Source organism: Actinoplanes sp. NPDC049598 (genome assembly GCF_040675435.1).
Taxonomy (GTDB): Bacteria; Actinomycetota; Actinomycetes; order Mycobacteriales; family Micromonosporaceae; genus Actinoplanes.
This window is the reverse complement of sequence record NZ_JBFAOX010000046.1, coordinates 1-51,266: the sequence shown is the minus strand read 5'-3', so window position 1 is coordinate 51,266 and position 51,266 is coordinate 1. Positions and strand designations below refer to the sequence as shown.

The following is a 51,266-nucleotide window of genomic DNA, read 5'->3' as shown; positions in this document are numbered from 1 at the left end:
GCCCGGAGCTGGGCGCGGGGCCCGGAGCTGGGCGCGGGGCCCGGAGCTGGGCGCGGGGCCCGGAGCTGGGCGCGGGGCCCGGAGCTGGGCGCGGGGCCCGGAGCTGGGCGCGGGCTTGGGGCTGACCGCGGGCGCGGAGCTGGGCGCGGCGCGGAGGCGGGCGCGGAGCCGGAGCCGAGCGCTGGCGCTCTGACGCGAGGGCTTGGGCGCAGGGCTGGGGCGTGGGCGCTCCAGCGCGGGCGTGAGGGCTTGGGCGCGGGGCTGGGGCGTGGGCGCTCCAGCGCGGGCGTGAGGGCGTGGGCGCGGGGACGCGGCGGTGGGGTGCTTCGCTTGAGGGTTGACTCGCGCATCGGTAAGTCGTAGCTTACGGTTCGTGGCTGCTTACCAAGGTGCGGATGGGTGGGAGGTTCTGGGGGATCCGACTCGGCGTGCGATTGTGGCCTGCCTGGCGGAACGGCCACGGGCTGTGGGTGAGCTGGCTCGGGAGTTGCCGGTCAGCCGGCCTGCGGTGTCGCAGCATCTCAAGGTGCTGAAGGAGGCGGGGCTGGTGGACGACCAGGCCAGCGGGACGCGGCGGGTCTATCGGCTCAATCCGGCGGGGGTGGCGGCGATGCGCGACCAGCTGGATGCCTTTTGGGGGCGGGCGCTTCGGGGTTATCAGGAGACCGCCGAGCAGGCGGCCGATGAGGAGGAGGAACCATGACGGAGACTTCGGCGCCTACGGTTCTGCGGCAAGTCGTGGTCAAGGCGGGGGTTGAGCGGGCGTTCGAGGTGTTCACGGCGCGGTTCGGGGACTTCAAGCCGCGGGAGCACAATCTGATGAGCTCGCCCATTGTCGAGACGGTGTTCGAGCCGCGGGTGGGGGGCAACATCTACGACCGGGCCGAGGATGGCTCGGAGTGCCGGTGGGCGCGGATTCTTGCCTTCGAGCCGCCGAACCGGGTCGTCTTCAGCTGGGACATCGGTCCGCAGTGGACGCTCGAGAATGATGTCGCCAATGCCAGCGAGGTCGAGGTCCGCTTCATCGCCGAGGGGCCCGGTCAGACGCGCGTCGAGCTCGAGCACCGCAACATCGACCGGCACGGACCCGGATGGGAGTCCATCAGCAGCGCCCTCCGCAACGACCAGGGGTGGCCGCTCTATCTCGAGCGCTACGCCACGCTGTTCAACTGACGCCGAAGGCTCGGGCCGACGCGGGAAGGCGCAGAGACCGCTGAGGCCGAGGCGGGAAGGCGCGGGCCGGCGGAAAACAGGGCGAGGGTGGCAGGGAAGCGGGTGAGGGTGAGGGTGACAGGTAAGGCAGTTGTTCTGGTCAATGGGCTGCCGGGGGCTGGGAAGACGACTCTCTCTGGGGGGCTGGCGGGGGTCATGGGACTTCCGCTGATTTCCAAGGACGCGGTCAAGGATGAGCTGGCCGGCGGTGGGGGTGGGGTCGCGGATCTGGGCGTGCGGGCTTCCCGGCTGATGTGGGAGCGGGCGGCGGCGCACGACGGCGGCGTCGTGCTGGAGTCCTGGTGGTTCAAGCCGCGGGATCTGGCCTATGTGGAGGCTGGGCTTCGGCAGTGTGGGGCCGGGGCGGTCGTCGAGGTCTGGTGTGAGGTGCCGAGTGAGGTGGCTCGGCGGCGGTGTGCGGCTCGGCGGCGGCCGGCGTATTACGAGGATGCTCGGCGGCTGGCTGAGCACTGGGCGGAGTGGAGCGCCGGGGCGGAGCCGCTGGGGGTGGGGACGGTTCTGCGGGTCCGCACCGACGCTGCCGTTGATGTTGCGGGGGTGGCGGCGGGGATTACTGCGGGCTGGTCTTCTGCAGGTACTGGCTGATCTGGCTCAGGTTGTAGCGGGCGCTGTCCTCCGCCCGTTCCTCCCAGGCGAAGACGCAGACGGTGGCGATGCCGTCGAAGTCGAGTTCGTGGAGGGTGCGGAAGAAGGTGTCCCAGTCGACCTCACCTTGACCGATGTCCAGGTGCTGGTGGATGCGGGCCGTCGAGCCGGGTGGGTTGACGATGTAGCGCAGGCCGGACGAGCCGCGGAAGTCGAACGAGTCGGCGATGTGCAACTGGGTGAGCAGCGGGCCGGCGTGGCGCATGATGGCGGCCAGGTCGCCGCCCTGGTGGAAGGTGTGCGGGGCGCAGTAGAGGAACGACACCAGCTCCGAGTTGATGCCGCGGATCAGGTTCACCGCGGCCAGCCCGTCCTCGATGAAGTCGTCCGGGTGGGGTTCGAGCACCAGCCGTACACCTTCCCGCTCGAAGATCGGCAGCAGTTCCTCCATGGACCGCCAGAACTGGGCCTCGCACTCGTCGGGCAGTGACGGGCGGCCGTTGAGCTCGGAGTTCATCACGTCGACGCCGAGGTCCACGGTGATCTCGATGGCCCGCTTCCAGTAGCGTACGGCCGCCTGGCGTTCGTCCTCGGACGGCCCGGACCACCGGTAGAGCGGCAAGACGGACGCCACCGAAACGTCAGCGGCGGCCAGCGCGCGCTTGAAAGCCAGCACGCCGGATTTGTCCACGCGCGGGTGCACGAAGAAGGGCAGGAAGTCGTCCCGCGGCGACATCTCGATGTGGTGGTAGCCGAGGTCGGCCACCACCCGGGGCAGCTCCAGCAGCGGGACCTTCCGCAGCATGTACGGGTCGAGCGCGATCTTCATGCCGCCACCTCCGTCGCGTACAGCTTGGGCTTCTCGGCCAGGACCACCGGCACCCGTGACCCGTTCCGCAAGGCCTCCACCCCGGCGTCGGACACGACGGCGGCCGCGTAGCCGTCCCAGGCGCTCGGGCCGACGGGCTGCCCGCCCGCCGACAGCGAGTCGATCCACTCCTGGAATTCGACGTCGTACGCGCGCAGGAAGCGTTCCCGCCAATCCGACGGCACGGGGTCCGACCGTGTCCCGCCGTGCCGGACCGTCACCAGGCTGGCGTTGCCCAGCGCGGCTGTGCCGTTCTCGCCGACCACCTCGCCGCGGATGTCGTAGCCGTAGCGGATGTTCACCGAGATCTCCACGTCGACCAGGACGCCGCTGCCCATCTCCATCAGCAGGAACAGCGGATCCTGCAACGTCCCGCCGTTGGAGCTGCGGCGCGGCACGAGGACGCGTACCGCCGCCACCTCCTCCCCGAACAGCCAGCGCACCATGTCGATCTCGTGCACCGCGGTGTCGGTGATCGCCATTTCTTTCTCGTAGAAGGCCGGCACGCTCGCGTTGCGGTGCGCGCAGTGCATCATCAGCGGCGCGCCGATGACGGGCAGGGTCGCCTTCAGCGCCCGGTACTCCGCGTCATACCGGCGCATGTATCCGACCTGCACGAGTCGCCGGCCGAGGGCGGCCTCGGCCTCGACGATGCGCAGGCACGACTCCTGGGTGGTGGCCAGCGGTTTCTCGCAGAACACGGGTTTGCCGGCCGCGATCGCCGCCATGACGTACTGCTCGTGGGTGGGGCCCCACGAGCACACCACGACCGCCTCGACCGAGGGGTCGGCGATCACGTCCTCGCCCGTGGGGAAGACGGCAGCGCCGATGCGGGCGCCGACCGAGGCGGCCACCGCGGTGTCGACGTCCGACACCGCGGTCACCTCCACGCCGGCCAGCACCGAGGTCATCCGGCGGATGTGGTCCTGCCCGATCATTCCGGTGCCGATGACTCCGACCTTCAGCATGCCGATTCCCCTCAGCGTTTCAGCTCGTGCGACAGCTCGGCGAGCTCGTCGCCGCCGGCCATCTGCTGGGTCAGCTCGTCGAGGCCGACCTCTTTGCGGGTCTTGTCCAGGGTGGTCGCGCCCAGCTTGAGGATCACGAAGTGGTCGCCGACCATGTACGCGTGGTGCGGGTTGTGGGTGATGAAGACGACCCCCAGGCCCGCGTCGCGCGCGGCCGCGACGTATTTGAGAACCACACCGGACTGTTTGACGCCCAGCGCCGCCGTCGGCTCGTCGAGGATCAGCACCCGCGCCCCGAAGTACACGGCTCGCGCGATCGCCACGCACTGACGCTGACCGCCGGAGAGCGTACCGATGGGTTGGTTGATGTCCTTGACGACGATGCCCATCTTGCGCAGCTCGGCGTCGGCGACCTCGCGCATCTGCTTCACCTTGAGCCCGGCCAGCGGGTACTTGCCGGCCGTGAGCTCGGAGCCGAGGAAGAAGTTGCGCCACACCTCCATCAGCCCGACCACCGCGAGGTCCTGGTAGACCGTGGCGATGCCGTGGGCCAGCGCCTCGCGCGGCGAGCCGAACTTGACCTCCTTGCCGTCCACGCGCAGGCTGCCCTCGTTGTGCGGGTGCAGGCCGGAGATGATTTTGATCAGGGTGGACTTGCCGGCCCCGTTGTCGCCGAGCACGCAGGTCACCTCGCCCGCGTTGACCCGCAGGTTGATGCCGCGCAGGGCCCGGATGGCGCCGTAGGACTTGCCGACCTCCTCCATCTCGACGAGCGGCTCGCCGCGGTGGAGTCCCCGATCGGCGTGCTCGGCCAATGTGTCGGTCATCGCTCAGCCCACCTTTCTCCGTGTGGACATCCGTTTCACGTACAGGTTGACCAGCACGGCGAGCAGGAGCATGACGCCGAGGAAGGCCTTGAACCAGTTCGGATCCCAGCCCGCGTAGATGATGCCGAGGCTGGTCATGCCGAAGATGAAGGCGCCGATGGCGACGCCGATCGCGTTGCCGAAGCCGCCGGTGAGCAGCGTGCCGCCCACCACCGCGGCGATGATGTAGAGGAACTCGTTGCCGACGCCGCCGCCGGCCTGCAGCGTGTTGAACCGGAAGAGTTGGTGCATCCCGACGAACCAGCCGAGGAACGACACCACCATGAACAGGCCGATCTTCGTACGGACGACCGGCACACCGACGGCGCGCGCGCTGTCCGGGTTGCCACCGACCGCGAAGATCCAGTTGCCGACCCGGGTCCGCTGCAGCGTCCACGCGGCCAGCGCCACGAACAGGATCCACCAGAGCACCGACGTCCAGACCGTCACCGACCCGATCTTGAAGCTGGAGGCGAAGATCTTGCCGAGCGAGTCGAAGCCGTCGATGTTGCTGATGTCCGGGGTCGACACGGTGCCGGTGACCAGTTTGGTGACGCCGAGGTTGGCCCCCTGCAGCACGAAGAACGTGCCCAGCGTGATCAGGAAGCTGGGGATGCCGGTCTTCATCACCAGATAGCCGTTGAGGAAACCGATGGCCAGGCAGAAGGCCAGCGACAGGATCGCGCCGATCCACAGGTTGACGCCGTAGTACCAGCAGAACATCGAGGTGGCCAGGCCGGCGGTGTAGACGATGACACCGGCCGACAGGTCGAACTCGCCGCCGATCATCAGCAGGCCGACGCCGACGGCGACGATGCCGATCACCGACGACTGGTAGAGCACGGTGAAGAACGACTCGGCCGAACGGAACGAGGGCGCCAGGGCCAGGAAGAAGATGAAGATGATGATCGCCGCGACGAGGGCGCCGATCTCGGGCCGCGCCATGAGCCGGCTGGCCAGGGCGGGCCGGACCCGCTCGGCCGAGTGGGACGAGGGCGCCGGAGCGACTGTCTGGGTCATGACGAGCCTCCGCCTACCGTGTGTTGTTCTTGGTGAAGGGCAGGATCTTGTCGATGTTGGCCGAGTCCACGAAGGACGGGCCGGTCAGCACGGCCTTGCCGCCGCCGATGTCGTTGCCGTTCTTGATGTTCAGGTAGAGCGAGGTGACGGCCATGTAACCCTGCACGTACGGCTGCTGGTCGATCGAGAAGACGATGTTGCCGTTCTTGATCTCGGTGGCGGCCTGCTCGTTGAGGTCGAAGGTGACCAGCTTGGCCTGGCTGCTCGACTGCTCCTTGGCCTTGATCGCGTCGAGGGCCTGCGGGGCGCCGAGGGTGACGATGGCGTCGATCGACTTGTCCTGGGCCAGCTTGGCCTGCAGGGTCGAGGTCACGGCGGCGTCGTCCGCGCCGTTGACCTGGATGTTCTCGGTGCCGGGGACGGAGCTCTTCACGCCCGCGCAGCGCGCCTCGAGGGCGACCGAGCCGGTCTGCTGGATGACGCAGAGCGGGTGCTTGACGCCCTGGGCGGCCAGCTTCTTGCCGGCCTCGGTGCCCGCCAGGGTCTCGTCCGAGCCGAAGTACATCAGCGCGCCGAGCCGCTGGTAGTCGCCGATGCCGGAGTTGAAGCCGACCACCGGGATCTTGGCGTCGGTGGCCGCCTTGACCGCGCCGGCCAGCGCGTCCGGGGTGACCAGGGTGGTCGCGATGCCGTCGACCTTGGAGTCGACCGCGTTCTGGATCAGCACGGCCTGCTTGGGCGCCTCGGGGTCGTTGGAGTACTTCAGCGTGACCCCGGTGTCCTTGGCGGCCTGGTTGGCGCCGTTCTTCACCTTGTCCCAGAACGTGTCGCCGGGGGTCTCATGGGTGATGAAGGCGATCGTGTAACCCGAGCTGCCGGCGGCATTGCCCCCGCCGGTGTCGCTCTCTTCGGTCTTCTCACGGCCACCGCCGCTGCATGCCGTGGCGGCGAGGACTACCGCCACGCCGACCGCGGCGATTCGGAAGGTACGTGTCCGAGCGGTCATATCTGTTCTCCTAAGGGACGGGACGTGAGGCCGCGGGAGTTGAGATAGGCGCGGGTCCGCTGCGCGATCGGCAGCGGGACGTCGAAGTCGACCGGGTACATGTCCTGCTCGACGACGACGAAGATCTCGGCGTCGAGCTCGGTGAGCGCGTCGAGCACGGAGGGGACGTCCGGCTCGCCGGCCGGTGGCTCGACGCTCGCGCCCATCGCCACCGCCTGGCCGAAGGCCAGATCCTCGGCGACGGCCCGGGCCGCGATGGCCGGGTCCATCTGCTTGATGTGTACGTATCCAATTCGTTCCGGATATTTCCGGATGATCCCCGGCACGTCGGCTCGGCGGTACGCGAGGTGACCGGTGTCGAGGCAGAGCGAGACGAAGCGCGGATCAGTCTCATCGAGGAAACGCTCGACCTGCTGCTGAGTCTCCACTTGGTAATCCGCATGCGGGTGGAAGCGCATGTGAAGGCCGTACTCCTCGAGCAGGACCTGACCAAGGGTGTTGCTGTTCCGGATCAAGTCCGGCCAGGCGTCATCACCCAGCGAGGAAGCCTCCAGATAAGCGCCGGTGGCATCATCCCGATAGCCGGGCACGGGCACGAACACGACATTCCGCGCGCCCACCGCGGCGGTCAGCTCAGCGACCTTGCGCGTCTCGGCCAGCACAGCGTCGAAGTCCTTGTGCGGCCCGCCCACTCCGGCCACCGTCCCGCCGGCGATCGAAAGTCCCCGGGCGGCAACCGCGTCGCGCAACTGCGAAGGGTCGGTGGGCAGATACCCGTACGGCCCGAGCTCGAGCCACTGATAGCCGGCAGCAGCCATCTCGTCGAGGAAGCGATTCCACGGCGTCTGCTGAGGATCGTCGGCGAACCAGACGCCCCACGAGTCCGGGCAGCTACCGAGTTGCAGGTGACGAATCTCCATGAGCGAACTCCAGTCAGCTAGCCGTGGGGAAATGCAAGGACGCCTCGGAAGAAGCGGACACGTGCGGCCATCGAGAAGTGACGACCTTGCCGCGGGTATAGAAAGAGACGCCCTCGGGCCCGTGGATGTGCTTGTCGCCGAAGAGCGACGCCTTCCACCCCCCGAACGAGTAGTAGGCCATCGGCACCGGAATCGGCACGTTGATCCCGATCATCCCGACCCGCACACCGCGCTGGAACCGCCGCGCCGCCTCCCCGCTGTTGGTGAAGATCGCCGTGCCGTTGCCGTACGGATTGCTGTTGATCAGATCGATCGCCGCGTCCACCGTGTCCGCCCGGACCACCGACAGCACCGGCCCGAAGATCTCCTCGGTGTAGACGTCCATCGCCGGCGTCACTTGATCGAGCACTGTCGGCCCCACGAAGAACCCGTCCTCGAACCCCGGCACTTGCAGCCCCCGGCCGTCCACCGTCACCTTGGCCCCTTGCTGCTCGCCGCTGTCGATCAGCCCCTCGATCCGCTGCTTGGCCGCCGCCGTCACCACCGGACCCATCTCGGACCTGGGGTCGCGCCCCGAGCCGACCACCACGTCGCCGGCCTTGCGGGTCACCAGGTCGACCAGCGCGTCCCCGGCCGCCCCCACGGCCACCGCGGCCGAGATCGCCATGCACCGCTCCCCCGCCGACCCGAACGCCGCCGCGGTCAGGTGACCGGCCGCGAAGTCGAGGTCGGCGTCGGGCAGGATGATCGCGTGGTTCTTGGCCCCGCCGAGCGCCTGCACCCGCTTGCCGTGCGAGGTGGCCTGCTCGTGGATGTAACGGGCGATCGGGGTGGAGCCGACGAACGACACCGCCGCCACGTCCGCGTGGTGCAGCAGCGCGTCGACCGCCACCTTGTCGCCGTGCACCACGTTGAAGACGCCGTCCGGCAGGCCGGCCTGCTTGAGCAGCCCGGCGATGTAGTTGGCGGCCGACGGGTCGCGTTCGCTGGGCTTGAGCACGAAGGTGTTGCCGCACGCGATGGCCACCGGGTACATCCACATCGGGACCATGGCCGGGAAGTTGAACGGCGTGATCCCGGCGCAGACACCGAGCGGCTCGCGGAAGCTGAACACGTCGACGTCGGTCGACGCCTGGTCGGAGTACGAGCCCTTGAGCAGCTCGGGGATGCCGCAGGCGAACTCGATCACCTCGAGGCCGCGCTGCACCTCGCCCGCCGCGTCCGAGAGCACCTTGCCGTGCTCGTCCGAGATGATCTCGGCGATCTGCTTGACGTTCGCGTTGACCAGCTCGCGGAAGTTGAACATGATCTTCGTGCGCTTGCTCAGCGAGGCCTGGCTCCAGGTCTGGAACGCGAGGCGGGCGGCCGTGACCGCGGCGTCCACGTCGCTCTCGGAGGCCAGCACCACCTCGTGCTGCTGCTGTCCGGTGGCCGGGTTGTAGACGCGGCCGCGCCGGTCGCCGGACCCGGCGGTGAACTCGCCGTCGATCCAGTGCTCGATGGTTGCCATGACTTTCTCCTAGAGGTATTGCCGCTGGTCACGCTTGGCGGAGTCATACGAGAGACGTGCCTGCCGCGTGCTTTCCAATAAAGACACTTCCGGTACGGGCACGTCCCACCACGACTCGGAGGACGGCACCGGGGAGAGCGGGTCGGTCTCGATGTGCACGACGGTCAGCCGGTCGGCCTCGCGGGCCCGTTTGAGCCCGTCGCGCAGGTCGGCGATGGTGCGGCAGCGGATCACCGCGGCGCCCAGGCTCTCCGCGTTGGCCGCGAGGTCGACCGGCAGGAGGCCGCCGTCGTAGTCCTGATCGGCGCCGCGGAACCGGTAGCTGGTGCCGAACCGCTGCGAGCCGAGCGACTCCGACAGCGCGCCGATCGAGGCGAAGCCGTGGTTCTGCACCAGGACCAGGATCAGCTTGATGCCCTCGGCCACGGCGGTGACGATCTCCTGCGCCATCATGAGGTACGACCCGTCGCCGACCAGCGCGTACACCTCGCGCGAGGGGTCGGCCAGCTTGATGCCGAGCGCCCCGGCGATCTCGAAGCCCATACAGGAGTAGCCGTACTCCACGTGGTACTGCTTGGGGTCGCGTGCCCGCCACAGCAGTTGCAGGTCACCCGGCATGCTCCCGGCCGCCTGCACCACCACGTCGCGCGCTCCGCACGCTTCGTTCACCACCCCGATGACCTCGCTCTGGGCGGGCAGGGGTCCATGTCCCAGGTGGTACGCGTGGTCGACCGTCTCCTGCCATCGCGCGGCCCCGGCGCGGTAGTCGACCGGGAAGCGCCGCCCGTCCATCGCCGCGAGCAGCTCCGACAGCCCGGCCTGAGCGTCGGCCACGATCGGGTGGGCCGACTCCTTGTGGGCGTCGAACGCGGCCACGTTGATGTTGATGAACTTCACGCCCGGGTGCTGGAACGCCGTACGGGACGCGGTCGTGAAGTCGCTGTAGCGCGTGCCCACCCCGATGATCACGTCGGCCTCGCGGGCGAGCCGGTTGGCCACCGGGGTGCCGGTCGAGCCGACCCCGCCCACCGAGTTCGGGTGGTCCCAGCTCAGCGCGCCCTTGCCGGCCTGGGTGTCGGCCACCGGGATGCCGGTCTCGCGGGCGAACTGGTCGAGCTCGGCCGACGCCTCCGAGTAGATGACGCCGCCCCCGGCGATGATCAGGGGACGTTCGGCCGCGCGGAGCACCTCGGCCGCCCGCTCCACGAAGGCCGGCTCGGCGAGGGGGCGGGCCACGTGCCACACCCGCTTGGCGAACAACGCGTCGGGGAATTCGTACGCCTCGGCCTGAAGGTCCTGCGGCAGGCAGAGGGTGACCGCCCCGGTCTCGGCCGGATCGGTCAGCACGCGCATCGCGGCCAGCAGGGCGGAGGGCAACTGCTCGGGCCGCCAGACACGGTCGAAGAAGCGGGAGAGCGGGCGGAACGCGTCGTTGACCGACACGTCGTAGCCGCGCGGGTCCTCCAGCTCCTGCAGCACCGGCGAGGCGGCCCGGGTCGCGAAGACGTCGGAGGGCAGCAGCAGCACCGGCAGCCGGTTGACCGTGGCCAGCGCGGCCCCGGTCAGCATGTTCGTCGAACCCGGCCCGATCGACGCCGTGCAGGCCAGGGTGGACAGCCGGTTCTTCATCCGCGCGTACCCGGCGGCCGTGTGCACCATGGCTTGTTCGTTACGGGCCAGGCGGTACGGAAGATCGGCCTCCCCGGTCCGCTGCGCCTGCAGCAGCGCCTGCCCGATGCCGGCGACGTTGCCGTGACCGAAGATGCCCAAGCAGCCGGCGATCGTGCGCTGCTCGACGCCGTCGCGCTCGGTCCACTGGTTGGCCAGGAACCGCACGACGGCCTGGCCGACGGTGAGTCTCACGGGCGCATCCTTTCGATGTGGGAGGTCAGCGGCAGGCGCGGGTCGACCGGGACGCCGGCCCACGAGGAGCGCACCCAGCCGTGCGCCGGGTCGTCGCGCACCAGCCACTCGCGGGCGCCGGGCCCGGCCATCACGTTGAGGTAGTAGAGGTCGTAGCCGGGCGCGGCCATCGACGGGCCGTGCCAGCCGTACGGGATCAGCACGACGTCGCCCGAGCGCACCTCGGCGCAGACGTCGATCGGGCGGTCCGGATGCCCGTACACCCGCTGGAAGCCGCACCCCGACGTGCCCGCCGGTGAGGCCGCCACCTCGAAGTAGTAGATCTCCTCCAGGCTCGACTCGCCCTCGCCGACCTCGTCGTGCTTGTGCGGCGGGTACGACGACCAGTTGCCCCCGGGGGTGATCACCTCGCACGCGATGAGCCGGTCGGCCTCGAAGTTCTCCGGCGTGCAGAAGTTGTTGACCTGCCGGCTGGCCTGCCCGGCCCCGCGCAGCTCGACCTTGACGTCCTGCGCGGCCCCGTAACGGAACGGCAGCCGCCTGGCCGCGCGCGCCGCCGGCAGCGCGAACCGCCCGCCGTTGGGCGCGCGCACGGTCACGGTCGAGTCCCGCGGGACGTACGCGAAGTCGGTGACCCGGGAGAAGACCGAGCGCCGCCCGGTCAGCGTCATCCGCTCGTCGTCGCAGGTCACGTCGCAACCACCGGCCAGCGGCAGGACCAGCATCTCGTCCGGCCCGGTGACGAACTTGGCCCGCGAGCCGACGGCCAGGTCGAGCACGCGTAGGCCGCTGTACCGCCAGCCCGCGTTCTCCGGGGTCACGACCAGGTCGAACGGCTTCTCGGCGGTGCTGCCGCGCGGCATCACGGGGTTGACGCGCGCCATCCCTGTCATGATGATTCGCTCCCTCGTGCGGCGCCAAGAGGACGACGTCCGGCCTCCGCTTCGCTCCGGCCGAACGCCGCCGCGCCAACTCTGTCGCTCATAACAAACCCACCGCTCGGTCGACCGCGTCGGCCACGCTGCCGCTCGCCGGGTAGAGCAGCGACCGCCCGATCACCAGCCCCTGCACGGTCGGCAGGTCAAGGGCCTTGCGCCAGGCGGTGTACGCGGCCTCGCCCTCCCCGCCCAGGATGAGCGCGGGCAGCGTCGTCGCCGCCATCACCCGCTCCATGTCCTCGACCACGGGCACCTTGAGCCACGTGTAGGCCGAGGTCGTGCCGAGCCCGGCCGCGACCGACACCGCGCGGATCATCGCCTCGGCCGTGAGCTCGTTGCGGACCCGGCCGTCCACGCGGTGCGAGATGAACGGCTCGACCATGGCCATCTTGCGCCGGGCGCCGAGCGCGCTCACCGCGTTCCCGCAGGCCTGCAGGGTGGCCACCGTGCCCGGGTCGTCGGGGTCGATGCGCAGCAGCATCTTGCCGCCCTCGAATCCGGCGGCGGCGATGCTGCCCGCGTCGTACGCGGTGAACCGGTCGTCGATCTCGAAGCTGGTGCCGGCCAGCCCGCCCCGGTTCATCGAGCCGATCACGACCTTGTCGTCGAGCGCGCCCAGCAGCAGCAGGTCCTCCAGGATGTCGGGGGTGCCGAGGACGCCGGTGACCCCGGGCCGGGCCAGCGCCGTCCGGATCCGGTCGAGCAGGTCGACCCGGTTGGCCATGGCGAGCGGGTCGTCGCCGGCCCGCAGCGCCCCGCGGGCCGGGTGGTCGGCCGCGATGATCATCAGCTTGCCGTGCGGGCCGTACAGCCCGGCCGGCCGGCGGCGCGAGGACGCCGCGGCGGCGATGGCCGCGGGGCGGCGGGTCCGGATGTCGAGCAGGCTTTCCAGGTCAGGCATGCCGGTCTCCGATCAGGGCTCGGACCTCGTCCTCTTCGGGCATGGCGTCGGCGCAGGACAGTCGCGAGGCGACGATGGCTCCGGCGGCGTTGGCGAAGCGCATCGTCGCCTCGAGCTCCCATCCGGCGAGCAGGCCGTGGCACAGCGCCCCGCCGAAGGCGTCCCCCGCGCCGAGCCCGTTGACCACCTCGACCGGGACTGGCGGCACCTCCACCTGCTCGTCGGCCGACTCATCGCTGCGGGGCCCGCTGCGGGAGGCGAGCACTCCGGCCGGGCCCTGCTTGATCACGGCCAGTTCGATGCCGGCCCCGTGCAGGGCGGCTGCAGCCTCGGCCGGCTTGCGCACGCCGACGGCGGTCTCGGCCTCGTCGAGGTTGCCCACCGCGACGGTCGCGAAGGGCAGCGCCTCCGTGTACCAGTGGCGGGCCTCCTCCCGTGACGCCCAGAACATCGGCCGGTAGTCGAGGTCGAAGACGGTGATGCCCCGCTTGGCGCGGTATCTGAGCGCGGTCAGCGTTGCCGTACGCGACGGCTCCTGGGACAGGCCGGTGCCGGTCACCCAGAAGATGTCGGCCTCCCGGATCGCCTCCAGGTCCAACTCGGACGCGTGGATCTCCAGGTCGGGCGCCTTGGGGAAACGGTAGAAGTAGAGCGGGAAGTCGTCCGGCGGGAAGATCTCGCAGAACGTCACCGGCGTCGGCAGGTCGGCGACCGGGGTGACGAAGCGGTCGTCCACGTGGAAGCCGCGCAGCGCATCGTGCAAGAACTCGCCGAACGGATCGTCGCCGGTCCGTGTGATGACCGCCGACCGGCGCCCGTAGCGGGCGGCGGCGACGGCCACATTGGTCGCGCTGCCGCCGAGGAACTTGGCGAAGGTGCGCACTTCACGCAGCGAGACACCGGCCTGTTCGGGATAAAGGTCGACGCCGATACGTCCCATCGTCAGTACCTCGTCCGCGGGCATGCGCAAGCCTCCGGGTGCGATCTCCGGCGAATGATCAGATTTCGGGCACGGTCGAGCGTGCCGTGTGCCGTGCGTGGATCCGGCGCGTTGATCGAGATGATCGCCTTCGGTAACCGCTCGGCGACGCTAGGTTTGCTGCCTTCGATGTAATAACTTGGAGCGGTCTACGTCAATACTTTGTCATGACAAACTGATGATCCGAGGGGGACCAGTGCCGATGGACCTGTCGCCACCGACTCGACCGGTCGAGGTGGACCGGACCAGCCCCGTGCCGCTGTATTTCCAGGTCGCGAGCCGTTTGCAGGAGCTGATCGAGAAAGGTGAGATCGGCGTCGGGGCCCGCATCGAGAACGAGGTGGACCTGGCCGAACGCCTCGGTGTCTCCCGCCCGACGACCCGGCGCGCCATCCAATATCTGGTCGAGCGGGGCATGCTCGTCCGCAAACGCGGCGTCGGCACCCAGGTCGTGCACCCGAAGGTCCGCCGCCCGGTCGAGCTCTCCAGCCTCTACGACGACCTCGTGGCCGGCGACCGCTCCCCCAAGACCGAGGTGCTCGAGCTGCGCACCATGCCCGCCCCCGACCCGATCGCGGCCGCCCTCGAGGTGGCCCCCGGCACCGAGGTGACCTGGATCGAACGCCTCCGCTACGCCGGCGGCGAGCCCTTGGCCCTGATGCACAACGCCATCCCGGTCGACGTCCTCCGCCTGACCCGCGACGACCTGGCCGAGCACGGCCTCTACGAGCTGCTCCGCCGGGCCGGCCTCACCCCGCGCATAGCCACCCAGGTCATCGGCGCCCGCACCGCCACCGCCGCCGAGGCCCGCACCCTCACCGAGAAGCGCGGCGCCTCCCTGCTCACCATGACCCGCACCGCCTGGGACTCCGGCGGCCGCGCCCTGGAGTACGGCAGCCACGTCTACCGAGCCAGCCGCTACAGCTTCGAACTCAACCTCTCGGCGGGCTGACCGGCGGGCTGACCGGCGGCCACGCTTCGGGTGGCGGTGAAGCGGCCAGGCGGGAGCGGAGCTTGGCGGCGCAGGCGGTCAGGCGCTCCTGGGGGTCGAGGTCGAGGCTGGCGATGGCGACCAGGGCGGTGAAGGCGACGTCGGCCAGCTCGGCGGCGACGTCGTCGTGAGTGTGGGTGACGCCCTTGCGGGGGTTCTGGCCCAGCAGCCCGATCCAGGCGGCGGCGGCCTCGCCGGCCTCCTCGGTGACCTTGAGGATGCGACAGGTGAGCTCGAGCGGCAGCGTGCCGTTGGTCAGGTCGAGCCAGCGGCGGGCCTCGTGGACCGCGGGGAAGATCGGATCGGGGTCGGGCACTGTCTCTCCGCGGGGTCGAGTAAAGGAGAAACGAACCTTACGCACCGGGGTGACGGGTGGCGGCCCGGAGTGACCGTGTGTGAGAGATCGGGCGCTCAGCGGTTGCCCGTACCGGCATCGATCAGGACGATCGGCGCGGTTCGGCCACGTTGGACGCGCTCGATGGAAGGACTCGACGACAGGTGCAGTCATCCCCCTCCCTGACCGGTGGTGGCATCCCCGGCGAAGCAGCCACCGCCGACCTCAGCGGCCGCTGTGTCGGCAACTCGTACGTCCTGGTCTGCCCCGTCGGGCACGGCGCCACCGGCACCGTGTGGCGTGGCATCGACCGGTCCACCGGGGCCGACGTCGCGGTCAAGCTGTTGCACGAGGGCCTGCTGCGGCAGCCCAAGCTGGTCATCCGGTTCGTGCAGGAGCGCACGATCCTGATGATGATGCGGCACGAGAACATCGTCGGCGTCCGTGACCTGTTCAGCGTGGGCGGCTCGCTCGCGCTGGTGATGGACTACGTCGCCGGGGGCAGCCTGCGGCAGTACGGGCGCGCGATGGGCACCCTGCCCCCGGCCGACGCGGCCGAGCTGCTGGCCCAGGTGGCGGCCGCGCTCACCCAGGCCCACGAGCTCGGGGTGGTGCACCGCGACGTCAAGCCGGACAACATCCTGCTGCAGGAGAACGACGGCCGCTTCGAGGTGCGCCTGACCGACTTCGGCATCGCCCGGGTGCTCGACACCGCCGGGCTGACCACGCCGCAGGCCATCGTCGGCACGCCGCACTACATGGCGCCCGAGGCGATCCAGGGCGAGGCCTGTCCCGCGTCCGATGTGTACGCCGTCGGGGTCGTTCTCTACGAGCTGGTCACCGGGGCCACGCCGTACGCGGGTGAGCCGATCGCGGTGCTGCGGGGCCACCTGGACGAGCAGCCGGTGTGCCCGCCCGGCGTCGTGCCGCCGGTGTGGGACCTGATCGCATGGTGCCTGGCCAAGGATCCGGCCCGCCGCCCGACCGCGGCCGAGCTGGGGGTGGCGTTGCGCGAGCTGGCCCGGGAGACGGCCGGAGTGCCCGCCCTGGCCGGGCAGGCCCAGGAGTACGACGACGCCGCCACCACGGGCCTGGGGCTGCGGGCCGTGTCGCATCCGTCCGCCCGCCCGCCGGCGTCCAGCCGCAAGCGGCCCCGCAACGGGCCGCGCACCTGGAAGTGGCGGCGTCCGTGGTTGATGGTCACCCTGATCGGGCTCGCCGCCGCGGTGTCCGGCCTGGGCGGGTTCAACGCCTGGCAGCTGATCAACTCACCCGATCCGGGCACGGCCACCGCCGCCCCGCCGGCGACGGCCATCGGAGTCGCCCCCTCGGGCCTACCGGCCGGGGTGGCCCCGGCGGCCAAGTCGAAGGCGCCGCCCGCGGTGGCCGGGCTGCCCCCGCTGACCGGCGGCGTCGAGGACGCCTCGGGCGGCGGGGCCGGCACGAGCGGCGGCCAGCTGAGCGGTGGCGTCGCGGCGAGCGCCGCGCCGGGGACGAGCGAGGGGCCACGTGCCGTACGCCAACCGGGCGCCCGCGTCTCGGTCGGCCCGACCGGCATCGGGGTGACCGCCGGCCCCGGACGGGCCGAGGCGCAGTTCGGCCCCTGGCGCTGCGGCGACGAGTACAGCTGGGATCTGGGCCATCCGGTGCTGGCCAAGCCGTGCCACGCCCTGGGCGGTTCGGTCCGGGTGACCGGTCAGATGGAGGCGATGCCGGGGATCCAGGCCGACATCGAGCTGACCGTACGCGACGCGGACACCGACGACGTGGTCGCCGGCCCGTACGTCTGCAAGGGCCTGATGTTCACCGACTTCGCCCTGCGGCACACCTGTGGGCCCGGTGACCTACGGCCGGAGCACGACGGCCGGAAGGTCGTGGTGGCGATGTCCTGGCAGTACACCCAGCGGCCGCTGATCCCCGGCGGGGTGACCCGCGGGCCCGCCTTCACTTGGTAGAGCCTGCCCTCGCTTTGCCGCAGTGCGGGAGCGAAGCCGGACGGTGGCTTCGCTCCCGCACTGGTGACGCCGGATCAGGCCGCGTGCCACATCCGGAAGAACGGCGTGCCGTCGGGCAGGAGCATCTCGAACGGCTCCATGTCGACGTAGCCGGTCCGGCGGTAGAGCCGCACGTTGTTCTGGTTGGTGGCCTCGAGGTAGACCGGCACGCCGGCTTGTTTGAGCTCGTCGTGCGTGCGCTTCATGAGGTCGCTGCCCAGGCCCTGGTGCTGGTGGTCCGGGTGCACGGCGAGGAAGGCCAGGTGCCAGTGCGGGTCCTGCGGGTGGTGCTTCTCGAAGAGCTCGTCCAGCGCGACGAACCGGTCGTGGTAGCCGCCGGCCAGCGCCTTGAGGCGCTCCTCGTAGTTCTCCGGCCCCGCCGACTCCTTGGTGTAGTCGAACCACACCGCGGTCGCGGCCAGGCCCACGCCGGACGGGTTGTCGATCACGTCGACCCGGGCCGCGCTCTCGGTCAACAGCGTGAAGAAGTCGGCCATCACCCGCAGCCGGTCCTCCACCGGCGGCACGAGGTACCGGTTGGCGTCCAGCTCGAAGAACGAGTGGCTGATCAGGAGGCCGACCTCCGCGATCTCGTCTTCGCGGGCGGGGCGGATCGGGGCGTAGCTCACTTGTTCTCCTCGGTGCTGGCCAGGGCGGCGGAGAACCCGCCACCCCCCTGGGCGGTGGCGCTGCGGGCGCCGAGCCCGATGCCGGCGTAGATCTCGGGGCGGCTCGAACGCAGGATCAGCGCCCAGATCAGCCCGGCCACGAACAGCACGGCGAACGACAGTGGCACGACGACCGCGGGCGTGCTGCCGGGCTCCACGCCGAGCAGCGTCGCGATGTTGTCGATGGCCAGGTAGGTCATGATGATCAGCAGGATGGTGCCGATGACCGGGGCGCCGATGCGGTGCCAGAAGTCCTCGCCCTCGGGGTGCTTGAGGAAGTAGCCGATGACGGCGATCGAGGTGATGCTGACCAGCAGCAGCACGCCGAGGCCACCCGCGGTGCCGCCCCAGAAGAACATGTTGACCAGCGGGTCCCAGCCGTTCACGGCGAACACGATGATGGCGATCAGGCCGAGGGCCGACTGGGCCAGCGAGCCGTTCTTGGGCGCGCCGGTGCCGGGCACGGTCTTGCCGAACGCGCGGGGCAGCACGCCCTCGCGGCCGAGCGAGAACGTGTACCGCGAGATGATGTTGTGGAACGAGATCATCGCGGCGATCAGCGAGGTCAGGAACAGCGCGTGCCCGATGTGCAGGGCGGCGCTGCCGAGCTGGTCCGAGGCGACGTTGAAGAACAGGTCGGGGCCCTCGGCGCCGGCCCGGCCGACGACGTCGCCACCGGCGGCCGAGATCATCGCCCAGGCCGCGAAGCCGTACAGCACGGCGATGAGGGCGACCGAGATGTAGGTCGCGCGGGAGACCGTGCGCCGCGGGTCGCGGGACTCCTCGGAGAACACCACGGACTGCTCGAAGCCGACGAAGCCGGTGACGGCCATGACCAGCAGCGCGCCCGAGCCGGCGCCGACCAGGGTGCCCGGGTCGAGCGGGGCCGACGAGGCGGAGAAGTTGGGCGAGAAGATGTCGGCGAAGCTGAACGCGATCACCACGACGATCTCGGCCACCAGCAGGGTGGCCAGCACCTTGCCGTTGACGGCGACGTCGAGCACGCCGAGCACGGCGGTCAGGGCCCAGCAGATCAGCGCGAGGATCCACCACTTGATGTCGACGCCGAACCAGTCGGAGAACAGCGGGGCCGCGATGGCGCCGAAGCCGCCGTACGACGCGATCTGGAACATGTTGTAGGCGAGCAGGGCCACCCAGGACGCGCCGACGCCGAGCGGACGGCCCAGACCCTGGGAGATGTAGGCGTAGAACGCGCCCGCGTTCGCGATGTGCCGGGCCATGGCGACGTAGCCGACCGCGAAGATCGCCAGCACCACGGCCACCGCCACGAACGCGATGGAGATGCCGGTCAGGCCGGTGACGGCCAGACCGGTCGGCACCACGCCGGCGACGACGGTGAGCGGCGCGGCCGCGGACATCACGAAGAAGACGACCGCGGCGACGCCGAGCCGGTCGCGCGCCAGGGCGTTCGAGAGCTGGCTCTGTTCAGGGGGTTGTGTAGCGGTGGTGGACACGCGGATCTCCATGAGGGGGTTGGGAAGAGGGGTGGGTGGTTCGCGGGGTCAGGCGCGGCGGGCCATGACGGCGTCGCCGACCGCGGCCTCGGTCTGGCTGACCAGCTCGTGCAGCATCGCCGGGAGGCGGCGCTTGAGCTGGTCGAAGAGCTGGCTGCGGCCGCGCGCGTCGAGGGTGACGAAGACGTGCTGGTCGAGCCCGGTGGCGAGGATGAGCCCGGCCAGGACGAGGTCGGGGACGTCGAGCATCTCGCCGCGGCCGATGAAGGTACGGATACGGGTGGCCGGCCAGCCGGCGATCATGGAGTCGGTCGGCACGAACGACACCTTGCTGCCGAACAGGCCGCGTTTCTCCTGGCGCTGGACCAGGCCGGCCCGCGACAGCCGGCGCTCGACCAGGTCGATCGCGATGCCGGTGGCCAGGAATGAGATCCAGTCGCGGATGGCCCGGTGGTGGCCCTCGCGCAGCAACTGGTCGAGGACGGCGGTGGCCGCCGGATCCCCGGTGGGGCGGTCGTCGATGATCTGGATCTTGCCGTCGATCAGGTCGAGCCGGCGCCAGAGCACCAGTTCGCCGATCAGCGCGGCCGCCATGCCGAGGCCGAGGGTGGCCGGGGAGAGCAGGCACTTGCCCTTGACCGAGTCGTGGGCGGTAAGGAACAGATCATCGGCGAGGGGTAGCTGCGGCGAAGTCGCCACTGCCGGTCCTCCTCTCCACGCGCGCGCCTGACACGCGCGGTGACTTGCGGTTAGCTTCGCGCGGTAACTACCGAGAGTAGCTACGGTGGCTCGACGCGAACGTTACGGTGAGCGCCCCCCAGCACGACATCGGGTAGCATGCCAGCGGTTCCGGACCAGCGCAATGTCCTCATGAGACTAATTTTCAGTCCGATGTGCTGCGCTTTCCACGACAGCTTTCGATACAGCTCTGAGCAGGCATTTCGCCCGTGCCGCAAACCGCCCGTCGCATGAATTTAACGAACACCGAAGTGGACTTTGCCCAAGATCCACTGCCTCGTTATTTTGTGCACCTGCTCAATAACAGACAGTCGCCCCTACGAAGCGTGAACACTGACGGTAATGTCGAACCGTTTAGTTGACGCTACAAGTAAATCGGCGTACCGTAGGACTTCGAAAGTTGAACCTTCAACGGAGGCACTCATGGCCCGCATGCCCGCCCTGTTCCTCAGCCACGGCGCCCCGCCCCTGGTCGACGACGCGCGCTGGGTGAGCCAGCTGGAGGAGCTGACCGCCGGCCTGCCCCGCCCCAAGGCGATCCTGATGGCCTCGGCCCACTGGGAGTCGGCCCCGCTCATGCTGGGAGCGACCGAGCCGGTTCCGCTGGTCTACGACTTCGGCGGCTTCGAGCGGAAGTACTACGAGGTCACCTACGCCGCGCCGGGCGCGCCCGAGCTGGCCACGCGCATCGAGAAGCTGATGCCCGACACCGAGCGGGTGGCCCGCACCAACCGCGGGCTCGATCACGGCGCGTACGTGCCACTGACCGTCATGTATCCCGACGCCGACATCCCGGTCCTGCAGATGTCGCTGCCCACCCTGGAGCCCGGCCGGCTGCTGGAGATCGGCCGCCGGCTCGCCCCGCTGCGCGACGAGGGCGTGCTGATCGTCGGCTCCGGCTTCACCACCCACGGCCTGCCGTTCCTGCGCGACTTCCGGCCGGACGCGGCGGCCCCGGGCTGGTCGCGCGAGTTCGACGCCTGGGCGGCCGAGACCCTGGCCCGCGGCGCGATCGACGAGCTGGCCGACTTCCGCGACCGGGCGCCCGGCATGCCGTGGGCGCACCCGACGATCGAGCACTTCGCGCCGATGTTCCTGACCCTGGGCGCCGCGGACGACCCCGAGCGGGCGCCCGAGCAGCCGATCGACGGCTTCTGGATGGGCCTGGCCAAACGATCTTTCCAGGTCGCATAAACGCAGCTCAAAACCGCGTTATTCAGGAATCTCCCAGGGTAAGCGGGGACGATTGACCGGCAACCGCCCCGCTTATCGCCCGGAGGTTCCCCACTCATGCCACTTGAGGTCACCGCGCTCGGCTGGACGTTGACCATCGGCGTCATCGTCGCCCTGCTCGCCCTCGACCTGACATTGGGCGTCCTGCGCCCCCACGCCGTCGGCTTCCGGGAAGCGGCGGCGTGGTCGATCTTCTACATCACCGTCGCGGTCGCGTTCGGTGTGGTTTTCGGCATGATCGCCGGCTGGGATTTCGGCGCGCAGTACTTCGCGGGCTACATCGTCGAGAAGAGCCTGTCGGTCGACAACCTCTTCGTCTTCGTGATCATCATGAGCACCTTCGCCGTGCCCGAGAAATACCAGCAGGAGGTCCTGACCTTCGGCATCATCATCGCGCTGGTGCTGCGGGTCATCTTCATCGCGCTCGGCGCGACCCTGCTGTCGCTCTTCTCGTTCATGTTCCTGATCTTCGGCCTGATCCTGATCTTCACCGCGGTCCAGCTGTTCCGGCACCGCGACGAGGATCCCGACGTCGAGGACAACGCGCTGGTCAAGGCGACCAAGCGGCTGCTGCCGGTGAGCGACGACTACATCGGCGGGAAGATGATCACCCGGGTCGACGGCCGGCGGGTGGTCACCCCGATGTTCATCGTGCTCATCGCGATCGGCAGCTCCGACCTGCTGTTCGCGCTCGACTCGATCCCGGCCGTGTTCGGGGTGACCAGCGAGGCGTACATCGTCTTCGTGGCCAACGCGTTCGCCCTGCTCGGCCTGCGCGCGCTCTTCTTCCTGGTCAAGGGTCTGCTCGACCGGCTCGTCTACCTCTCCACCGGCCTGTCGCTGATCCTCGCGTTCATCGGGGCCAAGCTGGTGCTGCACTGGCTGCACGAGGACATCACCCACTCGGCGCCGGAGATCTCGACGTCGGTGTCCCTCATCGTCATCCTGGTCATCCTGACCATCACGACGGTGGCCAGTCTGCTCAAGACACGCAAAGACCCGGATGCCAAAGCCCACGCGGGCAGCATCCGGGCCAAGTCGGCGGTCAAGGAGGACCGCCCTCATTAGTTAGCCGAGGTAACCGCCGAGGCCGGCGGTCTGACGGTCGCCGGCCTGCTGACGGTGCAGGTCCTGGCGGTAGAGGATCGCGCGGATCTCCTCGGTCTCGGCGGCCGAGTGGCGGCTGATGAGCTCGTCGAGCTCGGCGCGCTCCGCGGTGGTACGGAAGGACGCGAGCTCGTCGGTGAGCTTGCGGTGGGCGACCCGCATCGTCCGGCGGTTCGCCAGGGCGGTGCGAACGTCGCGAAGCTTGGTCGAGAACTGCATGGCCGACTCCTTATACAGATCGTGATGGCGATAGGCCTCGTCGCCTTCCTGTACAACGATCCGCGGGGCAGGCTTCATACCCAAATCAAGCAGGTAAAACGTTCGCTACGGAAGTGACCGCGGCCACTGAAATCCTGTAGCGACGGTCACTCTGCGTGCCGAATGTCCTGGTCAGACGTTTGAGGTGAGTTCGGACACCGGAGGCAGCCTCGAGGACAGCTGCGTACGGGACCGGACGCCCAGCTTGCGGTAGATGCGGGTCAGCGTGGCCTCGACCGTCTTGACGCTCAGGAACAGCGCGGTGGCGATCTCCCGGTTGCTCGCGCCGTCGCGCACCAGGGCCGCGATCCGCAGCTCGGTCGAGGTCAGGCCCAGGTCCAGGGGCGCCGAGTTGCTTTCCGTACGGGCCAGGGCGCGCTCGGTCTGCTCGGCCCACGGCTTGGCGTCGGCCGCCAGGAAGATCGCCAGCGCGGCCCCGATGGCCACCCGGGCCGCGGCGTAGCGGCGCCGCCGCCGCTCGGCGCTGCCCTGCACGAGCAGCGCGTGGGCCTGCTCGATCGGCTGGTGCAGCTGCGCGAAGTGCTGGGCCGCGGCGGCCGACAGCCGTACGGCCGACTCGGCCTGGCCGCTCTCGGAGAGCACGACCGCCGTGGCCCGGTCCAGATAGCCGCTGAGACCGGGGTGATCGCCCAGCCGGCGCGCGGCCGCCCGCGCCTCGTCCAGCATGGCCGCCGCCTCGGCGTGCTCGCCCAGCGCGGCCAGCCCGCCGGCCAGATCACCGGGCCAGCGCACGATCATCGGGTCGGTCCCGCCGGACTCGGCCTCCAGCTCCCGCAGCCGCCGCAGCGCGGCCACCCCCGAGCGGGTCTGCCCGGCCCGCAACTCGGCCTGGCCCAGGGCATGCAGATTACGTCGCAGGTAGAGCGTGTCACCCTCCTGTTCGGAGGCACGCACGCCCCGGCGCGCGAACCCGGCGGCCGCGGCCAGGCTCCCGCCGGCCAGCTCGGCCACGGCCGCGGTGTGCCAGGTCGGCCCCGGGCTGAGCCCGGCGTGCTGGGCGGCCCGGACGGCCCGGTGCGCGTACCGCAGCGCCTCCCGGCACCGGCCGGCCCGGGTGGCCACCTCGGACAGGCTGCGCAGCACCTCGACCCGGGCCTCGCCGATCCGGTCCTGCTCGGCCACCACGAGCAGCTTGAGCAGCTCGTCGCGGGCCTCGTCGAGCCGGTCGCCGACCATGGCGAAACGGGCCGCCATGTACCGCGGGCCGTAGTGCAGCCAGTCCGGGGCCGGGGTGGCGGGCAGGGCGAGGGCCTGCTCCAGGGTCCGCGGCCAGCCGGGTTCGCCGCGCAGCCGCTGGATCTGGGCCAGAATGCTCAGCGCCATCGCCTCGGTGGTCGGGTCCCCGGCCCGGCGGGCGGCGTCCACGGCCCGCCCCGCCTCGGCCTCGGCCGCGTCGGGGTCCCCGGTCAGGAAGGCGGCCCAGGTCAGCCGCAGCCGCACCGGGGCCAGCAGCGCCGGGTCGTCGCCGGCCTCGGCCAGCGCAGCCGCGAACATCTCCCCCATCTCGGCGATCCCCTGCCCGGCCAGGTCGAGCAGCACCACCCGGGCCCGCACCCGGTGCCCGGCCGGCGCGCCCCCGGCGATCACCGCCTCGGCCGCCCGCCCGGCCAGCGGGGCCGCACCCGCGGTCAGGGCGGTCCGGGCCGCGGCGACCAGCCAGTCCAGCCGCAGCGCGGCCTGCGGATGCGGGCACCGATCGGCGGCCAGCAGGTAGAGCTCGGCGGCGCTGCGCCCGGCGCCCCGCTCGGCACACTGGTCGGCCGCCGCGGCCAGCGACCGCGCGACCGCCGCATCCGGGCGGCCGCTGCGCAGGGCCCGGTGCCGCAGCGCCTCGACCGGGTCGACCGCCCCCGCGGCCAGCGCGGTGTGCACCTCGACCCGCTCCCCCGCGCTCGCGTCCTCGGTCAGCACGGTCGCCAACAACGGCGGCGTGAACCGCACGGCCTCACCGTCCAGCCGCACCGCCCCGGCCGCCGCGGCCAGCCGCAGATCCCGTACGGCATCGTCGCGCCCCGCCCGCAGCAACACCGTGACGGTCGGCTCGGTCGCCAGCGCCGCCACCAGCAGCGTCCGCCGCACCTCCGCCCCCAGCGTCTCCAACCGCTCCCGCAACAGCTCCCGCGCCGCCTCCGGCAGCGGCGCCGGCCGCCACGCCGGCCCCGGCGCCACAGCCCCCGCGAGCGCCAGGGCCAAGAACGGATTCCCCGCGCTGGCTTCATGCATCCGGCTCGCCGTGCGACAGGGCAGCCCCCGCGCCTCCAACAGCTCGGTCAGCTCATCCGCCCCCAACGGCGGCACCGCCAACTCCAGCACCGGCGCCGGGCAAAGCCGAGCAGCCCGATGCTGCCCAGCCATCCCCCACTGCGGCCCGGCGGCTTCGGCTCGGCGCGCCCCCGCCCGATCCGGCTCGGTGCCCCCGGCCCGGCCCGGCCCGGTCGCTTCCGCCCGGCGCGCCCCCGCCCGATCCGGCTCGGCGGCCTGGGCCCGGCCCGGAACAGCCCGGCGCCGCCCGGCCGCTTCGGCTTGGCCGGAGAGGGCCTGACGCAGCGCAGCGGCCGCCGGCCGGCTGGGAACGCCCTGGCTCGGCCCAGCAGCTCCGATCCCGCCGAAGGCAATCTGGTGCGGCTCGGCGGCTTCCGGCCGGCTCGGGACCTCCTGGCGCGGCCCGGCGGGTTCGGGCCGGCTGGGGGCGGTCTGGTGTGGCGGGGGCGAGGCGGCCGGCCGGCGTTGGGCGGTGATGGCGCGGACTCGGGGGCCCGGGCGGCGGCGCATGGCGAAGGCGATCAGCTCGGCTGACTCGGCGTCGAGCCACTGGCAGTCGTCGAGGACGAGCAGGACGGGGCGGCAGCGGGCGGCGTGAGCCAGCATCAGGGGCAGCACCAGGCGGCGGGCCAGGGCGGGGCCGCCGGCGCGTGGGGGCAGGCCCTGCCGGAGGGCGGCGAGGGCGGCGCGCTGGGCGGCGGGCAGGCCGGCGGCGGCCTCGGGTGGCAGGTGGTTCACCAGGTCGGAGATGCCGGCGTACGGCAAGGAGCGCTCACTGCGCACGGGCCGCAACCGGACCACCAGCTCGCCGCGCCCCTCGGCGGCGCCCGCCACGGCCTCGAGCAGCGCCGTCTTGCCGATGCCGGCCGGACCGTGCAGGGCTATGCCGCCACCGGTCGCGAGCCGGGCCTCGATCGTGGCGAGGAGCTCATCGCGCCCACGCAGGGCGATCCCATCGGGCAGCACGTACCCACCCCCTCAGCTGAGTTCAGCCTAGGAATACGGGCCACGCGCATCAATGGGTTCACATATGACAACCTATCGACAATGTCACATCCATACTGGTCAGGCCATACCTCTCGCGTGTTGCGAGGCTACTTCTTCTGCGCGGTGACCGATGTGGCGGTCACGGTGCCGTCGGTGCCGGCCGCGCCCTGGACGGTGACCGACTGACCCGCCTTGACGTCCGAGACCTTGCCCGAAGTAGCGGTGGAGACCTTCGTCTTTCCGTCGGTCTTCACCGTGACCACGCTGCCGTCGGCCAGCTGCACGTAGACGGTGGTCCCGTTGACCAGCTTCACCGTGCCGGTCGTAGCCGCGGCGGCGGTGCTGGCGTTGCCGCCGCCGTTCGCGTTGCCGCCGTTCGCGTTGCCGCCGTTCGCGTTGCCGCCGGGAAAACCCTGGCCGCCGCCCGGGAAACCACCCGCGGCGCCATAGCCGGCCCGGTTCTGGCCGCCGCCGAAACCCGCGGCCCGGTTCCCGCCCGGAGTGTCGGCCGTGCCCCACTGCTTCTGCACCTGCAGACCACCCACGAAACCGCCGACCAGCAGCACGATCGCCCCGAGCACCACCGTCGCCTTGTTCCACCAGCGCTTCGGGGCCGCCTGGGCCAGCTCGGCGGCAAAGCCGTCGTCGTCGTGGGGCTCGTCGAGAGCGAGCACGGCGGTCTCGTCATTCATGGCCATATCAGCAGGTCCTCACTCGTAGCGCAGCGCGTCGATGGGACGCAGCCGGGCGGCGCGGCTGGCGGGCAGGCCGCCGAAGAACAGTCCGATCGCGATGGAGACGCCCAGGGCGAGCCCCACCGAGCTGGGCACGATCACCGGTTTGACCCCGACGATCTCGAAGCTGCTGCCGATCAGCGCCGCGGCCACCCCGAGGGCGCCGCCGATGACGCTGAGCAGCGTCGCCTCGATCAGGAACTGGGTCAGGATCACCCGGCGCGGGGCGCCCAGGGCCTTGCGGATGCCGATCTCGCGGGTCCGCTCGGTCACCGTGACCAGCATGATGTTGGTGATGCCGATGCCGCCGACGAGCAGGCTGATCGCGGCCACCGCGCCCAGCAGCGTGGTGAACGTGTCGGCCGTCTCGGTCTGCGTGGCGAGCAGCTGCGAGGCGTTCTGGATGCGGTAGGGCGTGGTCGAGCCGGTCACGTTCATGTTCTGGTTCAGGATCGTCGACACCTCGGACTGCACCGCGTCGACCTTGTCCGGGTCGGCCGCCTCGACGAGGATCGAGTTCAAAGACCCATAACCCGTCAAGACCTGGCGTACGGCCGTGAGCGGCGCGACGGCCGTGTCGTTGGCGTCCTGGAACCCGGTCGAGCTCTTCTCCGACAGCACCCCGACCACGGTGAACAGCGCCCCGCCGACCGTGACCTGCTTGTCGATCGGGTCGACGCCGGGGAACAGCTCCTCGGCCACGGTCGGCCCGATCACCACGACCCGCCGGCCCTGAGCCTCGTCGTCGGCCGTGAAGCCGGCGCCCTGCCCGACCGGGGTGTTGGACGCGGCGAACCAGCCCGGCGTGGTGCCGACGAACGAGCTGACGTCGTGGTCGGTGCCCTCGTAGGTGACGGTGGCCGACGAGCTGACCACCGGCGACACCGTCTTCACGTCGGGCGCCAGCACCGGGTCGACCAGCGCGTCGGCCATGTCCTTGGTCAGCGCGGTGCTGCTCGACCCGCCGCGGCCGGTGCTCATCACGGTGATCGTGTTGGTGCCGAGCGCCTCGATCCGGTCGCTGATCGCCTTGGCCGAGCCGTTGCCGACCGCCACCAGCAGGATCACGGCCGCGACGCCGATCAGGATGCCGAGCATGGTCAGCGCCGACCGCAGCTTGTTGGCCGACAGCCCGCGCAGCGCGAACCGCACTACCTCGTAGAAGCTCATCACGCCACTCCGCTTCGCTCTGTGGCGCCATGAGTCACAGCGCTGAGCCTGATGGTGCCCTCGCTACGCTCGGTCACAGAGAATGCCTCCCGGCGAAGACGCCGACCGCCGGCCGGTTGATCGGCGACTGCCGGACGTCGGTGACGATGTCGCCGTCGACCAGGCGGATCAGGCGCTTGGCGCGATCGCCGACCTCGGGCTCGTGGGTGATCAGCACGATGGTCCGGCCGGCCGAGCTGAGCTGGTCGAACACGGTCAGCACGTCCTCGGTCGAGCGGCTGTCCAGGTTGCCCGTCGGCTCGTCGGCGAGCAGCAGGGCCGGCTCGGTGACCAGGGCCCGGGCCACCGCCACGCGCTGTTGCTGACCGCCGGAGAGCTGGTTCGGCTCGTGCCTGGCCCGATCGGCCAGCCCCACGACGTCCAGGGCGGCCATGGCGCGCCGGCGGCGCTCCTTCGGCTTCACCCCGGCGTACGCCAGCGGCAGCTCGACGTTGGCGACGGCCGAGGTGCGCGGGATCAGGTTGAACGCCTGGAAGATGAAGCCGATGAGCCGGTTGCGGGCCAGCGCGAGCTGCCGATCGCCGAGCCGGCTGACGTCCACCCCGTCCAGCCGGTAGGTGCCGGAGCTGGGGATGTCGAGCGCGCCCAAGATGTTCATCAGGGTCGACTTGCCGGAGCCGGACGAGCCCATGATGGCCACGTAGTCGCCGCGTTCGACGGTCACCGACACCCCGCGCAGCGCGTGCACGGTCGCCTCGCCCTGCCCGTAGACCTTCGTGAGGTCGCGGACGTCCAGGACCGGGCGGGTCATCGTCCGCCCCCGCCGCCGAAGTTGCCGCCGCCCCCGGCCGGGAAGCCGCCCTGCCCGCCGCCGGCCGGGAACCCGCCCTGCCGGTTGCCGGTCGTTCCGGTGCCGGTGCCGGTCGTGGTCGACGTGGTCTTGAGCTCGACCTGCTCGCCCGCGGTGAGCCCGGAGGTGACCTGGGTGGCGCTGTCGCCCTCGAGGCCGATCTCGACCGTACGCGTCTCGGAGGCGCCGTTGGCGACCACGGTGACCGTGTGCCGCTGGCCGACCGTGGTGATCGCGGCCGCGTTGACGAAGACCGCGTTGGCGACGCTGCCGGTGGTGACCGCGACCGAGACCGTCTGGCCCGCCTTGGCCCCGGACGGCACCTTGTCCAGGGTGAGCGTGACGCCGTAGGTGACCACGTTGTTCGAGGTGGTCGCGGACGGGTCGATCGCGGCCACCTTGGCCGTCGCGGTCGTGTTGTTCAGCGCGTTCCAGGTGACCTCGGCCGTCTGCTTCTCCTTGAGCTTGGTCGCGTCGGCCTCGGCGAAGGACGCGGTGACCTGGAGCTTGGTCAGGTCGGCGATGTCGATGAAGCCCGAGGAGGAGGAAGAACTCGACGAGGACGCAGACGCGGACGAAGACCCGCCGCCCTGCTGACCGCCGCTCTGTTGGCCACCGGAGGACGAACCGGTGCCGGAGGAGCTGCTGCCGAGCGTGCCGTTGACCGCGGTGACCGTGCCCGCCATCGGGGCCTCGAGGACCGTGCCGTCGACCCCGGCCTCGGCCTCGTCCACCGCGAGCTCGGCCTGGGCGACCTCGTTCTCAGCGGTGGAGGTGTCGGAGCCGGCGTCCTCGGCCCGGGTCAGCGAGTCCCGGGCCGCGTCGAGGTCGGCGTTGGCCGCGTCCAGGGTGCGCTGGGCCGCGGCCGGGTCGACCTTGGCCAGCACCTGGCCCTTGGTGACCTTGTCGCCGACCTTGACGTTGATCGCGGTGACGGTGCCGCCGGTGACGAAGCCGGCGCTCGCGGTGCTGCCGCTCTCGAGCGTGCCGTCGGCCGAGACGGTCTTGGTCACCGTGCCCTGCTGGACGGCCATCGTGCGGGCCGACGCGTTGGCCGCCGGGGTGGAATCCGATCCGGACAGGGTCTGGTACGCCCAGAAACCCCCGGCTGCGAGGGCGACGACCAGGACGGCGTTGACCGCCGCCGAGGGACGTCGCAGGTTGAGGCGCGCTGGCATGCCGGACACTGTGGCGAAGCGGGCTGGGAGGAACTCCCTAGCAAGCTCGGAGCGAGCTTCAAAAACGGGTTGTCATGGGTTTTCCGCTGCGGAGTAAGCACAGCAAGATCACGCGGTGTCACCGGTGGTGGGCAACAACACCCGGAAGGTGGCGCCGCCCTCGCGTGCGGTGTCCAGCTCGACCCACCCTCCGTGACCGTGGACGATGGCGGCCACGATGGACAGGCCCAGCCCCGATCCGCCGCCCTTGCCGCGGGTGCGGCTCGAGTCGGCGCGGTAGAGACGCTCGAAGACCCGCGACGCGTGCGCGACCGGCACCCCGGGTCCGTCGTCGGTCACCTCGAACACCGCCAGCGGCGTCCCCGCGTACGGCATGGGACCGGAAAGCACGCTGCCGTCAGCCGGCGGCCGAGCCGGCACCCTCCCCACCCGGACCGTGACCTTCGCGCCGGCCGGAGTGTGCTGCAGGGCGTTGGCCACCAGGTTGGTCGCGACCTGGCGCAGGCCGTGCTCGTCGCCGAGGACGGTGGCCGGCTCGAACGTGTCGTCGTCATCGGCCAGGCCCTCGAGCTGCACCGGCCGGTCCGGGACCCGAGCGTACGCGTCGCGGATCGTGTCGGCCGCGATCTCCAGCAGGTCGACCGGCTTACGGGTGGGTGTGCGCTGCTGGTCGAGGCGGGCCAGCATCAGCATGTCCTCGACGAGCACACCCATCCGGCCCGCCTCCGACTCGATCCGGCTCATCGTCTCGTCCAGCGCCTCCCCCGGCGGGGCGCCACCCCGGCGGTAGAGCTCGGCGAAGCCGCGGATCGAGGTCAGCGGGGTCCGCAGCTCGTGCGAGGCGTCGGCCACGAACTGGCGCAGCCGCTGCTCGGAGGCGGTCCGCGCGTCCACCTCGGCCTCGATGCGGCTCAGCATCGAGTTCAGCGCCGAACCCAGCCGGCCCGGCTCGGTGTGCGGGTCGGTGTCGGCCACCCGGCGCGACAGGTCGCCGGCCGAGATGTCGGTGGCCAGACGCTCCATGTCGGTGAGCGGGCGCAGGCCGAGGCGTACGACGAAGGCCGCGCCCAGGCCGAGCAGGGCCAGCAGGAGCAGGCTCACCCCGGCGTCGATGAGCACGAGCGTCTCGGTGGTCTGCTGCACCTCGGAGAGGGACAGGCCCATCACGGCCACCCCGCCCGTCTCCGCGTTGGTCACCGCGACCAGCCGCCAGTCGGCGCTGCCGTCACGCGCCGGGACCGTGAAGGGACGGCCGGCTTCTCTTGCGACAACCCGGCGGTACGCCTCGACCGCCGGCCGGTTCGCGTCGGCGCTCGAGCTGATCGACGCGTCCAGCGTGCCGTCCGCGCCGTAGACGTAGACGACCTGGTCGGGGCCGAGCCGCAGCACCCGGTTACGGGGAAAGGAACCGGTCTCTGGGCGCGGCGCGGAGGCGTACGGCCTGGTCATGCCCCGCAGTTGATCGTCGATCCGTTGCAGCAGGTAGGAGCGGATGAGCAGCACGCCGGCGACGTTGGCGAGCACCAGGGCGACCGCGGCCAGCGCGCCGACGACCAGGACCAGCCGCGACCGCAGGGTCCAGTGCCCCCAGCGCCGGGGCCTCACTCCCCATCCCACCACCCCTCCACCGCCCTTGATCGGACTAAAGACTTTCTTCATTGCGCGGAAGCCTCAGCGCATACCCCACACCGCGGACCGTGTGGATCAGCGGTGGGTCGGTTTTGTCGATCTTGCGGCGCAGGTAGTAGACGTACGACTCGACGATCCGGCCGTCGCCGCCGAAGTCGTACTTCCACACCCGGTCCAGGATCTGCGCCTTGCTGACCACCCGGCCGGCGTTGATCATCAGGTACTTGAGCAGGTTGAACTCGGTCGGCGAAAGGTCGATCAGGCGGCCCGCCCGGCGCACCTCGTGGGCGTCCTCGTTCAACTCCAGGTCGGCGTAGCGAAACACCCCGGTCTCGGGCGGCGCCTCCAGACCGGGCTGGCTGCGACGCAGGATCGCGCGGATGCGCAGCACGACCTCCTCCAGGCTGAACGGCTTGGTCACGTAGTCGTCGGCGCCGGCCGACAGACCCGAGATGCGATCCTCGACCGCGTCCCGGGCGGTCAGGAACAGCACCGGCACCCGGGAGCCGGTCGCCCGCAGCCGCCGGGCTACGTCGAAGCCGTCCAGGTCGGGCAGCATCACGTCGAGCACCACCAGATCGGGCTCGAACTCCTCCATGGCGACCAGCGCCTTGTGACCCGAGTCGGCCACCCGCACCTCGAACTCGACCAGGCGCAGGGTCGCGCTGAGCAGCGCGGAGATATTCGGCTCGTCGTCGACGACGAGCACCCGGGCGACACGCGCCGGGGCCAGGGTTTCAGTCAGCACCTGGATGGGATATCAACGCTGTCTTTGAATTCGCTATGAATGAGCTGTCCCACCCCTGACTCACCATGACCGGACGATCTTGTCGCCCTCCGCCAGGCCGCCGCTGACCTCGGTGTACTGGTCGCCGCGGAGCCCGACGGTCACCTTGGTCTGATTGCCGTCCTTGAGCACCACCCCCGCGGTGCCCTCGACGTCGTGGACCGCGGTGCTCGGGACGCGCAGCACCTCTTCCTTGGCGCCGGTCGTGACGCGGACCGCGGCGCTCTGGCCGACGAGCAGGTCCTCGGGCGACGTGTCGAAGGACAGAACCGTGCCGTAGCGGACCATCGTGCCGTCGCTGGTGCCGACCGGGTCGACCTGGACGACGGTGGCCTTGAACTCCTTGCCCGGCCGGTCGGCCAGGGTGATCACGGCCTTCTGCTTGACGGCCAGCCGGTCGGCGTCGGCCTCGGGGAAGTCGGCGCTGATCTGCATGTCGTACACGTCGGCCAGGGTGATGAAGGCCGCGCCGGAGCTGACCTGGCTGCCGACCTTGCCGCTGACGCTGATGATCCGGCCGGCGATGGGGGCGGTGATGGTGGCGCCTTCGAGGGCGTCCTCGGCGTTCTCGAGGGTGGTCGTGGCCTGGGTGACGCGCTGCTGAGCGCTGAGGATGGCGTCCGCGCCGCCGCCCTGCTGCCCCTGCCCTTGTCCTTGGCCGTTGCCTTGCTGCCCGTTTTGTCCGCTGCCTGAGGTGCCGCCTTGAGTGCCTTGGGTGCCGCAGCTCGTGCCGCCGCCGCTGTTGGTGCCGCCGTTCGCACCACCGCGTCCATTCGCATCGCCGCCGTTCGCACCACCGCCGTTGGTTCCACCGCCGCTGTTGGTGCCGCCGCCGGTGGTCGGCGCGCCGCCGGTCCGGCCGGGTGAGGTCGTCTTGGCCGGCGCGGTGGTCTTGGCGGGCGCGGTCGTCTTCGCCGGCGCGGTCGTCCGCGTCGCGGTCGGGGCGGGGCTCGTGGTCCGGGTCGCCGTCGGTGTCGGTGAGGTGGTCGCGCTGGGCGTCGGCGTCGCGGCGCCACCACCCCCGGTGACGTACGCCGCCGCGACATTCGACCCGCAACTCGGGCTGGCAGTGGCCGAGCTGGTCGCGGCGGCGGCCGCATCCCGAGCCTGAGTGAGCGCATCCTCGGCATCATCAAGCGCGTCCCTCGCATCCGACACAGCCTTGGCCGCATCCGTGTCGTCGACCTTCGCCAGCGCCTGCCCAGCCGTGACGGTGGTGCCGGCCCGCACCGACACGCTCTCCACCGTCCCCGAAACCGCGAAGGAAAGACTTCGGGTCTGCGCCGGCTGCAACGTCCCGGTGGTCGCAACCTCGGTAGTCACAGCCCCCCGGTCAACGGCCACCGTAGCCGCCGCAGGCGTCTCCTTCGCATCCGCCGTAAGCGCGCGCACAACCCCGTAGACGATCAGCGCGAGCACAACGACAGCCACGGCAACCCAGACCCAGCGCCGTCGACCGGCCAGTGCTTCACCCATGGCCCGGAAGTGTGGCCGCCACTCCTCGCCGAACCCTCGGTCCCACCTCGGAGTTCCCTCGGAGCTCGCGCCCGTCCCCCACTCGCGCCGCCCGCGCAAGCCCCACCTCACCCCGGCCCGCATCCAGCCCCCGCCGCGCCCCAACCCAAACCGCGCAAGCCGCGCCGCGCCGCTCCGCGGTGGCGCACAGCCCGATGACAGGTCCTCCGAGGCAACTTCGAGCTGGGGTCGACGTTGCGGCGAGGTGGACCGGCTTGGGTGGTTGCGACCTGTGGCCGAGGAAAAGAGGAATCGTGCCGAGATTCGGTTCGAAGGCGACCCGCCGCGTTGCGGCGCTGTTCGTGGCTTCGGCCGCGGTGGTTCTCACCGCGGCCTGCGGCGGCGGGGACTCCGGCGACTCCCCGTCGGCGAACGGCCGGAACACGCAGGGCGGCAACAACGCGTTCACCGCCTACATCGAGTGCCTGTCGAAGAACGGCGTCACCATCACGATGCCCTCCGGCGGGCCCCGCAACGGTGCGTCCGGCTTTCCGCGCCCGGACCGCAGCGGCGGCCCGCGCCCGTCCGGCAGCGCTTTCCCCCGGCCGTCGGGCAGCGCCGGCGCTGGGAACGGCGGCTTCCGCGGCGGGGGCATGTTCAATCAGAAGCCGGAGGGCGTGGACGACGCCATCTGGCAGAAGGCCCAGACCGCATGCGCCTCGGTCCGCCCCACCGGCCGCCCCGGCGGCGGCCAGGGCAACGGCAACGGCTCCAACGCGGCCTACCAGAACTGCCTCAAGGACAACGGCGTCACCGACACGTCGAACCTCGACACCACCAACGCCACCGTCAAGAAGGCCATGGAAACCTGCAAGGTCCTGGCCCCGACCGCCTCGGCCTCTACCGGCTCCTAGAGCTCCGCACCGGCGCTACCGTAACCCCCGTGACGGTGGCGCCGGTGCGGCCCGGAAGCCGCGCTCAATGGCGGTCCTGCCGGTTCAGCCGGGCCCAGCGGTCGGCCGTCTGGCGGCGGCGGCAGGCGACCAGGTGGCTGGCCAGGATGGCGGGCTGGCCGCCGCGGACGCAGGCGTCGGCGCCGGCCGTCAGCACCGCGGCGACCAGCTCGGCGGGGGCGTCCTGATCGACCAGGGCGACGATCGTGGTGCGGGCGGGCAGGACGCGGCGGGCCGTGGCCACCTCGCGGACGGGCGCGCCGGCGAAGAGCACGACCTCGTCGGGGGCCAGGTCGTCGAGGTCGGTGGGGCGCCGGGTGGACCAGCCGGAGGGCAGGCACTCGGCGAGGCCGGCGACGCGGCCGGCGGGCCCGAAGATCGCCACCACCGGGAGCGGGCCGCTGGTCGCGGGAAGACTGGCCGGGTTGATCGGCAGGTCGGTCGCGGTGGCGGTGAAGTCGCGGCGGCCGCTCTGGCGGTTCAGCTGAACGAGCATGGGGCTCATCCCCTTCGGGTGGTGGTCGGGCACCTTCGACGATTCGCCCACCGCCTGAGCCGGCCATGTGCCGTGCCTGTGCGTTTGTTGTCAGATCAAGCCTGGTGTCAGATCAAGCCGAGTCGCGGGCCACGACTTTGACGACGTTCTTCACGGGCAGCGCGGGCCCGTCGCGGCCGCTCACGGCGGCGACGACGGTGGCGGCCAGATGGGTGGCCACGGCCGCCTGGTCGGTCATCACGGTGGTCAGCGGCGGTTCGGCCAGCCGGGCCGACGGGATGTCGTCCACGCCGATCACCGCCAGGTCGGCGGGTGAGGTCAACCCCTGCTGCCGTACGCCGGCGAGCACCGCGAGCGCCACCTCGTCGTTGTAGGCGCACACGCCGGTGATTCCGGCCGCGCGCCAGCGGCGTACGGCCTCGGAGGCTTTTGTGACGTCAAGCGCGACCGTCGCCGCCGCCGGAACCGGCAGTCTCTGGGCTGTCGCCGCGGCCCGGACCCCGGCCAGGCGCGGCTCGGCGAAGAACCGCACCCGCTGGTCGTCGGGGTAGGCGTAGCCGAGCCGGGTGTGCCCGGCCGCGATCAGATGCTCGGCCTGGCGGCGCCCGACCAGCTCCTGCGGCACGGCGACGGCGCGCCCCCGGGTGCGGCTGCGGGCCAGCGCGACCACGGGCGCGACCCCGGCCGAGCGCATCGCGGCCAGCTCGGCCTCGGAGAAGTCGGTGAAGCCGATGACCGCGGCCGGCGTGATCGCCTTCCACAGCTCGGCCATCGGGCGGTCGTTGTGGTTGCCCGGGTGCACGACGAAGGTCAGCCCGTGCCGAGCGAGGGCTGTGGAAAGATTGCCGAGCAGCGAGCCCACCTCCGGACCGATCGGCCAGTCGGGCAGCAGGCACAGCACGACGTCGGAGCGGCCGGTGCGCAGGGTGCGGGCGGCGGCCGACGGCGCGTAGCCGAGCTGGGCGGCGGCGTCGATCACGCGGCCGCGGGTGGTGGCCGAGATGGTCTGGCGGGGCGTGTCGTTGAGGACGTAGCTGACCGTGGCCCGGGAGACCCCGGCCAGGCGCGCGACGTCCGCACTGGTCACCCGGCGGGCCGTCGATTCCGTCATACTGACAATCTAACTTACACGTGTAACCATGAGGACATGACGTCCGACCCCGCTGCCCTCATCAAGTCGCTCGACCTGCCGGCCAAGGTCCACCTTCTCACCGGCGCCTCCGCCTTCTCGCTCGCCCCCGAGCCGTCGATCGGGCTCGGCGAGATGCGTTTCTCCGACGGGCCGACCGGCGTGCGCGGCCTGAAGTTCACCGGCGGGCGGGTCGTCGCCCTCTTCCCCAACGCCACGCTGCTCGCGTCGGCGTGGGACGAGCAGTCCGCGTACGAGGTCGGCCGGCTCCTGGCCGAGGAGGCCATGGCACAGGAGATCCACGTGGTGCTCGGCCCGACGATCAACCTGCACCGCACCCCGCTGGGCGGCCGGCTGTTCGAGGCGTACTCCGAGGACCCGCTGCTGACCGGCAAGCTCGCCGCCGCGTACGTCCGGGGAATGCAGGACAGTGGGATCGCCGCCTGCCTCAAGCACCTCGTGGCCAACGAGTCGGAGACCGACCGCAACACGGTGAACAGCGTGGTCGACGAGGCGACGCTGCGCGAGCTGTACCTGCTGCCGTTCGAGATCGCGGTGCAGGACGGCGACGCGTGGTCGATCATGGGTGCCTACAACGACGTCAACGGGCAGGCCGCGACCGAGCAGCAGCACGTCAACAACGAGATCGTCAAGGGCGAGTGGGGCTACCGCGGCCTGATCATGTCGGACTGGTTCGCGACGAAGACGGCCGCGCCCGCCGCCAACGGAGGTCTCGACCTGGTCATGCCGGGCCCGGACGGGCCGTGGGGCCCGGCGCTGGTCGACGCGGTCAAGGCGGGCGAGGTGGACGAGGCGGTGATCGACGATCACCTGGCCCGGCTGCTGCTGCTCGCCTCGCGGGTGGGCGCTCTGGGCGACCTGCGGACTTGGCCTTCGTCGCTTCCGTCACCCTCTTCGGCCGTACGCAGGGAGCAGCTCACCCGGCTCGCGGCGAGCGGCATGACCGTGCTGAAGAACGACGGCGGCGCCCTGCCGCTGGAGCGCACGCAGACCGTGGCGCTGATCGGGCGGCACGCGGTCGAGACGATCGACATGGGTGGCGGCTCGGCCCAGGTGAACCCGCCGTACCAGGTCAGCGTGGCCGAGGGGCTGCAGGCGCTGCTGGGTGACCAGGTCAGCGTGACCGACGGGGTGGACGTCCGCACCCGGCCGGTGCCGGCGCGGGGCGGCTTCCTGACCGCGCCGTCCAACGGGCAGCCCGGCATCGACGTGACGATCTACGACGCGGACGGCAACGAGCTCGAGCGGCGGTACAGCTCCCTCGCCAAGACGATGATCGGCATGGACGACGACTTCGACGGCGTGCCCGCGTCGGCCCGGCTGTCGGGTGTCGTGACGGCGGCGGGGCAGGTGGAGCTGGGCGTGCTGGGCGTCGGGTCGTGGACGACGTCCGCTTCCGGGGAGTTCTCGCTCCGCGCTTCCGGCAGCGGCATGGGCGAGGAGGTGCTGATCCCGCCGACGCGGACTTTCGTCGCTACGTCACCCGGTTCGCTGCTCTTCGAGGCCATGGTGACGCTGGACGGCATGGGGCTTTACGGACTTGTCGGAAATATGGCTTCACGTGAAACAGTGGATGTCATCGACGACGCGGTGCGCGCGGCGGCCGCCGCGGACGTGGCCGTGGTGGTCGTCGGGCTGACCGAGGAGCAGGAGACCGAGTCGGCCGACAAGAGCACGCTGCAGCTCCCCGGCGCCCAGGACGCCCTGATCGAGGCCGTCGCCGGCGCGGCCCGCCGCACCGTCGTGGTCGTCAACGCGGCCACCCCCGTTCTGATGCCGTGGCTCCCCCGCGTCGACGCCGTGCTCTGGGCCGGCCTGCCCGGCCAGGAGGGCGGCCACGCGGTCGCCGCGGCCCTGCTCGGCGACATCGAGCCGGCCGGCCGCCTGGTCACGTCCTTCCCGGCCGCCGACGGCGCCTCCCCCGCCTGGTCGGTCACCCCCGTCGACGGCGAGCTGCACTACGACGAGGGCACCTTCATCGGCTACCGCGGCTTCTACGCCGGCCAGGCCCCCACACCCGCCTTCTGGCTGGGCCACGGCCTCGGCTACACCACCTGGGAGTACTCCGACGTCCGCCTGATCCTGGGCGACGCCCCGTCGGTCACCGCCACCGTCACCAACACCGGCCAACGCCCCAGCCGCGAGGTGGTCCAGGTCTACCTCCGCCCGGTCGAGGCCGACCAGCCCGTACGCCTGGTCGGCTGGGAGTCGGTCACCGTCGCCCCCGGCGAATCAGCCCGCGTGACCGTCCACACCGACTCCCGCCTCTGGCGCAAGTGGAACCCGCAAGCCGCCCGCTGGGACCGCCTCGCCAACGGCGGCCAGTTCCTCGTCGCCCGCGGCCTCGGCGACATCCGCGCCGTCGTCTCCTGACGCTCCCCGCCTGCCCCGGGCCCCGTTCGGGGCAGGCGGAGCTCAGCAATCGTCCGGCGGCCCGCACCACCTGGATCGCTCCGCGCTCCAGGACAGCCCGACATACTTCCCCGACTTGGGCGCGGTCACGAACGGTCTCCCGTGGTCGTCGACGCGCTCGGTGTACCGCACCCCGTCGACCTCGACGTCGAGCTCCAACCACCACGAGCAGAAGCACTGGTCGGTGAACCCCTCTACGAGCACGCGGTCCGACTTGCCCGCGGTCACCTCGAGGGCGAACGGTCTGGCCAGCAAGCCACCCGCGGTCATCCCATCGATCGGCGCACCGGCCGGGGCGGGATAGAAGTAGGACACCTTCCCGGCGTCCAGATCGACACTCAGATACGAGGTCACGGGCGGCTGCCCGATCGGGCACGACGGGTATTCCCCGGCAGCTCTTCGCTTGAGCGGCTCCCTCTTGACCCGCGCGGAATGCACTCGGACCGCCGACGACACCGCCGACACCGTGAAAGCGGCGAACGTGTGGAAGTAGTCGACCCCGCCGGCTGTCTTGCCCCACGAGTACCAGTCCTCGCACTGCCCAGCCGGCTGCGGCTCGACGGCTCGCGGCAAGCCCTGGGGGAACACCACGGCCGCCGGTGCCCCACCGTTGGTCGTGTCAACCTCGGCGCCCGCCTGAACTGTGATCACGTATGGCCTGCGCGCTGTACTGCTCTTCGCGGGACGCAGGTGGACGACGGCCACGATGGCGACGCACGCCACCATGCCGATCGTCGTGACAAGCGAGAAGGGAAGCAGGAAGCCGTGATCGTTCGCCGGGGTCCCGAGGTGCACCGAGCCGATCTGGTGGACGTCGCGACCGGCCTGGAAGATGCTCTGCTGGGCCACCGGGCCGGCGGCAGCCGCCTGCGGCTGTTCAGCCGGCCGGCGGTCGGCGTTGCCGGATACTGCTGTCAGGGCCAGCGCGGCGAGGGCCGCGACCCAACTTCCGCGCTCCACCCAGACCCATGGGTCTTCGGGGGGCTTCAGGATGAGAAGGGTGACGGCCACCAGGCCCGCGGACAAAGCCGAGCCCGCCAGCAGGGCTGTTCGGCGGCGGTTCGCGGTCATCGGGACATCGTGGCTGAGGTCGGCGGGAGGCACGAGTGAAGGCACCCGTTCGTGGATCAGCCGGTCCGGCCCGCGACCTCGTTGCCGGCGGTGTGGGGCAGGCGTAGGGCCTCCAGGGCCGGGACGGTCAGCAGCAGGGCGAGGGCGATCAAGGCGAAGCGGAACCCCGCGCCGGTGAGGGTGGCGCCGAGGCGGACCAGGAGGGCGCCCAGGGCCACGCCCAGGCCGGAGCCGGTTTCCTGGATGGCTGACATCAACGAGTTGGCGCTGGTCATGCGGGTCGGGGGGACGTCGGCGAAGGCCATCGTGTTGTAGGTGGTGAAGCCGATCGAGCGGAAGACGCCGCTGAGCAGCAGGACGGCCAGGAGCAGGAGCACGGGGGTGCCGGCCGTGGTGAAGGCCAGGGCGACCAGGATCGCGGCCGAGGCGAGGACGGCGCCGAGCATCATGGTGCGGATGCCGAGGGTGCGCATCATCGGGGTGGTGGCGGGTTTGATGCCGACGTTGCCGGCGAACAGGGCGATCATCGCCAGGCCGGCCTGGGCGGCGGTCCAGCCGAGGCCGAGCTGGAAGAAGAGCGGGAGCAGGAACGGGACGGCGGCGCCGATCACGGCGCGGAAGACCGAGCCGCCGAGGGCCGTCACGCGGTAGGTGTAGACCTTGAGGATCCGCAGGTCGAGTAGGGGTTTCTCGGCTCGCAGCAGGTAGATGACGGCGGCCGTGAGGGCGGCGGCCGCGATGAGCAGCTCGGTCGAGGCCAGGGGCCGGCGCGGGTCGGTCGCGGCGACGGCCTCCAAGCCGGCCACGAGGGCGGCCAGACCCACCGCGACCAGGGCGAAGCCGCGCCAGTCGAGCCGGCCGGGGTGGTCGGAGCGGACATCCGGGACCAGGCGCCGGGCCAGGAGCAGCGCAGCCAGCCCCAGGGGCAGGTTGACCACGAAGATCAAACGCCAGGAGGCGTACGTGCTCAGCACGCCCCCGAGCGCGGGCGCGATCAGCGGGGCGGCCAGCGCGGGCCAGGTCAGGTACGCGATGGCGCGGACCAGGTCCTTCTTCTCGGTGGTGCGGATGACCACGAGCCGGCCCACCGGCACCATCATGGCGCCGCCGACGCCCTGCAGGACGCGGGTGCCAACGAGCATGGGCAGGCTGACCGCGAGCGCGCAGCCGGCCGAGGCCAGCGTGAAGACCACCACGGCGGCCGTGAAGACCAGGCGCGCGCCGAAGCGCTCGGTCAGCCAGCCGCTGATCGGGATGAGAACGGCCAGGGTCAGGACGTACGCGGTGACGGCGACATTGATCGTCACGGGCGCGACGCCGAGGTCGGCCGCGATGTGCGGGGCGGCCGGGGCGATCACCGTGGCGTCGAGGATCTCCATGAAGAACGCGCCGGCCACGAGCAGCGCGAGCCCTCGTTTCACTTCTTCGCGCCCAGCAGCGGCAGCCACACGTCGTCGACGATCTCCTCGATGGCCTCGTCGGAGACCGGGCGCAGCGTCATGAGCATGTCGTGGCGCAGCAGGTCGAAGGGCAGGTTCACGATGCGCGCCGAGCGGGGCACGTCGGGCAGCTCGCCGCGCTCGACGGCCCGGGCCACCATCATCTCGAAGCTGGTGCCCCGGCCGGCCGGGCGCAGCCGGTCGCGCAGGTCGCTGGCGCTGGTGCCGGTGGCGCTGAAGTACTCGGCGAGCTGCACGCTGATCACGGTGATCAGCCGGGACCGCTCGGCCACCGCGCTGCGCAGGTAGCCGATCGCGTCCTCGCGCAGGTGGCCGGTGTCGGGGACCGGGATGGGCCGCTCCCCCCAGTGCCGGGTGAGGGTGGCCATCAGCAAATCCTCGCGCTGCGGCCACCGCCGGTAGAGCACGGGGCGGCTGGTGCCGGCGCGGGCGGCGATCGCCTCGTACGTGAAGCCGGCGTAGCCGTGCTCGCCGAGCACTTCCCAGGCCGCGCCGAGAATCGCGTCCTCGAGCTCGGTTCCACGGCGGCGCGCTTTAAGACTCACTTGCGTATCTTATCGCAGCGCCCTACCGTGGAGCCGTTAGATACAGTCGCGTACCTTAAGGCGGCATCACATGGCCTCCACCCGCATCGACCGGACCACCCTCGGCATCGCCATAGCGGTGCTCACCGGTGGCATCACGGTCATCCTCGACTCCACGATCGTCAGCGTCGCGCTGCACGAGCTCGCGGCCGACCTGCACGCCGGCGTCGGCACCATCCAATGGGTGAGCACGGCGTACCTGCTCGCCCTCGGCGTCATCATCCCGGTCGTCGGCTGGCTGCAGAGCCGCCTCGGGGCCAAGCGCCTCTGGATGGCGGCGCTCTCGGTGTTCCTGCTCGGCTCGGTGCTCTGCGCGTTCGCCTGGGACGCGCCCAGCCTGATCGGCTTCCGGATCGTCCAGGGCCTCGGCGGCGGCGCCATGATGCCGCTGATGACCACGATGATCATGCAGGCCGCGCGTGGCGAGGAGCGGGCCCGGCTGATGTCGGTGGTCGCGCTGCCGGCCGCGCTCGGCCCCATCCTCGGGCCGGTGATCGGCGGCCTGATCCTCGGCGCCGGCAGCTGGCGCTGGCTGTTCCTGGTCAACGTCCCGCTCTGCCTGGCCGGGCTGGCCCTGGCGTGGCGGCTGATCCCGGCGGCGGGCGCCGGACGGCGCGTACGGCTGGATCTCGTGGGTCTGCTTTTACTCTCCCCCGCCCTGGTCGCGCTGCTGTGGGGCCTGTCCAACGCGGCCGGCTCCTTCGCCCGGGCCGATGTGATCATCCCGCTGATCGCCGGCGCGCTGCTGCTGACCCTGTTCGTGCTTCGCGCCCTGCGGAGGGGCGGCGGCGCGCTGGTCGATCTGGCCGTGCTGCGCTCGCGGCCGACCTGGGCCGCGTCCGCCCTGCTGTTCCTCTCGGGGGCGGCCCTGTACGGGGCGATGTTCCTGCTCCCGCTCTACTGGCAACAGCTGCGCGGCAACAGCGCCCTCGAAGCCGGTCTGCTGCTCATCCCGCAGGGCGTGGGCTCGCTGCTGTCCCGTACGGCCGCGGCCCGCCTGCTCGACAAGGTGGGCGCCCGCGGCGTCGCGATCGCGGGCTTCCTGCTGGTCGGCGTCGCGACCGTTCCGTTCGCGCTGGCCGACGCCGGCACCACGATCTGGCCGTTGATGATCGCCCTGTTCGTCCGCGGCCTGGGTCTCGGCATCGTGATGATCCCGCTGATGACGGTGGCGTTCATCGGCCTGCCGCACGACCAGGTCCCGCACGCCAGCATCGTCACCCGCATCGCCCAGCAGATCGGCGGCTCGGCCGGTGTCGCCCTGCTCGCCGTCATCCTGGCCGGCGCCGGCGCGGCCGCCCACGCCTTCGACGTCGCGTTCTGGTGGAGCATCGCCTTCGCCGGGGTGGCCGTCCTGCTGTCGTTCGCCCTGCCCGCCCGGGCCAGCGAGACCCCGGCTCCGCCGGCTCCGGAGAAGACCCCCGTGGCCGCCTGATCACGCTCAACAGGCGAAGATCATCGCCCCCGGCACCGCGTCGCCGGGGGCGATCACCGTCTCGGCCGTCACCTCGAAGCCGGCGCCGGTCAGCCACGCGGCCACCTCGGTGGGCCGGCGACGGTGCACGTGGACGTTCATCGGATGACCGCCGTAGCCCTCCCGCTTCAACCGCGACCCCTCGCCGACGTGGAAGCCGACCATCAGCGGCCCACCGGGCCGCAGCACCCGCCGGAAGTGGCCGAGCACCCCCGGCACCTCGGCGTCCGGGATGTGGATCAGCGACCAGAACGCGACCACGCCACCCACCGAGTCGTCGGCCAGGCGCAGGTCGGTCATGGAGCCCACCTCGAAGCGCAACCCGGGATGGTCCCGCCGGGCCACCTCGATCATCCCGGGCGACAGGTCGACGCCGAACGCCTCCACCCCGAGCTCGGCCAGCAGGGCGGTGACGTGCCCCGGTCCGCAGCCGATGTCGGCCACCGGGCCGCCGCCGGCGGCCTTGACCAGGTCGGCGAACGCCGCCAGGCCCGCCCGCAGGAACGGCTCGGCGGCCAGCGCCTCCCGGGTGAAGTCGGCGTAGCTCTCGGCGACCGTGTCGTAGGAGGCCCGCGCGTCGGCCAGCCAGTCGTCGTCGATGTGTCGAGTCATGGCGGCGCACACTACAGCGCCGAGTGCCAGGCCGGGGTACGGCCAGGTTCTGACCGCAATTGTCTTTAGCTTGGCGCTATGACCGAGCCATCGCAACAACGAAGCACGACCGTCGCGCCGTGGATCGTCACGCCGGACACCGGGCGGTTGTTCGAGTTCGTCGCCGCTGTGTTCGGCGGGGTCGAGCTGGGGCGGGTGCACCTGGCCGACGGCAGCGTCGGACACGCCGAGATCCGGGTCGGGGACACCGTGCTGCTCGCCTTCGACCGGCGGCCGGAGTGGCCGGCCATGCCGTCGCTGCTGCGGGTCTTCGTGGCGGACGCCGACGCCGCGATCGAGCGCGCCGTCGCGGCCGGGGCCCACGTGGTCACCGCGGCCGCCACGCACGCGTTCGGGCAGCGCGGCGGCCGCGTCCGCGACGAGTTCGGCAACATCTGGTGGATCAGCGCCGTCGTCGAGGACGTCGACCCGGACGAGGGCATACGCCGGCTCGCCGAGCCCCGTTACGCCGACGCCATGCGGGACGCCCAGGAGACGTTCGACCGCGAGATGACCGGCCGGGCGGCAACCCGCTGAGCCCCCTCACCACGCCGCACCCCGCCGGGCGGCACCCCGCTGAGGCCGATGTGGTCGGTGATCTTGTTGTGGTCGATGGCACGTCCTGGATGGGAAGACCGCGTCATGAAGTGCCGTTTCGCGGGGTACAAAGAGTGCGGGCGGACTAAGGAGTCACACCATGGGCGAGATCGTGCTCATCCGGCACGGGCAGACCGAGTGGAGCGCGAACGGGCGCCACACGTCGTACACCGATCTCGAGCTCACCGACGAGGGCGAGCGGCAGGCCCGTGAGGCGGGTGAGCGGCTCAAGGGGCGTACGTTCGCCGCGGTCATCTCGAGTCCGCGCAAGCGGGCGCTGCGGACCGCCGAGCTGGCCGGGCTCACCGTGACCGAGACGACCGAGGACCTGGTCGAGTGGAACTACGGCAAGTACGAGGGGATCACCACCCCGCAGATCCACGAGACCGACCCGGATTGGTGGCTGTTCACCGACGGCGCGCCCGGCGGCGAGTCGCCCGAGCAGATCGCTGAGCGGATCGATCGGGTGCTGGAGCATGCCCGCGGTTTCCTCGACCGGGGCGACGTGGCGCTGGTCGGGCACGGGCACGCGCTGCGGGTGGTGGGCGCGCGCTGGGTGGAGCAGCCGGCCGAGTTCGGCGGGCGGCTCAAGCTGGGCACCGCCACGCTGTCGACCCTGACGTACGAGCACGGGCGCCCCGCGATCGACGCGTGGAACGCCTGAAGATCTTGCTGGGTGTTTGCCGGGTTTTGGCTTTCGGCCGCCATATTGACGGTCGTGGAACGACGTAATCTCTTGCGCGCGGCCGTCGCCGCGCCCGCAGTGTCCCTGGTCGCGGCGGCCCCGGCGCAGGCCCACGGCCCGGCCGCGCCCGGCGGCAAGTTCGACGAGGACGACCCGCGCTTCGCCCTGGCGGTGCTGCCCGACACCCAGTACCTGTTCGACGCCGACAGCGCCGACCCGGCGCCGCTGCGCGAGACGTTCTCTTACCTGCTCGAGCAGCGGGCCGAGGACAACATCGCCTTCCTGACGCACCTGGGCGACGTCACCGAGCACGGCACCGAGGCCGAGATCAAGCTGGCCGGCGAGACGTTCAAGAAGATCGACGGACGCCTGCCGTACAGCGTGCTGGCCGGCAACCACGACGTGAACGGCTCGACCGACGACCAGCGCGGCCGCTCGGCGTACCTGTCGACGTTCGGCCCGGCCCGGTTCCGGGGCCGGCCGACGTTCCTGGGCGCCTCGGCCGACGGCTACAACAGCGCGCACCTGATCGAGGCGGGCGGCCGGCCGTGGCTGGTTCTCGCCCTCGACTGGCGCATCTCGGACGGCGGCCTGGCCTGGGCCAACGATCTGCTGGAGAAGCACTCGCGGGTGCCCGCCATCGTCACGACCCACGACCTGGCGTACGCGGACGACGGCGGCACGGCGTACCTGTCCGGCAACGGTCAGCGGCTCTGGGACAAGCTGATCAAGGGCAACGACCAGATCTTCCTCACGCTCAACGGCCACTACTGGCCGCCCGGCCGGACCGTGCTCAAGAACGACGCGGGGCACGACGTCCACGTGCACATCACCAACTACCAGGACCGCTACTACGGCGGCGCCGCGATGATCCGGCTCTACCACTTCGACCTGGTGCGCAACCGGATCGACGTGGAGACGTTCTCGCCATGGTTCCTGTCCCGGCAGCCGCGCACCCCGCTGGAGGCGGAGACGATCGAGCTGACCGGCGACGTCGACCGGTTCTCGCTGGAGATCGACTTCGACGCCCGGTTCGCCGGCTTCGCTCCCCCGGCCCTGCCCGCCCCGCGCCCGGCCGCGCAGGTCGTCGACCGGCACACCGCCGCCTACTGGCGGTTCGACACGGCTGGCCAGTCGGTGGCCGACGGGGCCACGGTGCGCGATCTGAGCGGTAAGGGCAACCACCTGACCGTACGGCGTCTGGCCGGCGGCGCCGTGTCGCTCTCCGCCGAGCACCACATCGGATCGCCCGCCCACGCCAGCCTGTACTTCGACGGCGGCAAGAACCCGAACCGGGGCGCGATCCTGCACACCGGCGACCACGCGCCGATCAACAGCGCCAAGTTCCTCGACGGCTACACCATCGAGGCGTTCATCAAGCTGCCCGAGCCGTTCGAGGGTGATCACAGCTGGATGGGCATCCTGAGCTGGGAGGGCCGCGCGGTCGACGCCGGCAAGAAGAGCGGCTACGACGAGCTCGAGCCGACGTGGAGCCTGAACCTGTCCGGCGAGCGCTTCCTGCAGAACGTGCTCTACACCTTCGACGGCGACCACAACCCGACGGCGTGGAGTCACGCCCTGCCCACCGGCGCCTGGCAGCATGTGGCCATCGTCAACGACGGCCGCCGCACGATCATCTACGTGAACGGCTCGAAGATCGCCCGCAACCCCACCCAGTTCGCGCACGGCATCGCGACCCTGGGCCGCCCGTTCGTGATCGGCGCGACCTCGTACGACCTGAAGTACGAGCAGGGCTTCTACGGCTGGATCGGCGACGTCCGGATCACCGGCCGCCCGCTCAAGCCCACCCAGTTCCTCCCCGGCGGACACTTCATCTGACCGGCGCGGGCCCGGGCCGGGCAGTCACTCTACCGATGGCAGCGTGACGCCGGGCCCGGACGCTAGCCGCATGGCAGATTTCGATCCCCGCACGCACACCGTCGTTCCGGCCCGCACCTTCGCCGACCTGCGGGTCGGCGAGGTCTTTAACGCCCCGAGCCGCACGCTGACCGACGCCCACGCGTCCGCGTTCCAGGCCGTCTCGGCCGACAACCACCCGATCCACTACGACGAGGTCTACGCGCGCGCCCACGGCCACGCCGCCCCGGTGGTGCACGGCCTGCAGGTGCTCGCGTTCACCGCGCCCGGAGCGACCCTGTTCCCGCAGTACATCGGGAACGTGTTCGTCGCCTTCGCCGGCCTGTCGGCCGAGTTCCACCAGGAAGTCCACGCCGGCGACACGCTCTACCCGAGCCTAACCATCACCAAGCTCGAGCCGGGCGACGACACCGGCATCGTCACGACCCGGGCCACCGTCCACAACCAGCGCGGCGACCTGGTCCTCTCCGGCGAGCACCGCTACGTGCTCAAGCTCTGACCGCTTGTGACGGTCCTCCCGTTCCACGGATTTCCGCTGCTCAGCCGTTGTAGCGCGGCCGCCGGTGATGGAGGGTGAGCCGGTGAGCATGATCCGTCTGCGTGTCTTCGGGGGCCTGCGGCTCTGGCGTTCCGGCGTCGAGGCCGACGTCGGGCCGGTCCGGCAGCGCACCGTGCTCGCCGTCCTGCTCGCCGCGCGCGGCTCGACGGTGAGCACGGCGAAGCTGATCGACATCCTCTGGGGCGACCGGCCGTCGGCCAGCGCGGTCAACCAGGTGCAGCGGCTCGTCGGTCAGATCCGCCGGCTGTTCGAGCCCGGCCTGGCCCACCGGGAACCGGGCGAATGGCTCCATCCGGCCGGTGACGGCTACCGGCTTCGCGTCGACGGGCGCGCCTGCGACCTGATGGCGTTCTTCGAGCTGGCCGCGGACGGACGCCGCGCCGCCCGGGACGACGATCCGAGGGCTGCCGCCCAGAAGTTCGAGCAGGCGCTGAGCACCGCGGCGGAAGAGCCGTTCGCCGGGCTTCCGCCCGGCCTGCTCGCTCTGCCCGCCTTCGTGGCCATCCAGTCGGCCCGTACCGAGCTGGCCGTCGAGGCGGCCGATCTGGCGCTGGGCCATGGCCGGACCGACCAGCTGCTGCCGCTGATCAGTCGGTACGCTGCCGCGGCCCCGCTGCACGAGCCGTTGCAGGCCCGGCTGATCCGGCTCTACACGCGCGGCGGGCGCCGGGCCGAGGCGCTGGCGCACTACGAGGAGGTCCGGCATCGGCTGACCGAGGACCTCGGCGCCGATCCGGGCGCCGAGCTCCGGGCCGCGCACCTCGACGCGCTCGCCGACCGGGAGATGCCCGACCCCTATCAGCCCGCCCAGCTGCCGCTGCCCGTGGCCGCCTACGTCCCCCGGGAGGAACTGGCGCCCGCCCTGAACGCGGGTGTGCGGTCCGGCCTGATCGTGCTCAGCGGCATGGCCGGCGCCGGCAAGACCGCCCTGGCCGTCGACTGGGCCCATCGGATCGCCGGCGACTATCCCGACGGCCAGCTCCACCTCAACCTGCGTGGCTTCGACCCGAGCGGCCGGCAGGTGCGCCCGTTCGAGGCGCTCGGCACCCTGCTCGAGTCGATCGGCGTCGAACCGGCCGCAGCCGGCGGCGACCTCGATGCCCGGGCCGCCCGGTTCCGCTCCGCGCTGGCCGGCCGGCGGATGATCGTTCTGCTGGACAACGCGCGCGACTCGGCCCAGGTCCGCCCGTTGCTGCCCGGGTCGGCCGACTGCCTGGTCGTCGTCACCAGCCGCAACCGCCTGCCCGGCCTGGTGGCCCACGAAGGCGCCTGGCCGGTGCACATCGGCCGGATGAACCGGGCCGCCGCGCGGAGCCTGCTCACCCGGCGGCTGGGCACGGCCCGGCTGGCCGCCGAACCCGCCGCGGCCGATCAGCTGATCCGGCTGTGCGCGGGGCTGCCGCTGGCCTTGTCGATCGCGGCGGCGCAGATCGCGGTGAGCCCCGGGCTGCCGATGGCCGACGCCATGGCCGCCATGAACTCCCCGGCCGGCCGGCTGGACGGGCTGGAGACCGGCGAGCGGCAGGACGGCGTGCGGTCGGCCTTCTCCTGGTCGTACACCGTGCTGAGCGAGCCCGCGGCCCGGCTGTTTCGGCTGCTCGCGGTCCATCCCGGCCCGGACTTCTCGGTGGAGGCGGCGGCCAGCGTGGCCGGCGCCGACATCCGGGACGCCCTGGCCGAACTCTGTGTCACCAGCATGATCACGCAGCTCAGCGCCGGCTGGTACACGATGCACGACCTGCTGTACGCGTACGCCACCGAGCTGCTCGACGCGGCCGACGGTGAGCGCGGGCCGGCCGAGCTCCGGCTGGTCGAGCACTACGTGCACGCGAGCCACGCCGCCTACCTGACCTTCCGCCTGGCTCCACCGGCCGAGCTCGGCCCGCCGCCACCCGGCGTCGTCACCCCGGGCCGGGCCGACGTCGCGGCCGCGATGGCCTGGTACGGCGCCGAGCGCAGCACGGTCGCCGCCGCCGTCGACATCGCCCTGCAACGGGGCTGGGCCCGCTCCGCGGCCCTGATCGTGCTGCATTTACGCCCGCTGCGCTCGATCCGGCTGGACGAGACCGCCGCCGCCCGCGAGCAGAGCTTGCGGGTCCTGGCCGCGGTGGAGCCGCTCGGCGACCCGCGCCTCGAGACGATGGTGCTGCGCGAGACGGCGCTGACCGTACGCGTGACCGACCCCGAGCGCAGTCGCGCCTTTCTGCACCGCGCTCTCGATCTCGCCGAGCGCGGCCACGACCGGCTCGGGCAGGCCCAGGTGCTGCGCAACCTGGGCAACTGGCCGCCGCTCTATCCCGAAGCCCAGCGCCTGGACTTCCTCCGCCGGGCCGTCGCCGCCGCCCGGGCGGCCGGTGAGCCCAGCGTGCTCGCCTACGCGCTGGAGGCGCTGGCCAAGGAGCTGGTCGACCAGGGTGACCTGGCCGAGGCGGCCGGGCACGCCGCCGACGCGTTCGCCGTGGCCGGCGCCGCCGGCATGTCCGACTCCCAGGTCAGCATCGCCGTGCGCCGGGCCGACATCGGGGTCGACGCCCGCGACTACGCGGCGGCGGCCGAGATGGCGGAGTGGGCGCTGACCCATTCCGTCCCGGACGACAACTACACCTTGCTGCTCGGCAACTACTTCCTGGCCCTGGCAGCGGCCGGGCTCGGCCAAGCGGACCGCGCCCGGGCCGCCGCCGGGGTCTTCACCTACGCGCTGGAGCAGTACGGCGACGCCTACCGGGCGGCGTTCGGCACCGCGACGGTGGCCGAACTCCGCGATCGCGTGGCCGAAGCGCTGCAAGTGGTGGGCACTGCATCCGACATTCATTGATCGTGCAGCAGTCGCTGAGGCTCGGCCCTGGATCGCCGTGCTCGCCGGGCTGAACGCGAGCGCCCAGGCGCTCCTGCCGGCCCGGGTGCGGGCCCGCGCCCTGGCCGTCTACCAGATGGTGCTGTGCGCGACGTTCGCCGGCCGCGCCGCCGGCTGGGGCGCGTCTCGACCCTGCGCGAGCGGTCGAGGGGCTCGCCGACGCCGTCGAGCGGCAGCGCTACCTCACCGTCGCCGTCGCCCGTCACAAGGACCGACTCAGCCCCGCCGTCCGCTGAGGCTCAGGACGGCGTAGCCGAGCAGGGCCAGGCCGGTGCCCGCGCCGGCGATCAGGCCCGGCTCGGCCGACGTGGTGCGGCCGGTGATCAGCGCGGCCACGGCCACCGCGCACACCACCGCGCCAAGGACGCGCAGGCCCGGGTCGCGCAGGACCGGGGCGAGGGGGAAGAAGTGCAACCCCACAACAGCCGAGATCAAGACCGGGGTGTACGCGGTGAAGCCGGCCAGCGACAGCACGAGCGCTCCGAGGCCGGCCGCGACCACCTCGGCCAGCACGATCAGCAGGTAGCGCCGGTCCGCGCCGCGGTCACGGGTGGCCGTGGTGGGGCGGCCGGCGCGCACGAAGACGGCGATGCCCCAGCACACGGTCAGCAGCGCGGCCACACTGGCGACGATCAGGAGCGCGCGCAGCGTGCCGCCGGCGCTGGGGACGCTGAACCAGACGGTGGCGAACAGCCCCAGGTAGATCCCGGCGAGCCCGGCCTGCCGGCTGTTCTGCGTTCGCGTCATCGATGAGCTCACTGCCGCGCCTCCCCAGCACTCGGCGACCGGCCGATCCTACGAAGTATCGACAATCTCGACCGCCCCGCGCACGGAAGCGGGGGGGGGGGGGGGGGGGGAGCGGGGGCGGGGGTGTTTGTGGTGTATTGTGCAAAGAATAAGAAAGGGAGAAAATA

The 51,266-nt window shown here is 71.4% G+C and carries 47 protein-coding genes; 16 read left to right on the top strand and 31 right to left on the bottom strand.

Going from position 1 to position 51,266, the window contains the following annotated elements; translation table 11 throughout:
• Window positions 1–373 precede the first annotated feature (373 nt).
• The 3 genes from AB0J66_RS48230 to AB0J66_RS48220 all read left to right on the top strand — a co-directional run bounded on the left by AB0J66_RS48230 (window position 374) and on the right by AB0J66_RS48220 (window position 1,818).
• Window positions 374–703, top strand: a complete 330-nt coding sequence (locus AB0J66_RS48230; protein ID WP_364675835.1) for a metalloregulator ArsR/SmtB family transcription factor — start codon at window positions 374–376, stop codon at window positions 701–703.
• The gene (locus tag AB0J66_RS48225; RefSeq protein WP_364675834.1) at window positions 700–1,173 is read left to right on the top strand and encodes an SRPBCC family protein; all 474 of its coding nucleotides are present in this window, start codon (window positions 700–702) and stop codon (window positions 1,171–1,173) included. Before AB0J66_RS48230 ends, AB0J66_RS48225 begins: the two co-directional genes overlap by 4 nt.
• Window positions 1,174–1,260: 87 nt before the next feature.
• A complete protein-coding gene (locus AB0J66_RS48220; protein WP_364675831.1) occupies window positions 1,261–1,818 on the top strand; it encodes an AAA family ATPase in 558 nt (185 codons plus the stop codon).
• Here the strand turns inward: AB0J66_RS48220 and AB0J66_RS48215 are convergent.
• The 11 genes from AB0J66_RS48215 to iolC form a co-directional block, all read right to left on the bottom strand.
• Complete coding sequence (locus AB0J66_RS48215) at window positions 1,784–2,647, bottom strand: sugar phosphate isomerase/epimerase (RefSeq protein WP_364675829.1); 864 nt, start codon at window positions 2,645–2,647, stop codon at window positions 1,784–1,786. The genes AB0J66_RS48220 and AB0J66_RS48215 overlap by 35 nt on opposite strands.
• Window positions 2,644–3,654: a Gfo/Idh/MocA family oxidoreductase gene (locus AB0J66_RS48210; RefSeq protein ID WP_364675826.1), complete on the bottom strand. Its 1,011-nt coding sequence runs from the start codon at window positions 3,652–3,654 to the stop codon at window positions 2,644–2,646. The genes AB0J66_RS48215 and AB0J66_RS48210 overlap by 4 nt, the downstream gene beginning before the upstream one ends.
• An 11-nt stretch (window positions 3,655–3,665) precedes the next feature.
• Window positions 3,666–4,481, bottom strand: a complete 816-nt coding sequence (locus AB0J66_RS48205; RefSeq protein ID WP_364675823.1) for an ATP-binding cassette domain-containing protein — start codon at window positions 4,479–4,481, stop codon at window positions 3,666–3,668.
• A gap of 3 nt (window positions 4,482–4,484) precedes the next feature.
• A complete protein-coding gene (locus tag AB0J66_RS48200) occupies window positions 4,485–5,540 on the bottom strand; it encodes an ABC transporter permease (protein ID WP_364675821.1) in 1,056 nt (351 codons plus the stop codon).
• Window positions 5,541–5,553: 13 nt separating this feature from the next.
• A complete protein-coding gene (locus tag AB0J66_RS48195) occupies window positions 5,554–6,546 on the bottom strand; it encodes a sugar ABC transporter substrate-binding protein (protein ID WP_364675819.1) in 993 nt (330 codons plus the stop codon).
• Window positions 6,543–7,466: a TIM barrel protein gene (locus AB0J66_RS48190; protein WP_364675816.1), complete on the bottom strand. Its 924-nt coding sequence runs from the start codon at window positions 7,464–7,466 to the stop codon at window positions 6,543–6,545. Before AB0J66_RS48190 ends, AB0J66_RS48195 begins: the two co-directional genes overlap by 4 nt.
• A 13-nt stretch (window positions 7,467–7,479) precedes the next feature.
• On the bottom strand, window positions 7,480–8,976 hold the full coding sequence (locus AB0J66_RS48185) for a CoA-acylating methylmalonate-semialdehyde dehydrogenase (RefSeq protein ID WP_364675813.1): 1,497 nt from the start codon (window positions 8,974–8,976) through the stop codon (window positions 7,480–7,482).
• Window positions 8,977–8,985: 9 nt separating this feature from the next.
• Window positions 8,986–10,839, bottom strand: coding sequence for a 3D-(3,5/4)-trihydroxycyclohexane-1,2-dione acylhydrolase (decyclizing) (gene iolD / locus AB0J66_RS48180; protein WP_364675810.1), 1,854 nt, complete (start codon window positions 10,837–10,839; stop codon window positions 8,986–8,988).
• Window positions 10,836–11,723 carry a 5-deoxy-glucuronate isomerase gene (gene iolB, locus AB0J66_RS48175; protein WP_364675807.1) on the bottom strand — a complete coding sequence of 296 codons (888 nt, stop codon included), beginning with the start codon at window positions 11,721–11,723 and terminating at the stop codon, window positions 10,836–10,838. The genes iolD and iolB overlap by 4 nt, the downstream gene beginning before the upstream one ends.
• Before the next feature lie 97 nt (window positions 11,724–11,820).
• Window positions 11,821–12,678, bottom strand: a complete 858-nt coding sequence (locus tag AB0J66_RS48170) for an aldolase (RefSeq protein WP_364675804.1) — start codon at window positions 12,676–12,678, stop codon at window positions 11,821–11,823.
• A complete protein-coding gene (iolC, locus tag AB0J66_RS48165; RefSeq protein WP_364675803.1) occupies window positions 12,671–13,618 on the bottom strand; it encodes a 5-dehydro-2-deoxygluconokinase in 948 nt (315 codons plus the stop codon). The genes AB0J66_RS48170 and iolC overlap by 8 nt, the downstream gene beginning before the upstream one ends.
• A gap of 241 nt (window positions 13,619–13,859) precedes the next feature.
• On the opposite strand from iolC, the gene AB0J66_RS48160 reads away from it, so the two are divergent.
• Window positions 13,860–14,609, top strand: a complete 750-nt coding sequence (locus AB0J66_RS48160; protein WP_364675800.1) for a GntR family transcriptional regulator — start codon at window positions 13,860–13,862, stop codon at window positions 14,607–14,609.
• Here AB0J66_RS48160 and AB0J66_RS48155 read toward each other — a convergent pair.
• Entirely contained in the window at window positions 14,590–14,964 is a 375-nt protein-coding gene (locus tag AB0J66_RS48155) for a hypothetical protein (protein WP_364675798.1), read from the bottom strand. The two genes, AB0J66_RS48160 and AB0J66_RS48155, sit on opposite strands and share 20 nt — an antisense overlap.
• A gap of 182 nt (window positions 14,965–15,146) precedes the next feature.
• Here AB0J66_RS48155 and AB0J66_RS48150 point away from each other — a divergent pair, with 182 nt between their 5' ends.
• Complete coding sequence (locus AB0J66_RS48150) at window positions 15,147–16,937, top strand: serine/threonine-protein kinase (protein ID WP_364675796.1); 1,791 nt, start codon at window positions 15,147–15,149, stop codon at window positions 16,935–16,937.
• Window positions 16,938–17,011: 74 nt separating this feature from the next.
• On the opposite strand, the gene AB0J66_RS48145 is transcribed toward AB0J66_RS48150, so the two are convergent.
• From AB0J66_RS48145 to AB0J66_RS48135, 3 genes are read right to left on the bottom strand one after another with little or no spacing between them, the layout of a single operon-like run.
• Window positions 17,012–17,605 carry a GNAT family N-acetyltransferase gene (locus tag AB0J66_RS48145; RefSeq protein WP_364675793.1) on the bottom strand — a complete coding sequence of 198 codons (594 nt, stop codon included), beginning with the start codon at window positions 17,603–17,605 and terminating at the stop codon, window positions 17,012–17,014.
• A complete protein-coding gene (locus AB0J66_RS48140) occupies window positions 17,602–19,119 on the bottom strand; it encodes an APC family permease (RefSeq protein ID WP_364675790.1) in 1,518 nt (505 codons plus the stop codon). Before AB0J66_RS48140 ends, AB0J66_RS48145 begins: the two co-directional genes overlap by 4 nt.
• A 48-nt stretch (window positions 19,120–19,167) precedes the next feature.
• Window positions 19,168–19,818, bottom strand: a complete 651-nt coding sequence (locus AB0J66_RS48135) for a GPP34 family phosphoprotein (protein WP_364675788.1) — start codon at window positions 19,816–19,818, stop codon at window positions 19,168–19,170.
• A gap of 462 nt (window positions 19,819–20,280) precedes the next feature.
• On the opposite strand from AB0J66_RS48135, the gene AB0J66_RS48130 reads away from it, so the two are divergent.
• Together AB0J66_RS48130 and AB0J66_RS48125 are read left to right on the top strand one after the other, a co-directional pair.
• Window positions 20,281–21,051 carry a class III extradiol ring-cleavage dioxygenase gene (locus AB0J66_RS48130; protein ID WP_364675786.1) on the top strand — a complete coding sequence of 257 codons (771 nt, stop codon included), beginning with the start codon at window positions 20,281–20,283 and terminating at the stop codon, window positions 21,049–21,051.
• A 96-nt stretch (window positions 21,052–21,147) separates the two neighbouring features.
• Complete coding sequence (locus AB0J66_RS48125) at window positions 21,148–22,158, top strand: TerC family protein (protein ID WP_364675783.1); 1,011 nt, start codon at window positions 21,148–21,150, stop codon at window positions 22,156–22,158.
• On the opposite strand, the gene AB0J66_RS48120 is transcribed toward AB0J66_RS48125, so the two are convergent.
• The 9 genes from AB0J66_RS48120 to AB0J66_RS48080 all read right to left on the bottom strand — a co-directional run bounded on the left by AB0J66_RS48120 (window position 22,159) and on the right by AB0J66_RS48080 (window position 33,396).
• Entirely contained in the window at window positions 22,159–22,416 is a 258-nt protein-coding gene (locus AB0J66_RS48120; protein ID WP_364675780.1) for a hypothetical protein, read from the bottom strand.
• 171 nt (window positions 22,417–22,587) lie between these two features.
• Window positions 22,588–25,704, bottom strand: a complete 3,117-nt coding sequence (locus tag AB0J66_RS48115; RefSeq protein ID WP_364675778.1) for an AAA family ATPase — start codon at window positions 25,702–25,704, stop codon at window positions 22,588–22,590.
• A 128-nt stretch (window positions 25,705–25,832) separates the two neighbouring features.
• Entirely contained in the window at window positions 25,833–26,417 is a 585-nt protein-coding gene (locus AB0J66_RS48110; protein ID WP_364675775.1) for a hypothetical protein, read from the bottom strand.
• Between the two features lie 18 nt (window positions 26,418–26,435).
• Window positions 26,436–27,629: an ABC transporter permease gene (locus tag AB0J66_RS48105; protein ID WP_364675773.1), complete on the bottom strand. Its 1,194-nt coding sequence runs from the start codon at window positions 27,627–27,629 to the stop codon at window positions 26,436–26,438.
• 73 nt (window positions 27,630–27,702) lie between these two features.
• Window positions 27,703–28,440, bottom strand: a complete 738-nt coding sequence (locus AB0J66_RS48100) for an ABC transporter ATP-binding protein (RefSeq protein ID WP_364675770.1) — start codon at window positions 28,438–28,440, stop codon at window positions 27,703–27,705.
• A complete protein-coding gene (locus AB0J66_RS48095; RefSeq protein ID WP_364675769.1) occupies window positions 28,437–29,657 on the bottom strand; it encodes an HlyD family efflux transporter periplasmic adaptor subunit in 1,221 nt (406 codons plus the stop codon). Before AB0J66_RS48095 ends, AB0J66_RS48100 begins: the two co-directional genes overlap by 4 nt.
• A gap of 108 nt (window positions 29,658–29,765) precedes the next feature.
• The gene (locus AB0J66_RS48090) at window positions 29,766–31,262 is read right to left on the bottom strand and encodes a HAMP domain-containing sensor histidine kinase (RefSeq protein WP_364675767.1); all 1,497 of its coding nucleotides are present in this window, start codon (window positions 31,260–31,262) and stop codon (window positions 29,766–29,768) included.
• A 37-nt stretch (window positions 31,263–31,299) separates the two neighbouring features.
• Window positions 31,300–32,031 carry a response regulator transcription factor gene (locus tag AB0J66_RS48085; protein ID WP_364675841.1) on the bottom strand — a complete coding sequence of 244 codons (732 nt, stop codon included), beginning with the start codon at window positions 32,029–32,031 and terminating at the stop codon, window positions 31,300–31,302.
• Between the two features lie 63 nt (window positions 32,032–32,094).
• Entirely contained in the window at window positions 32,095–33,396 is a 1,302-nt protein-coding gene (locus AB0J66_RS48080) for an efflux RND transporter periplasmic adaptor subunit (RefSeq protein WP_364675764.1), read from the bottom strand.
• A gap of 446 nt (window positions 33,397–33,842) precedes the next feature.
• Between AB0J66_RS48080 and AB0J66_RS48075 the strand changes: the two genes are divergently transcribed.
• Window positions 33,843–34,442 (top strand): hypothetical protein, encoded by a 600-nt coding sequence (locus AB0J66_RS48075; protein ID WP_364675762.1) that lies wholly within the window; start codon window positions 33,843–33,845, stop codon window positions 34,440–34,442.
• Window positions 34,443–34,506: 64 nt separating this feature from the next.
• Here AB0J66_RS48075 and AB0J66_RS48070 read toward each other — a convergent pair whose 3' ends face one another.
• Together AB0J66_RS48070 and AB0J66_RS48065 are read right to left on the bottom strand one after the other, a co-directional pair.
• Entirely contained in the window at window positions 34,507–34,977 is a 471-nt protein-coding gene (locus AB0J66_RS48070) for a hypothetical protein (protein ID WP_364675760.1), read from the bottom strand.
• Between the two features lie 112 nt (window positions 34,978–35,089).
• A complete protein-coding gene (locus AB0J66_RS48065) occupies window positions 35,090–36,088 on the bottom strand; it encodes a LacI family DNA-binding transcriptional regulator (protein WP_364675757.1) in 999 nt (332 codons plus the stop codon).
• Between the two features lie 36 nt (window positions 36,089–36,124).
• Between AB0J66_RS48065 and AB0J66_RS48060 the strand changes: the two genes are divergently transcribed.
• A complete protein-coding gene (locus tag AB0J66_RS48060; RefSeq protein ID WP_364675754.1) occupies window positions 36,125–38,500 on the top strand; it encodes a glycoside hydrolase family 3 C-terminal domain-containing protein in 2,376 nt (791 codons plus the stop codon).
• A gap of 42 nt (window positions 38,501–38,542) precedes the next feature.
• Here AB0J66_RS48060 and AB0J66_RS48055 read toward each other — a convergent pair whose 3' ends face one another.
• From AB0J66_RS48055 to AB0J66_RS48045, 3 genes are read right to left on the bottom strand one after another with little or no spacing between them, the layout of a single operon-like run.
• On the bottom strand, window positions 38,543–39,610 hold the full coding sequence (locus AB0J66_RS48055) for a hypothetical protein (protein WP_364675752.1): 1,068 nt from the start codon (window positions 39,608–39,610) through the stop codon (window positions 38,543–38,545).
• 56 nt (window positions 39,611–39,666) lie between these two features.
• Complete coding sequence (locus tag AB0J66_RS48050) at window positions 39,667–41,031, bottom strand: MFS transporter (protein WP_364675749.1); 1,365 nt, start codon at window positions 41,029–41,031, stop codon at window positions 39,667–39,669.
• A complete protein-coding gene (locus tag AB0J66_RS48045) occupies window positions 41,028–41,615 on the bottom strand; it encodes a TetR/AcrR family transcriptional regulator (protein ID WP_364675746.1) in 588 nt (195 codons plus the stop codon). Before AB0J66_RS48045 ends, AB0J66_RS48050 begins: the two co-directional genes overlap by 4 nt.
• A gap of 70 nt (window positions 41,616–41,685) precedes the next feature.
• Between AB0J66_RS48045 and AB0J66_RS48040 the strand changes: the two genes are divergently transcribed.
• The gene (locus tag AB0J66_RS48040) at window positions 41,686–43,089 is read left to right on the top strand and encodes an MDR family MFS transporter (RefSeq protein ID WP_364675743.1); all 1,404 of its coding nucleotides are present in this window, start codon (window positions 41,686–41,688) and stop codon (window positions 43,087–43,089) included.
• Between the two features lie 6 nt (window positions 43,090–43,095).
• Here AB0J66_RS48040 and AB0J66_RS48035 read toward each other — a convergent pair whose 3' ends face one another.
• Window positions 43,096–43,740 (bottom strand): class I SAM-dependent methyltransferase, encoded by a 645-nt coding sequence (locus AB0J66_RS48035; protein WP_364675742.1) that lies wholly within the window; start codon window positions 43,738–43,740, stop codon window positions 43,096–43,098.
• Window positions 43,741–43,818: 78 nt separating this feature from the next.
• Between AB0J66_RS48035 and AB0J66_RS48030 the strand changes: the two genes are divergently transcribed.
• The 6 genes from AB0J66_RS48030 (at window position 43,819) to AB0J66_RS48005 (ending at window position 50,605) form a co-directional block, all read left to right on the top strand.
• Complete coding sequence (locus AB0J66_RS48030; protein ID WP_364675740.1) at window positions 43,819–44,316, top strand: VOC family protein; 498 nt, start codon at window positions 43,819–43,821, stop codon at window positions 44,314–44,316.
• 160 nt (window positions 44,317–44,476) lie between these two features.
• Complete coding sequence (locus tag AB0J66_RS48025) at window positions 44,477–45,040, top strand: histidine phosphatase family protein (RefSeq protein ID WP_364675737.1); 564 nt, start codon at window positions 44,477–44,479, stop codon at window positions 45,038–45,040.
• A gap of 54 nt (window positions 45,041–45,094) precedes the next feature.
• Complete coding sequence (locus tag AB0J66_RS48020) at window positions 45,095–46,900, top strand: LamG-like jellyroll fold domain-containing protein (protein WP_364675734.1); 1,806 nt, start codon at window positions 45,095–45,097, stop codon at window positions 46,898–46,900.
• A 70-nt stretch (window positions 46,901–46,970) separates the two neighbouring features.
• The gene (locus AB0J66_RS48015) at window positions 46,971–47,438 is read left to right on the top strand and encodes a MaoC family dehydratase (RefSeq protein ID WP_364675731.1); all 468 of its coding nucleotides are present in this window, start codon (window positions 46,971–46,973) and stop codon (window positions 47,436–47,438) included.
• A gap of 88 nt (window positions 47,439–47,526) precedes the next feature.
• A complete protein-coding gene (locus tag AB0J66_RS48010) occupies window positions 47,527–50,313 on the top strand; it encodes a BTAD domain-containing putative transcriptional regulator (RefSeq protein WP_364675838.1) in 2,787 nt (928 codons plus the stop codon).
• A 37-nt stretch (window positions 50,314–50,350) separates the two neighbouring features.
• Complete coding sequence (locus AB0J66_RS48005) at window positions 50,351–50,605, top strand: MFS transporter (RefSeq protein ID WP_364675729.1); 255 nt, start codon at window positions 50,351–50,353, stop codon at window positions 50,603–50,605.
• Here AB0J66_RS48005 and AB0J66_RS48000 read toward each other — a convergent pair.
• The gene (locus tag AB0J66_RS48000) at window positions 50,569–51,099 is read right to left on the bottom strand and encodes a hypothetical protein (protein ID WP_364675726.1); all 531 of its coding nucleotides are present in this window, start codon (window positions 51,097–51,099) and stop codon (window positions 50,569–50,571) included. The genes AB0J66_RS48005 and AB0J66_RS48000 overlap by 37 nt on opposite strands.
• Window positions 51,100–51,266 lie beyond the last annotated feature (167 nt).

Coding starts and splice junctions, on each gene's coding strand:
- AB0J66_RS48190 (WP_364675816.1), bottom strand. CDS start 7,466: ATGGAGATTCGTCACCTGCAACTCGGTAGCTGCCCGGACTCGTGGGGC.
- AB0J66_RS48170 (WP_364675804.1), bottom strand. CDS start 12,678: ATGCCTGACCTGGAAAGCCTGCTCGACATCCGGACCCGCCGCCCCGCG.
- AB0J66_RS48010 (WP_364675838.1), top strand. CDS start 47,527: ATGATCCGTCTGCGTGTCTTCGGGGGCCTGCGGCTCTGGCGTTCCGGC.
- AB0J66_RS48070 (WP_364675760.1), bottom strand. CDS start 34,977: ATGCTCGTTCAGCTGAACCGCCAGAGCGGCCGCCGCGACTTCACCGCC.
- AB0J66_RS48205 (WP_364675823.1), bottom strand. CDS start 4,481: ATGACCGACACATTGGCCGAGCACGCCGATCGGGGACTCCACCGCGGC.
- AB0J66_RS48065 (WP_364675757.1), bottom strand. CDS start 36,088: ATGACGGAATCGACGGCCCGCCGGGTGACCAGTGCGGACGTCGCGCGC.
- AB0J66_RS48200 (WP_364675821.1), bottom strand. CDS start 5,540: ATGACCCAGACAGTCGCTCCGGCGCCCTCGTCCCACTCGGCCGAGCGG.
- AB0J66_RS48060 (WP_364675754.1), top strand. CDS start 36,125: ATGACGTCCGACCCCGCTGCCCTCATCAAGTCGCTCGACCTGCCGGCC.
- AB0J66_RS48035 (WP_364675742.1), bottom strand. CDS start 43,740: ATGACTCGACACATCGACGACGACTGGCTGGCCGACGCGCGGGCCTCC.
- AB0J66_RS48095 (WP_364675769.1), bottom strand. CDS start 29,657: ATGCCAGCGCGCCTCAACCTGCGACGTCCCTCGGCGGCGGTCAACGCC.
- AB0J66_RS48110 (WP_364675775.1), bottom strand. CDS start 26,417: ATGAATGACGAGACCGCCGTGCTCGCTCTCGACGAGCCCCACGACGAC.
- AB0J66_RS48100 (WP_364675770.1), bottom strand. CDS start 28,440: ATGACCCGCCCGGTCCTGGACGTCCGCGACCTCACGAAGGTCTACGGG.
- AB0J66_RS48225 (WP_364675834.1), top strand. CDS start 700: ATGACGGAGACTTCGGCGCCTACGGTTCTGCGGCAAGTCGTGGTCAAG.
- AB0J66_RS48040 (WP_364675743.1), top strand. CDS start 41,686: ATGGCCTCCACCCGCATCGACCGGACCACCCTCGGCATCGCCATAGCG.
- AB0J66_RS48015 (WP_364675731.1), top strand. CDS start 46,971: ATGGCAGATTTCGATCCCCGCACGCACACCGTCGTTCCGGCCCGCACC.
- AB0J66_RS48105 (WP_364675773.1), bottom strand. CDS start 27,629: ATGAGCTTCTACGAGGTAGTGCGGTTCGCGCTGCGCGGGCTGTCGGCC.
- iolC (WP_364675803.1), bottom strand. CDS start 13,618: ATGGGACGTATCGGCGTCGACCTTTATCCCGAACAGGCCGGTGTCTCG.
- AB0J66_RS48125 (WP_364675783.1), top strand. CDS start 21,148: ATGCCACTTGAGGTCACCGCGCTCGGCTGGACGTTGACCATCGGCGTC.
- AB0J66_RS48030 (WP_364675740.1), top strand. CDS start 43,819: ATGACCGAGCCATCGCAACAACGAAGCACGACCGTCGCGCCGTGGATC.
- AB0J66_RS48185 (WP_364675813.1), bottom strand. CDS start 8,976: ATGGCAACCATCGAGCACTGGATCGACGGCGAGTTCACCGCCGGGTCC.
- AB0J66_RS48215 (WP_364675829.1), bottom strand. CDS start 2,647: ATGAAGATCGCGCTCGACCCGTACATGCTGCGGAAGGTCCCGCTGCTG.
- AB0J66_RS48160 (WP_364675800.1), top strand. CDS start 13,860: ATGGACCTGTCGCCACCGACTCGACCGGTCGAGGTGGACCGGACCAGC.
- AB0J66_RS48025 (WP_364675737.1), top strand. CDS start 44,477: ATGGGCGAGATCGTGCTCATCCGGCACGGGCAGACCGAGTGGAGCGCG.
- AB0J66_RS48120 (WP_364675780.1), bottom strand. CDS start 22,416: ATGCAGTTCTCGACCAAGCTTCGCGACGTTCGCACCGCCCTGGCGAAC.
- AB0J66_RS48000 (WP_364675726.1), bottom strand. CDS start 51,099: ATGACGCGAACGCAGAACAGCCGGCAGGCCGGGCTCGCCGGGATCTAC.
- iolB (WP_364675807.1), bottom strand. CDS start 11,723: ATGGCGCGCGTCAACCCCGTGATGCCGCGCGGCAGCACCGCCGAGAAG.
- AB0J66_RS48055 (WP_364675752.1), bottom strand. CDS start 39,610: ATGACCGCGAACCGCCGCCGAACAGCCCTGCTGGCGGGCTCGGCTTTG.
- AB0J66_RS48195 (WP_364675819.1), bottom strand. CDS start 6,546: ATGACCGCTCGGACACGTACCTTCCGAATCGCCGCGGTCGGCGTGGCG.
- AB0J66_RS48210 (WP_364675826.1), bottom strand. CDS start 3,654: ATGCTGAAGGTCGGAGTCATCGGCACCGGAATGATCGGGCAGGACCAC.
- AB0J66_RS48130 (WP_364675786.1), top strand. CDS start 20,281: ATGGCCCGCATGCCCGCCCTGTTCCTCAGCCACGGCGCCCCGCCCCTG.